The sequence below is a fragment of the Streptomyces sp. NPDC001852 genome (assembly GCF_042891825.1).
Taxonomy (GTDB): Bacteria; Actinomycetota; Actinomycetes; order Streptomycetales; family Streptomycetaceae; genus Streptomyces.
In genome coordinates, this window is sequence record NZ_JBIATN010000039.1 from 1 (window position 1) to 57671 (window position 57671).

At 69.4% G+C, this 57671-nt stretch carries 47 protein-coding genes and 1 pseudogene (1 of these 48 running past the window's edge); 30 read left to right on the forward strand and 18 right to left on the reverse strand.

The window, feature by feature from the left end; genetic code table 11:
* On the reverse strand, nucleotides 1-242 hold a 242-nt coding region (locus ACFYZB_RS41115), incomplete at its 3' end, for a transposase (RefSeq protein ID WP_388767027.1).
* Between the two features lie 1329 nt (nucleotides 243-1571).
* Nucleotides 1572-2711, reverse strand: coding sequence for a PucR family transcriptional regulator (locus ACFYZB_RS41120; protein ID WP_388767028.1), 1140 nt, complete (start codon nucleotides 2709-2711; stop codon nucleotides 1572-1574).
* A gap of 87 nt (nucleotides 2712-2798) precedes the next feature.
* Between ACFYZB_RS41120 and ACFYZB_RS41125 the strand changes: the two genes are divergently transcribed.
* The gene (locus ACFYZB_RS41125) at nucleotides 2799-3863 is read left to right on the forward strand and encodes a ferredoxin reductase (protein ID WP_388767029.1); all 1065 of its coding nucleotides are present in this window, start codon (nucleotides 2799-2801) and stop codon (nucleotides 3861-3863) included.
* Between the two features lie 7 nt (nucleotides 3864-3870).
* On the forward strand, nucleotides 3871-4989 hold the full coding sequence (locus ACFYZB_RS41130; protein ID WP_388767030.1) for a fatty acid desaturase family protein: 1119 nt from the start codon (nucleotides 3871-3873) through the stop codon (nucleotides 4987-4989).
* Nucleotides 4990-5445: 456 nt separating this feature from the next.
* On the opposite strand, the pseudogene ACFYZB_RS41135 reads toward ACFYZB_RS41130, so the two are convergent.
* The 4 genes and pseudogenes from ACFYZB_RS41135 to mftF all read right to left on the reverse strand — a co-directional run.
* A pseudogene (locus ACFYZB_RS41135) lies at nucleotides 5446-5688 on the reverse strand (RNase J family beta-CASP ribonuclease); the annotation flags it as partial.
* A gap of 482 nt (nucleotides 5689-6170) precedes the next feature.
* Entirely contained in the window at nucleotides 6171-8795 is a 2625-nt protein-coding gene (locus ACFYZB_RS41140) for a SpoIIE family protein phosphatase (RefSeq protein WP_388767031.1), read from the reverse strand.
* A gap of 80 nt (nucleotides 8796-8875) precedes the next feature.
* Complete coding sequence (mftG, locus tag ACFYZB_RS41145) at nucleotides 8876-10435, reverse strand: mycofactocin system GMC family oxidoreductase MftG (RefSeq protein ID WP_388767032.1); 1560 nt, start codon at nucleotides 10433-10435, stop codon at nucleotides 8876-8878.
* Entirely contained in the window at nucleotides 10428-11864 is a 1437-nt protein-coding gene (mftF, locus tag ACFYZB_RS41150) for a mycofactocin biosynthesis glycosyltransferase MftF (protein ID WP_233273289.1), read from the reverse strand. The genes mftG and mftF overlap by 8 nt, the downstream gene beginning before the upstream one ends.
* A 177-nt stretch (nucleotides 11865-12041) precedes the next feature.
* Here mftF and mftA point away from each other — a divergent pair, with 177 nt between their 5' ends.
* From mftA to mftE, 5 genes are read left to right on the forward strand one after another with little or no spacing between them, the layout of a single operon-like run.
* Nucleotides 12042-12161: a mycofactocin precursor MftA gene (gene mftA / locus ACFYZB_RS41155; RefSeq protein ID WP_158918944.1), complete on the forward strand. Its 120-nt coding sequence runs from the start codon at nucleotides 12042-12044 to the stop codon at nucleotides 12159-12161.
* Nucleotides 12162-12173: 12 nt separating this feature from the next.
* A complete protein-coding gene (gene mftB / locus ACFYZB_RS41160) occupies nucleotides 12174-12515 on the forward strand; it encodes a mycofactocin biosynthesis chaperone MftB (protein WP_158918945.1) in 342 nt (113 codons plus the stop codon).
* Nucleotides 12512-13726 (forward strand): mycofactocin radical SAM maturase, encoded by a 1215-nt coding sequence (gene mftC / locus ACFYZB_RS41165; protein ID WP_388767033.1) that lies wholly within the window; start codon nucleotides 12512-12514, stop codon nucleotides 13724-13726. The genes mftB and mftC overlap by 4 nt, the downstream gene beginning before the upstream one ends.
* Nucleotides 13727-13763: 37 nt before the next feature.
* Complete coding sequence (mftD, locus tag ACFYZB_RS41170) at nucleotides 13764-14957, forward strand: pre-mycofactocin synthase MftD (RefSeq protein ID WP_388767035.1); 1194 nt, start codon at nucleotides 13764-13766, stop codon at nucleotides 14955-14957.
* On the forward strand, nucleotides 14957-15655 hold the full coding sequence (gene mftE, locus ACFYZB_RS41175) for a mycofactocin biosynthesis peptidyl-dipeptidase MftE (RefSeq protein ID WP_388767036.1): 699 nt from the start codon (nucleotides 14957-14959) through the stop codon (nucleotides 15653-15655). Before mftD ends, mftE begins: the two co-directional genes overlap by 1 nt.
* An 81-nt stretch (nucleotides 15656-15736) precedes the next feature.
* On the opposite strand, the gene ACFYZB_RS41180 is transcribed toward mftE, so the two are convergent.
* Nucleotides 15737-16399: a response regulator transcription factor gene (locus tag ACFYZB_RS41180; RefSeq protein ID WP_351214566.1), complete on the reverse strand. Its 663-nt coding sequence runs from the start codon at nucleotides 16397-16399 to the stop codon at nucleotides 15737-15739.
* Nucleotides 16400-16722: 323 nt separating this feature from the next.
* Here ACFYZB_RS41180 and ACFYZB_RS41185 point away from each other — a divergent pair, with 323 nt between their 5' ends.
* The 12 genes from ACFYZB_RS41185 (at nucleotide 16723) to ACFYZB_RS41240 (ending at nucleotide 29456) form a co-directional block, all read left to right on the forward strand.
* Nucleotides 16723-19029 carry an ATP-binding protein gene (locus ACFYZB_RS41185; protein WP_388767037.1) on the forward strand — a complete coding sequence of 769 codons (2307 nt, stop codon included), beginning with the start codon at nucleotides 16723-16725 and terminating at the stop codon, nucleotides 19027-19029.
* A gap of 176 nt (nucleotides 19030-19205) precedes the next feature.
* Complete coding sequence (locus tag ACFYZB_RS41190) at nucleotides 19206-19637, forward strand: ATP-binding protein (RefSeq protein ID WP_388767038.1); 432 nt, start codon at nucleotides 19206-19208, stop codon at nucleotides 19635-19637.
* Between the two features lie 138 nt (nucleotides 19638-19775).
* Nucleotides 19776-21221, forward strand: coding sequence for an MFS transporter (locus ACFYZB_RS41195; protein WP_388767039.1), 1446 nt, complete (start codon nucleotides 19776-19778; stop codon nucleotides 21219-21221).
* Between the two features lie 200 nt (nucleotides 21222-21421).
* Nucleotides 21422-21886, forward strand: coding sequence for an acyl-CoA thioesterase (locus ACFYZB_RS41200; RefSeq protein WP_388767040.1), 465 nt, complete (start codon nucleotides 21422-21424; stop codon nucleotides 21884-21886).
* 134 nt (nucleotides 21887-22020) lie between these two features.
* The gene (locus ACFYZB_RS41205) at nucleotides 22021-23235 is read left to right on the forward strand and encodes an acetyl-CoA C-acetyltransferase (protein WP_388767041.1); all 1215 of its coding nucleotides are present in this window, start codon (nucleotides 22021-22023) and stop codon (nucleotides 23233-23235) included.
* Nucleotides 23232-23987, forward strand: coding sequence for an SDR family oxidoreductase (locus ACFYZB_RS41210; RefSeq protein ID WP_388767042.1), 756 nt, complete (start codon nucleotides 23232-23234; stop codon nucleotides 23985-23987). Before ACFYZB_RS41205 ends, ACFYZB_RS41210 begins: the two co-directional genes overlap by 4 nt.
* A gap of 34 nt (nucleotides 23988-24021) precedes the next feature.
* Entirely contained in the window at nucleotides 24022-24777 is a 756-nt protein-coding gene (locus ACFYZB_RS41215; RefSeq protein WP_388767043.1) for an SDR family oxidoreductase, read from the forward strand.
* The gene (locus ACFYZB_RS41220) at nucleotides 24774-25223 is read left to right on the forward strand and encodes a MaoC family dehydratase (protein ID WP_388767044.1); all 450 of its coding nucleotides are present in this window, start codon (nucleotides 24774-24776) and stop codon (nucleotides 25221-25223) included. The genes ACFYZB_RS41215 and ACFYZB_RS41220 overlap by 4 nt, the downstream gene beginning before the upstream one ends.
* Nucleotides 25223-26257: a phosphotransferase family protein gene (locus tag ACFYZB_RS41225; protein WP_388767045.1), complete on the forward strand. Its 1035-nt coding sequence runs from the start codon at nucleotides 25223-25225 to the stop codon at nucleotides 26255-26257. The genes ACFYZB_RS41220 and ACFYZB_RS41225 overlap by 1 nt, the downstream gene beginning before the upstream one ends.
* Nucleotides 26257-27480, forward strand: a complete 1224-nt coding sequence (locus tag ACFYZB_RS41230) for an acyl-CoA dehydrogenase family protein (RefSeq protein WP_388767046.1) — start codon at nucleotides 26257-26259, stop codon at nucleotides 27478-27480. The genes ACFYZB_RS41225 and ACFYZB_RS41230 overlap by 1 nt, the downstream gene beginning before the upstream one ends.
* A 135-nt stretch (nucleotides 27481-27615) precedes the next feature.
* Nucleotides 27616-27873, forward strand: coding sequence for a hypothetical protein (locus tag ACFYZB_RS41235; RefSeq protein WP_388767047.1), 258 nt, complete (start codon nucleotides 27616-27618; stop codon nucleotides 27871-27873).
* A gap of 11 nt (nucleotides 27874-27884) precedes the next feature.
* Nucleotides 27885-29456, forward strand: a complete 1572-nt coding sequence (locus ACFYZB_RS41240) for a transporter (protein ID WP_388767048.1) — start codon at nucleotides 27885-27887, stop codon at nucleotides 29454-29456.
* A 74-nt stretch (nucleotides 29457-29530) separates the two neighbouring features.
* Here ACFYZB_RS41240 and ACFYZB_RS41245 read toward each other — a convergent pair whose 3' ends face one another.
* From ACFYZB_RS41245 to ACFYZB_RS41255, 3 genes are all read right to left on the reverse strand, one after another.
* On the reverse strand, nucleotides 29531-31327 hold the full coding sequence (locus ACFYZB_RS41245; RefSeq protein WP_388767049.1) for an acyl-CoA dehydrogenase: 1797 nt from the start codon (nucleotides 31325-31327) through the stop codon (nucleotides 29531-29533).
* A gap of 168 nt (nucleotides 31328-31495) precedes the next feature.
* Entirely contained in the window at nucleotides 31496-32284 is a 789-nt protein-coding gene (locus tag ACFYZB_RS41250; RefSeq protein ID WP_388767050.1) for an SDR family NAD(P)-dependent oxidoreductase, read from the reverse strand.
* Between the two features lie 226 nt (nucleotides 32285-32510).
* Entirely contained in the window at nucleotides 32511-33668 is a 1158-nt protein-coding gene (locus ACFYZB_RS41255) for an acyl-CoA dehydrogenase family protein (protein WP_388767051.1), read from the reverse strand.
* A 425-nt stretch (nucleotides 33669-34093) separates the two neighbouring features.
* Between ACFYZB_RS41255 and ACFYZB_RS41260 the strand changes: the two genes are divergently transcribed.
* Nucleotides 34094-35206 carry an NDMA-dependent alcohol dehydrogenase gene (locus ACFYZB_RS41260; protein ID WP_362615621.1) on the forward strand — a complete coding sequence of 371 codons (1113 nt, stop codon included), beginning with the start codon at nucleotides 34094-34096 and terminating at the stop codon, nucleotides 35204-35206.
* Between the two features lie 306 nt (nucleotides 35207-35512).
* The gene (locus ACFYZB_RS41265; RefSeq protein WP_388767052.1) at nucleotides 35513-36085 is read left to right on the forward strand and encodes a LuxR C-terminal-related transcriptional regulator; all 573 of its coding nucleotides are present in this window, start codon (nucleotides 35513-35515) and stop codon (nucleotides 36083-36085) included.
* Here the strand turns inward: ACFYZB_RS41265 and ACFYZB_RS41270 are convergent.
* A complete protein-coding gene (locus ACFYZB_RS41270; protein WP_388767053.1) occupies nucleotides 35991-36467 on the reverse strand; it encodes a TetR/AcrR family transcriptional regulator in 477 nt (158 codons plus the stop codon). The two genes, ACFYZB_RS41265 and ACFYZB_RS41270, sit on opposite strands and share 95 nt — an antisense overlap.
* A gap of 154 nt (nucleotides 36468-36621) precedes the next feature.
* Between ACFYZB_RS41270 and ACFYZB_RS41275 the strand changes: the two genes are divergently transcribed.
* The gene (locus ACFYZB_RS41275) at nucleotides 36622-37995 is read left to right on the forward strand and encodes an NAD-dependent succinate-semialdehyde dehydrogenase (RefSeq protein WP_388767054.1); all 1374 of its coding nucleotides are present in this window, start codon (nucleotides 36622-36624) and stop codon (nucleotides 37993-37995) included.
* 433 nt (nucleotides 37996-38428) lie between these two features.
* On the opposite strand, the gene ACFYZB_RS41280 is transcribed toward ACFYZB_RS41275, so the two are convergent.
* The 5 genes from ACFYZB_RS41280 to ACFYZB_RS41300 form a co-directional block, all read right to left on the reverse strand.
* On the reverse strand, nucleotides 38429-39667 hold the full coding sequence (locus ACFYZB_RS41280) for a cytochrome P450 (RefSeq protein ID WP_388767055.1): 1239 nt from the start codon (nucleotides 39665-39667) through the stop codon (nucleotides 38429-38431).
* 138 nt (nucleotides 39668-39805) lie between these two features.
* Nucleotides 39806-40399, reverse strand: coding sequence for a TetR/AcrR family transcriptional regulator (locus tag ACFYZB_RS41285; RefSeq protein ID WP_388767056.1), 594 nt, complete (start codon nucleotides 40397-40399; stop codon nucleotides 39806-39808).
* 577 nt (nucleotides 40400-40976) lie between these two features.
* Nucleotides 40977-42155, reverse strand: coding sequence for an NAD(P)/FAD-dependent oxidoreductase (locus ACFYZB_RS41290; protein WP_388767057.1), 1179 nt, complete (start codon nucleotides 42153-42155; stop codon nucleotides 40977-40979).
* A 4-nt stretch (nucleotides 42156-42159) separates the two neighbouring features.
* Complete coding sequence (locus tag ACFYZB_RS41295) at nucleotides 42160-42363, reverse strand: ferredoxin (RefSeq protein ID WP_351214502.1); 204 nt, start codon at nucleotides 42361-42363, stop codon at nucleotides 42160-42162.
* A 351-nt stretch (nucleotides 42364-42714) separates the two neighbouring features.
* Nucleotides 42715-44076, reverse strand: a complete 1362-nt coding sequence (locus tag ACFYZB_RS41300; protein WP_158918969.1) for an NAD(P)/FAD-dependent oxidoreductase — start codon at nucleotides 44074-44076, stop codon at nucleotides 42715-42717.
* A gap of 256 nt (nucleotides 44077-44332) precedes the next feature.
* Between ACFYZB_RS41300 and ACFYZB_RS41305 the strand changes: the two genes are divergently transcribed.
* The 8 genes from ACFYZB_RS41305 to ACFYZB_RS41340 all read left to right on the forward strand — a co-directional run bounded on the left by ACFYZB_RS41305 (nucleotide 44333) and on the right by ACFYZB_RS41340 (nucleotide 54829).
* Nucleotides 44333-45895 carry an AMP-binding protein gene (locus ACFYZB_RS41305; RefSeq protein ID WP_158918970.1) on the forward strand — a complete coding sequence of 521 codons (1563 nt, stop codon included), beginning with the start codon at nucleotides 44333-44335 and terminating at the stop codon, nucleotides 45893-45895.
* A 135-nt stretch (nucleotides 45896-46030) separates the two neighbouring features.
* Nucleotides 46031-47278 (forward strand): cytochrome P450, encoded by a 1248-nt coding sequence (locus ACFYZB_RS41310; protein WP_158918971.1) that lies wholly within the window; start codon nucleotides 46031-46033, stop codon nucleotides 47276-47278.
* A gap of 34 nt (nucleotides 47279-47312) precedes the next feature.
* Nucleotides 47313-48206, forward strand: a complete 894-nt coding sequence (locus tag ACFYZB_RS41315) for an NAD(P)-binding domain-containing protein (RefSeq protein ID WP_388767058.1) — start codon at nucleotides 47313-47315, stop codon at nucleotides 48204-48206.
* Between the two features lie 396 nt (nucleotides 48207-48602).
* Complete coding sequence (locus ACFYZB_RS41320; protein ID WP_388767059.1) at nucleotides 48603-49805, forward strand: saccharopine dehydrogenase family protein; 1203 nt, start codon at nucleotides 48603-48605, stop codon at nucleotides 49803-49805.
* Nucleotides 49806-50353: 548 nt separating this feature from the next.
* On the forward strand, nucleotides 50354-51661 hold the full coding sequence (locus ACFYZB_RS41325; protein ID WP_388767060.1) for an NAD(P)/FAD-dependent oxidoreductase: 1308 nt from the start codon (nucleotides 50354-50356) through the stop codon (nucleotides 51659-51661).
* 128 nt (nucleotides 51662-51789) lie between these two features.
* Nucleotides 51790-52977: a saccharopine dehydrogenase family protein gene (locus ACFYZB_RS41330; RefSeq protein ID WP_388767061.1), complete on the forward strand. Its 1188-nt coding sequence runs from the start codon at nucleotides 51790-51792 to the stop codon at nucleotides 52975-52977.
* A gap of 214 nt (nucleotides 52978-53191) precedes the next feature.
* A complete protein-coding gene (locus tag ACFYZB_RS41335; protein WP_158918976.1) occupies nucleotides 53192-53596 on the forward strand; it encodes a RidA family protein in 405 nt (134 codons plus the stop codon).
* A 1053-nt stretch (nucleotides 53597-54649) separates the two neighbouring features.
* Complete coding sequence (locus ACFYZB_RS41340) at nucleotides 54650-54829, forward strand: HNH endonuclease signature motif containing protein (protein WP_388767065.1); 180 nt, start codon at nucleotides 54650-54652, stop codon at nucleotides 54827-54829.
* A gap of 402 nt (nucleotides 54830-55231) precedes the next feature.
* Here ACFYZB_RS41340 and ACFYZB_RS41345 read toward each other — a convergent pair whose 3' ends face one another.
* Nucleotides 55232-56320: an IS110 family transposase gene (locus tag ACFYZB_RS41345; RefSeq protein WP_388767062.1), complete on the reverse strand. Its 1089-nt coding sequence runs from the start codon at nucleotides 56318-56320 to the stop codon at nucleotides 55232-55234.
* A 996-nt stretch (nucleotides 56321-57316) separates the two neighbouring features.
* Nucleotides 57317-57671: the 3' end of a SpoIIE family protein phosphatase gene (locus ACFYZB_RS41350; protein ID WP_388767063.1), read on the reverse strand. It continues 2108 nt past the right edge of the window; only the last 355 of its 2463 coding nucleotides appear in the window; its start codon lies off the right edge, out of view — the gene reads right to left on this strand; the stop codon is at nucleotides 57317-57319.

Below are 57671 nucleotides of genomic sequence, written 5' to 3' on the forward strand. Positions count from 1 at the left end.
GCGCCGTAGGTGCCGGTGCCCTCCACCCCGGCCAGGCGCACCGTACCTCGCTTGCGGGCCCACACGAGCAACTGTCGGTAGCCGGCCGCCGTCGCGGGAAAGGACTCCGTTCCCAGGATCTTCCCGAGCGGGGAGATCACGGCGGCAACATGCACCTCGCCGTGGGTGTCCACGCCCAGGACGACCTCGCGCCGAACGGGCGGATCCGCGCTGGATGAGGTGCTGCGCTGTCGGGTTGTCATGATGGTGTGCCTCCCACATGCTGACGTACTGGGCGATGGCACCGGCCTGCTTGGGGCGGTCTGAACCGTGATGGCGCCTGAAACTCGGCAAGGCCCCTATAGGGACACGCCCTGTGGCTCGGTGGCAGGCAGCATCCCGCAACGGCAGTCGACAGGTCCGTGACTGGACACTTCGGTCATAGATCTCACGAGTCAGACCCCGTCCGGGATGACACTGCACAACCGTCCCATCGATCGCGGTACAGCCGCGTGACTCGATCACTGCCGGATGACTTCGGCCGAACCGATGCTCAACCTGACTGAGCGGGCTGACAAGGCGTTGACTCTCGTTCACCCCTGACCGGCATTGACAGGGAGACGTCACGCAAGGAGGTGGTGCTCACCGGCTGCGGCAGCTGCGGCTCCTCCCTCGTAGAGTGTGAGCAGGACACTCTGGTCAGGCATCTCAGGAGTCAGACCCCACCGCAGGACAGCACCCACCTACCGTTCTCCGTCTATCCGGCTTGCAGCCACGTCAGCTCGTTCGGACGAATCGAGTCGAAGCACCGGTCGCCTACCAACGGAACTGACACCGTGCCGCCGTCGTACGTCACTTCGAGTCGAAGGCGGACCATTGGAACAGCGGGTCAACGAGCGTCAGCTGTCGGTGTTGCAGTGGGTGGAAGCCGGGTGCCCTGCAGGCGTATGGAACACCAGCTCCTACAAGATCACCTGCCAGGCACTCCACAACCGGGGCCTGGTGACGGTCTCCCGGAAGGCCGGGCAGTGGGGCGTCGCCCTGACAAGCGCCGGCCGGCACTACCTGGCACACGACACGTACCCTCCCCGCGGATCACGCCCGCGGAAGACCCAGGCCGCCGCTCCACGACCCCAGTCCACCCGAGCACAGGCAACTCCGGCCGCCGGGCGGAAGCCACGCCCTCCCTCACAGCCTCGTGTGACGCTCACGGAGCAGCTATTACAGGAGCTCGCGGAGGCCGGCGGCAGGATCGTCAAGAGCGGGAGCGGTCCCGACTTGGAGAAATGGCCATCCCGCATCGCCGCCGCACGCAGATCCGGAAGGATCCGGAGACGAAGGAGCTCTACGGAAGCTGGTGCCGTGACGGGTATGAAATCAAGCTCGTCGACATCCCCGCCTGGCGCCTTGCCGTCCCCGACCCCGTCCCCGTGCCCTCGCGCCTCACCCGGCCGCACACCGTTGTCCGAGCCATCCAGAACGAACGCCAGCCGCTCGGCCTGACCAAGCCCTCCCGGCTGCAAGGACGTCCAGGTGGACACCGAGCACGATGCCGGGATCCGCCGGGAGTTCGTAGACGGTCGAAGTACGCGTCAACTGGCCCGAAGACCGACCGCCAGCGTCAGTTCAAGGACCCGGTGTGGCGATGCGAGATCCGGAAACAGCTCCCGCAGCTGCGACATCCGGTACCGGACGGTCTGGGGATGGACGAACAACGCCGCCGCCACCTCGTCCCGCCTGCCCTGGTGCAGCAACCACGCCCGCAACGTCTCCTCCAGCCGCCGTGCGGTCGCGACAGGCAAGGTCCGCAACGGTGCGAGGGCTCGGGCACGCAGGTCTGTGAACGCGTCCACGTCGGCGCTCAGCACCAGCTCGGGCAGGTGGTCCTCGGTGTCGCGGATATCAGAGGAGAGGGAGCGCGCGCGTAGGGCTCGTGCGTACGAGGCGGACGCACGGGTCCATGGCCGGGCCGGGCCGACCACGGCGGTGCGGTCGGTCAGCTGCCGCAGGAGATGTGATCGGTCGGCATCGGGGACGAGCAGCACACCGGTGGCGTCCGGCAGATCGTCGAGGACGAGGGTGCTCGGGTCGAGCGCGCGGTAGGCAGGCCGGGCCTGGGCGGCGGGCAGCAGGACCGCGGTCAGCGTAACCGGAGGCTGCCATCCGGCCCGTTGAGCAGAGGCCAGCAGCACGTCCGGGCTCGCGCCGGCGAGGAGGTCGCGGGCGAGGTGTTCCAGGTGGCGCTCGTGGGCCCTGCCCCGGGCGGCCAGTTCGTCGGCGTGGCCCGCGGCGCTCGCGGCGGAGAGCTCGTCGATGTAGGCGAAGGTCAGCTCGGCGAACTTGGCGACCTCGGCGGCGGGCAGACCTGCGGACACGGCGCCCGCTGCCAGGCATCGCCAGGCCACGCGGGCGCCGACGCGGTAGGCGCTGAGCAGGGCGTCCATCGAACGGCCGTCGCGCACCTCGCCGCGGCCCAGCTCGTAGGCCGCGTCACCGGCGTCGCCGCCCGTGGCGTTCCCGCTCGCGAGGTCCAGGTAGTGCCCCAGAGCGGTGCGGACGGCTCGGCGGATGGTGGCGCCCATATGGCCCGACAGGGCGTTGGCGTAGGAGGGGACTTCGTCGATGATCGCCTGGACGACCTCGTCGGCGGTGGTCTTCAGCGCGGCCCTCAGTGCGGTGACCGTCGTCTCGTCCAGGGCCAGTTCGCTGGCCCTCCGGATTGCATGGCTCACGTCTTTGTTTCCTGCGAACAATTCCACCCACCAGATTCACGTCCTGCGGTCAGGACTTTACGCCCTGAGGCGCAGCAAGCTGGAGTCATGACGAGTGCAACCCTCCGCAGCAGGGCGTGGAAACTGCTGGAGATGGTCACGACGCCGCTGCTGCCGTCGGACTACCTCGACCTGGTCAGCCCACTGCGTGCGGGCGCTGAGCTGCGTGGGCGCATCGAGGCCGTGCACCCCGAGACGGATGACGCCGCGACTGTCGTGATCAGGCCGGGACGGGGCTGGCGCGGCCACACAGCCGGTCAGTACGTGCGGATCGGGGTCGACGTCGACGGGGTGCGCCTGTGGCGTGCCTACTCCATCACCTCGCCGACGAACCGCCAGGACGGCCGCGTCACGATCACCGTGAAGGCGATCCCGGACGGCAAGGTCAGTAACCATCTGGTCCGCAGGGCGAAATCGGGCACGTTGATCCAGCTCGACCAGGCGACCGGTGACTTCGTGCTGCCGCAGGCCAAGCCCGCCAAGGTGCTCTACCTGACGGCCGGCAGCGGCATCACGCCCGTGATGGGCATGCTGCGCGACATCGAGTTTGACGACGTCGTCATGGTCCACTGCGCGCCACGGCCGCAGGACGTGATCTTCCGCAACGAACTGCACGATCTGGTCGCGGACAAGAAGCTGCGGCTCATCGAGGTGCACACCGCCACAGACGGCATGCTCGACATCGCCCGTCTCGACGAACTCGTGCCCGACTGGGCCGAGCGCGAGACCTGGGCTTGCGGGCCCACGGGCCTGCTCGACGCCGCCGAAGAGCACTGGAGCGGGCACGGCGTCCAAGAGCGCCTGCACACCGAACGCTTCCGCCCCGGCATCGTCGTCGCCGGCGACGGATGCGGCGGCGGCGAGGTCACGTTCAGCGCCACCGGCAAGACCGTCGACGCGGACGGCGCTACGCCGTTGCTGGACGTCGGCGAGGAGGCCGGCGTGCTCATGCCGTCCGGGTGCCGCATGGGCATCTGCTTCGGCTGCGTCACGCCGCTCAAGGCGGGCGCCGTCCGCGACCTGCGTACCGGCGAGATCACCGAGGCCGAGCCGGGCGTCCTCATCCAGACCTGTGTGTCCGCCGCGGCGGGCCCTTGCGACATCGACCGGTAGGAGCACCTTGACCGCCATCGACCCCACCGCCCATCTGACGGCGGAGCAGATCGAGGAGCTCGGCCACGAGCTGGACGCGATCCGCGACGAAGTGATCGCCGGACGCGGCGAGAAAGACGCCGCCTACATCCGTAGGGTCATCTCGGCGCAGCGCAAGCTCGAGCTGGTCAGCAGGGGCGTACTGCTGTTCTCGATCTTCCCGCCCGCGTGGCTGCTCGGCACCGCCGGTCTGTCCGTGGCGAAGATCGTGGACAACATGGAGATCGGCCACAACATCCTGCACGGCCAGTGGGACTGGATGCGGGACCCGAAGATCCACTCCACCACCTGGGAATGGGATCACGTCTCGCCTGCCGACCAGTGGAAGCACTCCCACAACGAGCTGCACCACACGTACACCAACGTGATCGGCAAGGACAACGACCTCGGCTACGGCATCATGCGCGTCGACGAGGACCAGAAGTGGCACCCGTTCCACCTCGGCCAGCCGCTGTGGAACTTCATCAACGCCTGCTTCTTCGAGTACGGCATCGCAGCTTACGACCTGGAGCTCGGCAAGAACCTGAACAAGCGCCGCCGCAAGAACCCGGAGTTCCGCGCGCGGGCCAAGGCCGTGGGCCGCAAGATCCGCAAGCAGGTGCTCAAGGACTACCTGCTCCACCCGCTGCTGTCGGGCCCGTCGTTCCTCCCCACACTCGCCGCCACGTTCACCGCGAACCTGGTCCGCAACATCTGGTCCCACTCCGTGATCATGTGCGGGCACTTCCCCGAGGGCGTGCAGGTCTTCGAGCGCCGGTCGATCAACGGCGAGACGCGCGGCCAGTGGTACCTGCGCCAGATGATGGGCTCGGCGAACATCAGCGGCAGCAGGGCCATGCACTTCATGACGGGCAACCTGTCGCACCAGATCGAGCACCACCTGTTCCCGGACCTGCCGAGCAACCGGTACGCCGAGGTCGCGGTGAAGGTGCGCGCGCTGTTCGAGAAGTACGAGCTGGAGTACGTCACCGGACCGCTGCCCAAACAGGTGTTCTCCGCGTGGCGCAAGGTCTTCCGGCTCTCGCTGCCGAACAAGAAGCCCGAGGTCAAGACGCCGGACCGGGAGCAGGAGCTCGTCGCCGCCTGATTGTTACAAGCGCCTGGCTCACGAACCCGAGGTCAGGCGCCCTTGTCCGCAGGCTCCAGAATCGCCACGCACTCCACGTGATGCGTCATCGGAAACACGTCACAAGGTGTGTGGACGGGAGGAGAATCTGCAGTTCACATGGGGTTTCCTGCCTTGGGCGCGGGCTGTGAGGCGGCCGGAGCGTCAAATGAGCGTCATGTGGGACGGACTTTCTCTCCTCCTTTGGCCGGTACACCGGGCTGTCCGCGTTTCTGATGCCCGTGGCCGTCATGTTGCTGCTCGGGCGGCAGGTCAGCTGCTGGAGGTGCTGCGGGATGCCCGGCGCAGCGCTCGCCACCGGGCCGCCCGGGCCGACCCGGTGGGCCGGTGATGAGGCTGGACATCAGGACCGACTCGTCGCCGGGTTTCACCTCGTGCACATCGGCGTCCGCCCCCGGACGCCTGCCCGGGTGTGGCTCAGGCATCGATGATGACGGGGATGATGAGGGGGTTGCGGCAATAGGTGCGGAACACCCAGTTCGCCACGGCGCGGGCGAGGAGTTGTTCGAGTTGGCGCGCGTCCCCGACGCCTTCCTCGGCCGCGGTGGCCAGGGTCTTCTCGATGACGGGGATGACCGGCTCGAAGGTGGCGTCGTCGTGGACGAAGCCGCGGGCCAGGCAGTCGGGGGCCTCGGCGAGGGCGCCGGTGTCCGCGTCGATGGTCTCCCAGTCGAGCGTTCTGCATGGGCGGCTGTTGAGTTCGGTGGCTGGCGTCCAGGTCCTCGCGTGTGTGGCGGGATAGGTCGGTGCCCTTGGTGAAGTACGGGTTCGCGCACCCCGAGTTCGCTCAGTGTCCTCCGGGTGTTCGAGGACTCACACTCACCCTTTGCTGACTTTTCTGATGGCGCGCCAGTCGTCCCCCTGCGCGGTCACTCGGTCTGTCGGGGGCAAAGCTCCGAGTCCGTCTGACCAGGACGCGCAGGTACGCGGCCAACTCGAGGGCGTGGCCCCCGTCAGAGGGGCGCCAGCGCCCACGTCTCCTTGATCTCTGCAGGGAAGATGCGCGCATGTTCACGCGTGCCCGCGGCAAGACCCACAGTGTCTTCGCTACCTGCCAAGCCCGTCGGCTGCCCCGTGCAACGGCTTTTCCGCTGACTTCGGCCCCCCTCCTGGGCACTCCTGCAAAAGCCGGGGGATCGAGGTCACGGCTCCAGAAACAGCTCCAGTGGCACTTCCTGCTCCAGCCCGATCTCGGCCCAGATCGTCTTGCCTCGGCGGCCGTAACGAGTGCCCCACATGGTCGTGAGCTGTGCCACCAGGAACAGGCCCCGTCCTCCTTCGTCCTCGCTGCCGGCGTGGCGGAGATGTGGAGACGTGTGACCCCCGTCCGAAACCTCGCAGATCAGCGTGCGATCGACGTCCCGAAGCAGGCGCAGGGTGACCGGGGGGCGGCCGTATCGGATCGCGTTGGTGACGAGTTCGCTCACGGCCAGTTCCGAGACGAACGCCGCGTCGTCCAGTCCCCATTCCTCCAGCTTGCCTCGGACGAGCGTACGGGCTCCGGCCACTTCGGCCGGGTCGGAGGCGACATGCCAGACTGCCATGCTGTCCTCGGGGAAGGCGTGGACGCGCACCAGCATCAGCGCGGCATCGTCCTCGGTGGATCCCTGGGCATACAGCGAGGCGACGTCGTCGCACGCTTTCTGCAGCGACGCGGTCGAGGCGTCCAGTGCGTCGCACAAGTCCGCCACTCCCTCGTCCACGTCCCGGCTGCGCGCCTTGACGATTCCGTCAGTGAACAGGGCGAGCACAGTACCCTCAGCGAACTCGAACTCCACGCTCTCGAAGGGCAGCCCACCGATGCCCAGCGGGGGGCCTATCGGCAGGTCGAGCACTTCAGCCTGTCGGGCCCCTGCCCCCCGGCCGGCAGCGACCGGCGGGAGGTGGCCCGCGCTGGCCATGGCGCACGTGCAGGAGGTGGGGTCGTATACGGCGTAGAGGCAGGTCGCTCCCAGCGCCCTGTCGGTCCCCTCGTCGCCCGGTGTGCGGTGTACGCCGACTCGTGTCTGACCCACCAAGTCGTCGAGTCGGGCGAGGAGTTCGTCCGGTGGAAGGTCCAGGGCGGCCAGTGCGCGCACGCTGGTGCGCAACCGGCCCATGGTGGCTGCGGCGTCCACTCCGTGCCCCACCACGTCGCCGACCACCAGTCCGACCCGGGCGCCCGACAGCGGAATCACGTCGTACCAGTCGCCCCCGACTCCGAGAGGACCGGCGGCGGGGATGTAGCGGTCCGCGACCTCGATTCCGCTCGACTGGGGTAGCGCTCGCGGGAGGAGGTCACGCTGTAGTTTCAGCGCCGTGGTGTGCTCGCGGATGTAGCGGCGAGCGTTGTCCAGGCACACCGCGGTGCGCGAGGTCAGTTCTTCGGCGAGGGCGCGATCCTCCTCGGTGAAGGGTGCACGGGGCGGCTGCCGCAGGAGGGTGACCTTGCCGAGCGTAGTGCTGCCGAGGAGCAGAGGCAGGGCCAGCAAGCGTTGGTGCGCAGTCGTCGAGCGGGTCCCGATGACACCGAGCAGTACATCACTATTCGTGATGTCGGAGTAACTCTTCGTGCGTTGTGTCATGAGCCGTAGCCCCGCCGGTGCGCCAGAAGCGTAGGACGGGGCTTCCTCTCCTCCTAGGACCGACTCCGCGACCTCGATCCGTACGGAGTCGGCGAATTCCGGAACGACGAGCCCCGCGAGTTCCTCCGCCGTCTGCCTGGCGTCGAGCGTGGTACCGATCCCGCTGGCGCGGCTGAGCAGGGCCAGGCGAGTCTGCGCTTCGTAGCGGTCGGTGACATCGACGGCCGCCTCGCAGATGCCTAGGGGGTGGCCCGCCTCGTCCTGCAGACGGAAGTACGAGCATGAGTAGACCTGGTAGTACTCGGAGGCAGCGGGGGTGGGCCCGCGCCAATGGACGTCGAGCACCGGTTCGCCGCTGCGCAACACCTCGTTCAGGACCTCGTCCATGTCGTGGTATCCCGGAGGAGAGAGGATCTTGCCGTGCGGATAGAGCACACTGTGGGGCCGTCCGAACCATTCACCGGCGTGCCAGCCCATGGCCTCCTGCACAGCCTCATTGACCCACTTGAGTCGGGTATCGGGGCCGTAGACGCTCAGCCCCACGGGCGCCTGTGTGAAGAGCCGGGACAACATCGACTGGTCCGTCATCCGCTCCTCGTAGCGGTCGCTTGCCACCGCCATCACGACCCAGGCGGGCCTCCCCTGGCCCTGCTCCACCGGAAAGATGCGCAAGACCGTCTCCGCCAGCGACCCGTCCGGGCGTCGAACGGTACGGGTCTCGGTCCGGGCGCCCCCGGATGCCGGTGCCCCCGGTGCCTCGAACCCTTGCAGCGTGTCGGCCCGGGCCCGAACGTCCCGCAGCACCTCACTCACCGGGCGATCGAGCACGTCACGGGTGTCAGCACCGTAGAGACTGCTGGCTCCAGGACTCCAGCCGGTCACCCTCCCCCGCGCATCCACCACGATCATCGCTGCCGTAGGCGTGTCGAAAGGGCTGTGATGACCGGTCTCACGTGATGCGCGCATCATGCACACGACCTGCCAAGTACTGGAACGTCTGGAATCAAGGCTACGCCCGGCTCCCGCGGCGCGTCTTACGCCCCAGGTCACCGCCACCGCGATCCCGGGACATCGAGCATCCCCCCGGCTGAGGGAGACAGTGCTCCTGTTCGCGAAGTAGTGCGTCACCGCCCCTGTCGTGCACCCGACGCACTGTGCCACCTTGCGCAGCGACGCGTTGGCACACCCCTCCTTCACGATCACCCGAAGCCGCCGCCTTCAGTAACTCGGCTCACTTCGCCACATGGTCACCGGTCGGAGGCCACGCCGCCCGACAGACCCTGTCAGGGCAGTTCAGCGCGCATGGCATGCGCTATGACCTCTCCGATGAGTACGGCTGTCGCCGCTGGGCCGCGCAGTGGGGCCGTGGGCAGGATCGAGGTGTCGGCGACGCGGAGACCGTGCACGCCGTGGACTCTTCCGTACTGGTCGACCACCGCATTCGCGGTGTCCGGGCCCATCGGTGCGGTCCCGCATGTGTGGTGAGCGGTGCCGATGTTCCGGTTGATCCATCCGTCCAGTGCGTGATCGCAGTTGAGCACGTCCGGACCCGGTTGGAGCAGTCCGTGGGAGATTTCGTCGAAGGCCGGTGTGGTAATGAGTTCCGCGGTGGCGCGCACGGCTTCGCGCAGGCGGCGGCGGTCCTTGGGCCCGGCGAGGTAGCCGTACTCGATACGCGGGGGCGTCGCGGGATCCGCGGACGTCAGGGACAGGCGGCCGGTCCTTCCAGGTGACTGGACCGAGACGAGGAAGGGCAAAGGCGCGCCGGGCACGGTCGTCGTGCCGCCGACGAGTCCTGCCAGGGGGACCAGCGACTGCAGGATCTCCAGGTCACCCGGATGGGTTCCGTCCGAGGAGGACAGGTGCAGGCAGCCGCCCAGCCAGGAGCCGTGCGGCGCGCCCAGTTCCCGCCGTGGGGACCACTCCAGGACGAGCTGAGGGTGGTCGCTGAAGCGGGTGCCGACCGCCGGGGCATCCACGGCGACGGGGATGCCGAGCCGCTCCAGGTCGGCTCGCGGGCCGATGCCCGACAACTGGAGCAGTTGCGGAGTGACGAGGGAGCCGGCGCACAGGACGATCTCGCCGCCACAGAAGACGGTCTCTTGCCCATTCTGGCGTACGGCGACTCCCGTGGCGCGACCGTTGCGGATGACGATCCTGCTGACGGGGCAGTCGCCGAGCGCGGTGAGATTCGGGCGCCCCAGCGCCGAGAGCGCATAGGTGAGGCCGGTGTTGAGCCGCACACCGTCGACGGCGTTGCACGGGACGGGACCGAAGCCCGGCGGCGCCTGGTCGTTCTTGTCGGGTTCGAGCGGGTGGCCGAGGTGGTCCGCCGCGTCGCGGAAGGCAACTGCGGCAGGGTGGGCGAGGGATGCGCGGCGTACCAGCACCGGTCCACAGCCGCCGTGCAGGTCGTCGGCGCCGTGGTCGAGGTCCGTCTCCAGGGCGCGCAGCCAAGGGAGCATCCGGTCGTACGTCCAGGCCGGGTTGCCCGCTGCCGCCCAGCGGTCGAAGTCTGCGCGCCGGGCGCGGACGAAATAGCCGCCGTTGACGGTGGTCGAGCCACCGAGGTGGCGCCCGCGGACCACCGTGTAGGGCCGCTCGGGCGTGAGGTGCGCGGCGTACCGCTGGACGGCCCGGTGGTCCGGCTGGGCTCCGGGAATCAGCCGCGCGTCGAGCAGCTCGAGCGCGAAATCGCGGAGACGGCGCGGAAACGGCCCTGCTTCGACGAGGAGTACGGTGCGTCCGGCGTCCTCGCTCAAGCGGGCCGCCAGCGCGGCACCGGAAGCCCCTGCTCCGACCACGATCACATCCGCGGACGTCCGGTCCGTGGTCTCAGCCACCAGTACGTCCCGACGGAGGCGTGACGCCATCGGCGGAGAGCCACCACAGTCTCGGACGGAGCGGCTCGGTGGTGCGCTCCCGGATGCAACCCTTCCAGACACCGAGGCTGTAGGCCAGGTCGTCGGCGAGGCGGGTGACCGTCCAGGGCAGGACCGGAAGTCCGGGGCGGCTCCGTCGGTGTTCCAGGAGCGGGGGCAGAAGGGCGGCTGCGGCCAGCGGGAGCCTCAGCCGGGGTACGGCTGCGGCCAGCGGCAGGGCCAGTGGCCACCAGGTGCGCGTCACGGCACGGCCGAGTTGTTCGCCTGCCAGCAACGTGCCGCCTCCGCTCAGCCGGGCCGCGGTGGCCCACGGTCGGTCCGACCAGGCCGCGAGTCTGCGCGCCAGCAGTCCGGTCGTTCCCGCTGTGACCAGGGCACCTGCGAGCGGCCGTCGTGCCAGGGCGAGTCCCCAGGCGAGCGCGCTCCAGCCGGCCATCGACGTGGCCGGGAGCGTGCCCGGGTGCCGGGCGGCCAGCGGTGCGGCGGAGGTGCCGTACTGGATGCGCTGGGCCAGCCACTGGTGCGGACGCGTCCGGTGCCGGTGGGCCACGGTGGCGGAGGGGTCGTAGCGGACGTGGTGACCGTCGGCCGCGAGCCGCCACACCAGGTCAACGTCCTCCCCGACGCGCATCGTCTCGTCGAAGCCCCGGCCCACGGCGGTGCGCCGCACCACCAACGCGGCGCTGGGCACATAGGGCACGTGCGAGCCGGGTCGTACGAGTGACTCCCTGGGCCCCATGTCCAAGGCCGAGCGCGCACATTCGTAGGCCGCGAGGAAGCCACGTCCCGCTCCCTCTGCCACGATGCGCGGCGCCACCGCGGCCACGGCGGGGTCCGCGAAGTGCGGCAGCAAGGCGTCGGCCCATGCGCGGGTCGGCAGGCAGTCGGAATCCACGAAGGCCACCAATTCGGTGGTGGCGTGGGCGAGTCCGGTGTTCCGCGCGGCCGCCGGGCCCCCGTTCACAGGGCGACGGACCAGCCTGGCGCCGGCCGCCCGCACGACGTCCGCAACCGCGCCGGGGTCGGCCGAGGCGTCGTCCACGACGATCACCTCCGGTCCGCCGCTCAGGCCGGCCAGACAGCGGGCGAGGTGCCCGGCCCGGTCCCGGACCGGTACCACGACCGTCACGGACGGGCGCGGTGCCTCGGACGGCGGTACGGGGTGCATCATGCCTGCCTGGACCAATCGACGGGCCAGCAGTCCGGTCGCTCGCCCTTCCCCGACCGGCTTCCCGTCGAGCCACGCGCTCACGACTGGCACGGCGCGCGCCGTCAGCCGCATCAGCCGGTACGGGGAGCCTCCCAACAGGACCCGCCCGTCCCGCAGCAGACGCAGGCCGGGGTCGGGGCGCAGCCGGAAGACCGCGGGGAGTGGGGGAACGTCGATCACCAGGTGTCCTCGAACATCGGAAGGCCGGGCGACCAGCCTTCACCCGCTCGTCTCGACGCGTCGATCCCCCAGGTGGGCAGCAAGTGCGGCGCACCGACCCGCTCACGGCACCGGGGATACCTACCGTCACCCTGCGCCGCGACACCGGCCGCGCCGTGGACAACGAAGGGAACCTCCATGACCGACAACTCACAGACCTCGACCGCTGACCGTCTCCCCGCCGAGGACGACCAACTGATCGAGGAGGACCTGCTTGTCGAGGACGTGTCGATCGACGGCATGTGCGGCGTGTACTGAGGCGGGGACACCATGCCCACGCACAGGAACGGGTCCGAGCGGTTCGACCTGGAGGCGGCCTGGGCCGTGCACCCCCAGGTCGCCGTTCGTCCGGAGCCCTTCGGGGCGCTGCTCTACCACTTCGGCACCCGGCAACTGTCCTTCCTCAAGGACCGCCGGCTGCTCACCGTCGTACAGGAACTGGCCCACCGCCCGAGTGCGGCGGAAGCCTGCCGGGTGGCAGGCGTCGACCCCGCCGAGTCGGGGCGCTACCGCGACGCGCTGGCGCAGCTTGCGAAGTCCCGGATGATCACCGAGCGCACCGGTCCGCCGAGCCGCGGTGACGCTCATCTGCAAGGAGAGGACGCGCGATGACCGTGCCTTCCGTAGCACCGCCGAGCCCGGCCCGGACGGGCCGCCTCGTGGACCATTTTCAGCACGGCCTCGAAGCGCCGATCTGTCTGACCTGGGAGCTCACCTACGCCTGCAACCTGGCCTGCGTGCACTGCCTGTCCAGCTCCGGTCGGCGCGACCCGCGCGAGCTGACCACCGACGAGTGCAAGATGGTCATCGACGAGCTGGAGCGCATGCAGGTCTTCTATGTCAACATCGGCGGCGGCGAGCCGACCGTGCGCCCGGACTTCTGGGAACTGGTCGACTACGCCACCGCCCACCAGGTGGGCGTCAAGTTCTCCACCAACGGCGTCAGGATCACCCCGGACGCCGCGCGGCGGCTGGCTGCCAGTGACTATGTGGACGTCCAGTTGTCCCTGGACGGGGCGACGGCCGAGGTCAACGACGCCGTACGGGGCGAGGGTTCGTACGCGACGGTGCTGCAGGCCATGGAGAACCTTGCCGCGGCGGGCTTCGCCGGGTTCAAGATCTCGGTCGTGGCCACCCGCCACAACATCGGGCAACTGGACGCGTTCAAGGCACTCGCCGACCGGTACGGGGCACAGTTGCGGCTGACGCGGCTGCGGCCCTCCGGCCGGGGCGCCGACGCGTGGGACGAACTGCACCCCGCAGCAGCGCAGCAACGGCAGCTCTACGACTGGTTGGTCGAGCACGGCGACGAGGTGCTCACCGGGGACTCGTTCTTCCATCTCTCCGCCTACGGCGAGGCGTTGCCCGGGCTGAACCTGTGCGGCGCCGGGCGGGTGGTGTGCCTGATCGACCCGGTCGGTGAGGTGTACGCCTGCCCGTTCGCCATCCACGACGCCTTCCGCGCCGGAAACGTCCGCGACGAGGGCGGGTTCACCCGGGTATGGCGCTCCTCGTCGCTCTTCCAGGAGCTGCGGCAGCCTCAGACGGGTGGCGCCTGCACGAAGTGTTCCGCCTTCGACGCCTGCCGTGGTGGGTGCATGGCCGCCAAGTTCTTCACAGGACTACCGCTCGACGGCCCCGATCCGGAATGCGTCCAGGGACACGCGGAGGCGGCGCTGGCCGGCGACCGGTCGTCCGCTCCCCGGCCCAGCGAGGACCACTCCCACCGGGGGCCGGTGCGCGGGCAGCCCGTCCTTCTCGGCCTGCCGGTTCGGCGGGAGAGCCGGCCCACGCGCATGTGCGACGAAAGTCCTCTGGCCTGACCGAAAGGCCGCTCGGTCCACGAAAGAAAGGGGCGTCATGCCCAACGCATGGTTCGAAACCGTCGCCGAGGCGCAGCGTCGAGCAAAGCGACGACTGCCGGCATCCGTCTACGGCGCCCTGCTCGCCGGTTCCGAGCGCGGCACGACCTACCAGGACAACATGGCCGCCTTCGCCGAGGCCGGCTTCGCGCCGCACGTCGCGGATCTGCCGGCCAAGCGTGACCAGGCCACGACCGTCCTGGGCCAGTCGATCTCCCTTCCGGTGATCATCTCCCCGACCGGAGTGCAGGCCGTGCACCCCGACGGGGAGGTGGCCGTGGCCCGCGCCGCGGCAGCCCGAGGCACGGCGATGGGACTGAGCTCCTTTGCCAGCAAGCCCGTCGAGGAGGTCGTCGCGGCCAATCCGCAGACGTTCTTCCAGATGTACTGGATGGGCAGCAAGGACTCCATGATCGCCCAGATGGAACGTGCCCGGAAGGCCGGCGCCAAGGGCCTGATCGTGACCCTGGACTGGTCGTTCTCGCACGGCCGGGACTGGGGCAGCCCCCACATCCCCGAGCGCCTCGACCTCAAGGCAATGGCGCGCTTCGCGCCGGAGGGAATCACCCACCCGCGCTGGCTGCTCGCGTTCGCCCGGACCCGGCGGCTGCCCGACCTGACCACCCCGAACGTCGCCGCCGTCGGCGAGCAGGCCCCGACGTTCTTCGGCGCCTACGGCGAATGGATGCAGACACCCCCTCCCACCTGGGACGACGTGCGGTGGATGCGCGAGCAGTGGGGCGGCCCGTTCCTCGTCAAGGGCATCATCCGCGTCGACGACGCCAAGCGCGCCGTGGACGCCGGCGCCCAGGCCGTCTCGGTCTCCAACCACGGCGGCAACAACCTTGACAGCACCCCTGCGACTATCCGTGCCCTGCCCGCCATCGCCGACGCCGTGGGCGGCCAAATCGAAGTACTCCTCGACGGCGGAGTGCGTCGGGGCAGCGACGTGGTCAAGGCCCTGGCACTCGGCGCCCGCGCCGTGATGATCGGGCGGGCGTACCTGTGGGGCCTGGCCGCGGGTGGCCAGGCCGGCGTGGAGAACGTGCTCGACATCCTGCGCGGCGGCATCGACTCCGCGCTCCTCGGACTCGGGCGCTCCTCCATCCACGACCTCACACCCGACGACGTGGTGCTCCCCGACGGCTTCGCCCGCGTCCTCGGGGCACCGCGCCCGGCCCAGGCCCCCTGATGACCACGCTGGCCTCCCTGACCTGGACCGACGTAGCAGATCTGGCGGGGCGGGGGACCGTCCTCGCCGTGCCGGTCGGCGCCACGGAGCAGCACGGGCCGCACCTACCGATGTCCACGGACACCGACATCGCCGTCGCCCTGACCGACCGGCTGGCGGCACAGGCGCCCGATGTCGTCGTGGCGCCCGCCGTGGCGTTCGGATCCAGCGGCGAGCACCAGGATTTCCCCGGCACGCTGTCCGTCGGCCAGGAGGCCGTCGAGCTGCTCCTCGTCGAGCTCGTGAGGTCGGCAACGGTGACATTCCCTCGCGTCGTCCTGGTCTCCGCTCACGGCGGCAACGCACAGCCCGTCACCCGGGCCGTCCGACGACTGCGTACCGAGGGGCGGCACGTCCTGGCCTGGGGCCCGCGCTGGGGCGGCGACGCCCACGCGGGCCGCACCGAGACCTCCGTCATGCTGGCGCTGGCCCCCCACCTGGTACGGATGGAGGCAGCGCGAGCCGGAAACACCGCCCCCGTCCACACACTCCTCCCGCGTCTGCGGGGCGCCGGCCTGTCCGCCGTCACCGCCAACGGCGTGCTCGGCGATCCCGGAGGCGCGAACCCCGACGAGGGCCGGTTGCTCATCCAGCGAGCCGTGGCCGAGCTCGCGGACCTGGTGACCCGGCATCGCCGGCACACCGACGCCGCCTCTTGAGCAGGCGTTCCGCCTGTCCGGACTTGAGCGCAGGCGCTGCCACACAGCCGGTGGGTGAACGCCTGCGCTGCGACTCGAAACTCAGCCGACGAGTCCGAGCTCCTGAGCGCGGCTGGCCGCCTGGGCCCGGTTCCGCACCCCCAGCTTCCGGTACACCGTGGTCGTGTGCTGTTTCACCGTATGCCGGGACAGATTCAGCACAGCTGCCACTTCCGGGTTACTCAACCCCAGCACCAGATGCTGCAGGACGTCCAGTTCACGCTTCGAAAGCCGCACCGCGGCGGGTGCCTCATCCTTCGGGAACACCCGCGCGCCCTCCGCGACACGCTTCACCGCCGCCACGATCGCCGCAGTCGGCATCTGCTTCGACAAGGACGCCACCGCGCCGTGCGCCGACGCCAGCGCCGCCGACACCCGCCCCTCTCCGGACAGCAGAACAACCTTGACGTGCGGCATCCGGTCCCGAAGGTCCCGGCACAGGTCCAGCCCCGACCGGCCTCCCAACGACGTACTCACCAACACCAGCTGCGGATGATGACGCCGCGCCACCTGCCAGGCGGCCTCCTGCGAATCCGCCGCCAGACACGACGCCACCCACGGCTGGCTCAGCAACACCGCACGCAACCCCGCGAGCACCAGCTCGTGCTCCTCCGCCACCAGCACCCGCTGCATCTGACATCGGTCCTCCAGCACCGGGCGAACCCGACCCGTGGGAGCAACCCGCTCGGCGAGGACAAGTGTCATGACGACACCTCCGACTACTCCTAGAACATGCAAGAACGGACCGGCCGGCCAACCGCGGCAGGAGGGCTCGCCGGGCGCATTGACCGGAGAGGCTGAAGAAATTCACGGATTTCCCGATCCTCCGACACGTCCGGCTCTCCCCGTCGTGACCTGCGGTTTCACCGGCGCGATCTGACCTCACAGCTTGACCACCGACCGGCGGACAGACGCCCGGGGAACTACCCGTACGAGTACCTGTCCCCGGGCTCCCGGGGGTCTCGGCTCGGGCTGTGTACGGCGGTACGATCGGATCACCGCTCCCGAACTGCGCACGTGGGGACTCGATGCCTACTCCGAACGCCGTGCCGGCGGAACTCACCAGCTTCGTGGGGCGGCGAAAGGATGTCGCCGCGCTCCGGCAGCTCTTCTCCACGACCCGGCTGGTGACGCTGACCGGCATCGGCGGGGTCGGCAAGACGCGGCTCGCTCTCCGCGTCGCCGGAGAGATGCAGCGAGCCTTCCCGGACGGTGTCTGTCTGGTGGAACTGGCGTCGTTGAAAGACCCGGCGCTGCTCCCCCACAGCGTGGTCGACGCTCTCGGGATCAAGGAGCAGTCCCCCCGCTCACCCATGACCGTGCTGCGTGATCATCTGGGGCAGCGGCGCATGCTGCTGGTCCTGGACAACTGTGAGCACCTGGTGGACGCGGCCGCGGGCCTGGCAGACCAGGTGCTGCGTGCGGCGCCCGAGGTGCGGATCCTGGCCACCAGCAGGCAGGCGCTCAGAATCGCCGGGGAGCACATCTACCCCGTCCCACCGCTGCCGACTCCCCCTCCTGATGAGTCCGTCGAGCCCGGCACGGCGACCCAGTACCCATCGGTCACTCTGTTCGCCGACCGTTCGGCGGCCGTCGTTCCCGGCTTCTCGATCACGCCCGACAACGAAGCGGCGGTCGTCCGCCTCTGCCGGCGCCTGGAAGGGATCCCGCTGGCCATCGAACTGGCCTCGGTGCGGTTGCGGGTGCTCACCGTCCATGATCTCGCGAGCCGCTTGGACGACCGGTTCCAGCTCTTGCGGGAGGGCACCCGCAACCTGCCGGAACGGCATCAGACCCTTCAGGCGCTCATCGACTGGAGCTATGACCTGTGCACCCCGAACGAGCAGAGGCTGTGGGCGCGGGCGTCCGTCTTCGTCGGTGGGTTCAGCACCGACGCGCTCGAGGCGGTATGCACCGATGAGGCGCTCCCCCGGCATGCGGTTCTCGACACCGTCGCCGGCCTCGTCGACAAGTCGATCTTCATTCGCGAGGAGCAGGGAGAGTACGTCCGCTTCCGCATGCTGGAAACCATCCGTGCGTACGGCCAGGCCCGGCTCTCGGAGTCGGGCCTGGAACCGGCCCTCCGCCGGCGGCACCGCGACCGGTACCGGCAACTCATGGAGGTGGCGGGGGACGAGTGGAGCGGCCCGCGGCAGCGGGAGTGGGCGAGCAGGCTTCAGTTGGAGCTCCCGAACCTGCGGCACGCACTGGAATACTGCCTGTCCCAGCCCGGTGAGGCGCGTACCGGACTGCGCATGGCGGCGGCGCCCTGGCTATGGCTGGCGATGGGGTACCCCACCGAGGCCAGGCTGTGGCTGGGCCGAGCGTTGGCGCTCGACGCGGAGCCCAGCCGCGAACGGGCCTGGGCGCTTGCCACCGTCGCGTACATCGCCGCATGCCAGGGAGACGAGGCTGCGGCAGCGGAGTCGGCCGAGGACGCCCGAAAGGTCGCCGTCCACCTGAACGACCCCGCCGCGCTCGCCTATGCCACGCACGTGCGCGGACTGAGCAAGTTTCTCAGCACGGACCTGTCCGGCGCGATCCCCCTGTTCAACGAGGCCCTCGAGCAGTACGCCGAGACCAAAACACCCGTCCACTATCCGAACAACCTCCGGACGGAGTTGGCAGCGGCCCTCATCCTCCTGGGCGAACTCGACAAAGCCGCGGAGATCATCGAGGAGTTGTTCCGGCGCTGCACAGCGGCCGGCGATCAGTGGGTGCTGTCATGGGTGCTGTGGGGGCGCGGATTCCTGCGCTTGATTCACGGCGAGCTCGACGCGGCGGAAGCCGACTTGTGCGAGGCGCTCAGGATCAAGCGGTTCTTCCACGACACCCTTGGGATGGCGCTCGCACTCGACGTACTCGCCTGGACCACGGCGGCGAAGGGCAACGCCGAGCGAGCCGCCACGTTGTTCGGCGGGGCGAACCCCCTGTGGCAGACCCTCGGAGCCCCGCTGTTCGGCTGGACGCTCCTGCTCGCACAGCGAGCCAAGTTCGAGACGATGGCGCGGGACAAGATGGGGGACGCCCAGTTCGACGCGGCTCTCGAACGTGGCAGTGCCCTGACCACCGAGGAAACGCTCGCCCTCGCCCTGCGAGAGCGCACACAGCCCGCAAGCGATGCGCCACGTCCTGCTTCGACGCTGACCCGGCGTGAACGAGAGGTGGCCGAACTGGTGGCGCAGGGCCTGTCCAACAAGGACATCGCGGCACGGCTGGTCATTTCGCTGCGGACCGCGGAAGGGCATGTCGAGAAGATCCTCACCAAGCTCGGCTTCAACACGCGTACTCAGATCGCGAGCTGGGTCGTGCAGAGACAGTCCGAGCGGACGTGAACCACCCTCGTGATGAGGGCGGGGCAGACATCGGACGAGGCAGGTACCGGAACAGGTAGTTCCACGCTCAATGGCGCGATGCCCGACCGGCAGATTGGAGGCAGTTCCACCCAAGATCACCGGAGACGATGATCATGTACGTCACGCCCCCTCCCCATGACAGTGACCCTGGCGCCATGGCGCCTTCCGGGATCGCAGGCGCACGCCCGTCCCTCGGACGCGAAGCCCGCCAGTGGGACCTGCCGCACGCCCCGCAGGCCGCGGGCATCGCGCGCCACCTGGCCCTCGACACGCTGAAGGGCTGGGGAGTCCGGGAAGACCAAGCCCACCAGGTCGTTCTCGCGGTCTCCGAACTGGTCACCAACGCCGTCGAGCATGCCCTGCCCCCGGTCGCCCTGCAGCTGGTACCGCCCAACGAGCACCAAATGATCCACGTCGCGGTCACGGACGGCGGCCCGGCGAACGACCGCGGTGCGCGAACCGCCGACTGCGAACCCGACGAGCACGGGCGTGGAAGCGCCATCATCGGCTTTCTCGCCTCCGCCCGCGGTACGCGCATGTGCGGCAGAAGCGCCACCCACTGGGCGGACCTGCCCCTCGCCGCCTAGCCCGTCGGAGGGACATCCCCCACCTGGGCGGGTTTCGGCCAGCCGCACCATGGGGTGGCCTGAAACTCGCCGTACGTTCGCCCGGCTTCGGCTGGTTCCTCTGACCGCGAAGGCGGCGAACGACCATGGGAGACGGGCATGACTGAATTCACCGAGTCGGTTGACATACCCAGAGCAGATGCAACGAGCGTCACGCCGCGGCGTGGCGCACTGATAGCCATTGCGGCGCTCCTGGCCACTGTGACCAATGCGGTCGCCTTCATGCTCCCGCCGCTCCTGCCGCTGATGCAGCAGCAGTTCGGGCTCGGGGTGGCGGCGTCGGCCTGGATCTTCACCGCGCTCACGTTGGGCGGCGGAGCAGGCTTCGTCCTCCTTCCACGTCTCACCGACGTGCTCAACGATCGGACGACCTCGCTGTTGTCCGGTGGCTTCCTGGTCGTCGGTGCGCTCGTGCCTGCCATCGGTGATTCCTACCCGGCGCTCCTGGTCGGGTCCGCACTCCTCGGGTTCGGTGGCGCCGCACAGCTGCTGCCACTGAGCTTCCTGCGCCGGCACCTGACCGGTAGTGCGGTCGCAACGGCTGTCAGCGTGCTGATCATGGCTACGGGCTCCGGGACGGTCCTCGGGATGGTCGGTGGCGGACTGACGGTCAAGTACTTGTCGCTCGCGAGCTTCTTCTACATTCTGGCCGCGGCATTCGCGGTGACCACGGTGGCGCTGCTCATCATCGTCCCCTCGTCCCGGCCGGAGTCGTCCGGACGTATCGGCATCCTCGGAACCGTGTGGCTGATCGCCTGGGTCACGGCTGTGCTGCTCGCCTTGACCCAGGGCCTCACGTGGAGCGGCACGGCGATCCTCGCGGTCCTGGGCGCGGGTGTAGTCGGCGGCGTCGTGTGGGGACTGGTCCAGCGCAAGTCCCCCACGGCGGTGTTCGACATCCAGCTGCTGAAGAAGCCCCTGGTCACACCGGCATGTTTCGCCGCTGGAATCTTCGGCGCCATCGATGCCGCGTTCCTGCTGCTGGTGACCTACTACACCCAGACTCCCGCTGGGGTCGGATACGGACTGGGTGTCGACGCTCTGGGCACCGGCCTGCTCATGCTGCCGTTCGCGCTGATGATGTTCGTCGGTGGCAAGGCCGCCGAAAGGGCAGTCCAGAAGGGCCGTCCGGCCACCGTCCTCGTCATCGGCACCGCGGTCTCCGTCGTGGGGCTCGGCTGGCTCGCCTTCGCCCACGACCAGAGGTGGCAGTACCTCGTCGGTGCCGCCTTCGTCGGCCTCGGCAGCCGAGTGGGCTACAGCGGCGCCTTCGCCGTGCCGCAGCTGGTCGTCCCCGAGGACAAGGCCGGGATGGCCGCGGGCATGGCGGGCACCACCATGGCCATCGGCTTCGCGTTCGGATCGGCAGTGGTCACCACGCTGCTCACCTTCGACACCATCCCCAAGATCGGCCTGCCGAAGGAGTACCTCTACACGGTTGGCTACGAGGTCACCGTCGGGCTCTCGCTGCTGGTCCTGGTCGTCACGCTCATCTCGCGGCTGCGCCACGGCGGCGAGCTCACGGCAAGCTCCGTGGAAGCGTAGCGAGCCGGCCTGCCGGGAGCTCGTGCACCACACGCCGCGCGTTCGGAGTCAGCCGGCCGCAGTCTGGTCCGCTCCGAACGCGCGGCGTGTGGCCGTCCGGCCGCGGTGCACACCCCCCACTCGGGCAAGGTCTTCGCCCGGCCGCACCCAACAGCCCCATATGCCACCTACGTTGCGCGAAATGCCAATGGAGGTGGAGCGTGCCTGTACCCGGCAATGCAGCAAAGCGTCACATCATCGCAGTCAACGGCTCTGACGTGTGGCGGAGCGAATTCCGCCTGCGATTCGGCGATTTCGACGGCCTCGGCCATCTCACGGCGTCGGCCTACCTCGCCTTGTTCGAGGAGACCCGCTCGGCTTGGATGACCGGAACGCTCGGCGTCGCGTATCCGACCTATGTGGTGGCGACCCAGCACATCGAGTACCTGCACGAGGTCACGCCCGACGATGGAGCCGTGAGCGTCGAACTGGCCCTGCGTGAGGTGCGGACCTCCAGCTTCCGTGTGGTGGAGCACTTGACGACGGCAGGCTACCTCTGTGCTCGTTCGACAGCGACGCTCGCGATGTGGGACATGGAGCGCCGCCGGTCTCGGCCGATCACCCCGGACGAGCGCGCCGTGTTCGAGGCATACCTGGCGGAGCCGACGCACCCGATGGCGCACTGACGTCCTGCGCAACGCACCGACTCACCCGCCATCCCCCAGCCGGGCAAGGTTCCGAGCGCCCTCGCTCATGTCATCAGCTCCCGTCGTACGTTCGCCGCACCACAAGCAAGCGCTTAGTCAATCAGGGAGTGCCCATGCCCGAGGCCGTCATCGCCGCCACAGCCCGCTCGCCGATCGGCCGGGCCGGCAAGGGGTCGCTCCGGGAGATGCGTCCCGACGATCTGACCGTGCAGATGGTGCGGGCGGCACTGGCCAAGGTGCCGCAGCTCGACCCCACCGAGATCGACGACCTGGTACTGGGGTGCGGCCAGCCCGGTGGCGAGTCCGGTTTCAACATGGCTCGGATCGTCGCGGTGCTGGCCGGTCTGGACTCGGTGCCCGGAACCACAGTCAACCGTTACTGCTCGTCCAGCCTGCAGAGCACTCGGATGGCTCTGCACGCGATCAAGGCCGGTGAGGGCGACGTCTTCCTCTCCGCCGGGGTCGAGACGGTCAGCCGGTTCTTCAAGGGCAACGCCGACGGCCTTCCGGACACCCAGAACCCGGACTTCGCCGAGGCGCAGGCCCGCACGGACAAGCTCGCCACTGGTGGAACCTGGGTCGACCCGCGCACCGAGGGCGCTCTGCCCGACGTCTACATCGCGATGGGGCAGACCGCAGAGAACGTCGCCCAGTTCATGGAGGTGACCCGCGAGGACCAGGACGCCTTCGCGGTGCGCTCGCAGAATCTGGCGGAGCAGGCCATCGCCGACGGCTTCTGGGCCCAAGACATCACCCCGGTGACGCTGCCCGACGGCAGCCAGGTCGCCCGGGACGACGGCCCGCGCCCCGGCGTCACCCTGGAGGCGGTCTCCGCGCTAAAGCCGGTCTTCCGCCCGGACGGCACCGTCACCGCCGGCAATTGCTGCTCCCTCAACGACGGCGCCGCGGCACTCGTGATCATGTCCGACACCAAGGCGAAGCAGCTCGGCATCACGCCGCTGGCGCGCATCGTCAGTACGGGGGTCTCCGGCCTGTCCCCGGAGATCATGGGCCTCGGCCCGGTCGAAGCGTCGAAGCAGGCGCTGCGCCGTGCCGGTCTCACGATCGACGACATCGACCTGGTCGAGATCAACGAGGCGTTCGCCGCCCAGGTGATTCCGTCAGCCCGGGAGCTGGGCATCGACTTCGACCGGCTCAACGTGAACGGCGGCGCGATCGCCGTCGGCCACCCGTTCGGCATGACCGGCGCCCGCATCACCAGCACCCTGATCAACTCCCTGCGGTACCACGACAAGCAGTTCGGCCTGGAGACCATGTGCGTCGGCGGCGGTCAGGGCATGGCCATGGTGCTGGAGCGGTTGTCGTGATCAGGCGCTTCGAAGGCAGGACGGCCATCCTGACAGGGGCCAGCCGAGGGATCGGGCTCGCCATCGCCGAGCGGCTGGTGTCCGAGGGCGCGAAGGTCGTCATCACCGCCCGCAAGCAGGAGGCGCTCGACGAAGCAGTCGCCCGGCTCGGCGGGCCGGAGCACGCGATCGGCGTGGTCGGGCACGCGGCCGACGTCGACCACCAGACCGAGGTCGTCACGCGTGCACTCGACTCGTTCGGCAGCGCCGACCTGCTCGTCAACAACACCGGCATCAACCCGGTGTACGGCCCGCTCATGACGCTGGATCTCGACGTCGCCCGCAAGATCGTCGAGGTCAACTGCCTCGCCGCGCTGTCGTGGACCCAGCAGATGTACCGGGCGTGGATGTCCGCGCACGGCGGCGCCGTCGTCAACGTCTCCTCGGTCGCCGCCGTCCGCCCCGCGCCCGGCATCGGCCTGTACGGCGCCAGCAAGGCGATGCTCACCCACCTCACCGAAGAACTCGCCGTCGAACTGGGCCCGGACATCCGGGTCAACGCGGTGGCCCCGGCCGTAGTCAAGACCAAGTTCGCCACCGCGCTCTACGACGGCCGTGAGGACGAGGCCGCCGCGGCCTACCCGCTCAAGCGGCTCGGTGTCCCGGAGGACATCGGCGGCACGGTGGCCTTCCTGCTCTCCGACGACGCCGCCTGGATCACCGGCCAGGTCCTGGTCGTCGACGGCGGTGTGACCCTCACCGGCGCCGGCTGATGGCGCCCCCCCTTCTTCCCACAGGAGCGAACTGATGACCACCACCCGTACCGCCATCGTCACCGGCGCGGCCCGAGGCATCGGGGCCGGCGTCGCCCAACGGCTGGCCGCCGACGGCCTCGCCGTGGCGGTCGTCGACCTTGACGAGAGCGCCTGCAAGCCGGTCGTCGAGCGGATCGAGGCCGCCGGAGGCCGGGCGCTGGCGGTCGGCGTCGACGTGAGCGACGAGCCGGGCGTACAGACCGCCGTGCAGCGGATCGCCGAGGAACTGGGCGATCCGACCGTGCTCGTCAACAACGCCGGCATCATCCGGGACAACCTGCTGTTCAAGATGACCGCCACTGACTGGGACGTGGTGATGAACGTGCACCTGCGCGGATCGTTCCTGATGTCCCGCGGGGTGCAGAGTTACATGACGAAGGCCGGCTGGGGCCGCATCGTGAACCTCTCCAGCACGTCGGCGCTCGGCAACAAGGGCCAGGCCAACTACGCCGCGGCCAAGGCCGGGCTGCAGGGTTTCACCAAGACGCTCGCGCTGGAGCTGGGGAAGTTCGGCGTGACCGCCAACGCGATCGCACCCGGATTCATCGAGACGGAGATGACCGCCGCCACCGCGCAGCGGATGGGCATGTCCTTCGACGACTTCAGGAAGGCCGTGACGGTGCAGATCCCGGTGGCGCGCAGCGGTCTGCCGAAGGACATCGCGCACGCCGTGTCGTTCTTCGTCAGCGAGGACGCAGGATACGTCTCCGGCCAGGTGCTCTACGTCGCCGGAGGGCCGCAGGCGTGAAGGTCTTCCGGGGCTTCGAAGAACTGCGGAACGCCGTCGGCACCCACCTCGGGTACTCGGACTGGCACACCGTCACCCAGCAGCAGATCGACACCTTCGCCGACGCCACTGGCGACCACCAGTGGATCCACGTGGACGTGGAGAAGGCGGCGGCCGGACCCTTCGCCGGCACCATCGCGCACGGCTATCTGACGCTGTCGCTGGTGCCGATGCTGGTCTGGCAGGTCTACCGGGTCGAGGGGGTGTCGATGGGCGTCAACTACGGCGCGAACAAGGTCCGCTTCCCGTCTCCCGTGCCGGTCGACTCCAAGGTGCGCGCCGGCGTCGAGCTCCTGTCGGTGGAACCTGGCGGCAGTGGGTACCGCGTCACGACCCGGGTCACCATCGAGCGCCAGGGCGCGGGCAAGCCCGCCTGCGTGGCCGAGACGGTGAGCGTGGTGGCCTGATGCCGACGACACAGCACAGCCTGCCGGGCCTGAATCTGGTCCGGCTCGGCCCGTGGTTGACCGAGCAGGTGGCGGGGGCGGGGCAGGACCTCACCGCCCGGCTGCTCGCCGGCGGCAGGTCCAATCTCACCTACGAGGTCACGGACGGGGTCTCGACGTGGATCGTCCGCCGGCCTCCGCTGGGCCACGTCCTCGCGACCGCCCACGACATGGCCCGCGAGTACCGGGTGATGTCGGCCCTGCAGGACACCGCGGTGCCGGTCCCCAGGACCTACGCCCTGTGCTCCGACGACGGGGTGCTGGGCGCCCCGTTCTACGTGATGGAGCGGGTCGCCGGAACGCCGTACCGGAACGCCGTCGAGCTGGAACGGCTCGGCCCGGAGCGCACCCGGGTGATTTCGGCAGGGCTGGTCGACACCCTGGCCATGCTGCACGCAGTCGACCCCGTCGCGGTCGGGCTGGACGGCTTCGGCCGCCCGGAGGGGTTCCTCCCCCGCCAAGTCCGTCGCTGGAAGGCGCAGTTGGACGCCTCGTACTGTCGCGACCTGCCCGCCGCGGACGAGCTGTACGACCGGCTCGCCGCCGACGTGCCCCCACGGTCCGCACCCGGCATCGTGCACGGCGACTACCGGCTCGACAACGTGCTGACGGACGAACAGGACCGGCCTGCGGCGGTCATCGACTGGGAGATGGCCACCCTGGGCGATCCGCTGACCGATCTGGCGTTGCTGGTGCTCTACCAACGGGTGGGCACGCTGCTCGGCGGGAGCGCGGTGGCCCCGGACGCCGCGTCGGCGCCGGGGTTCCTCGCCGAGAGCGAGATCGTCGAGCGGTACGCCGCGCGCAGCGACCGTGATCTGTCCCGTTTCGGGTTCTACCTCGCACTGGCGGCGTTCAAGCTGGCCGCGGTCGCCGAGGGCATCCACTACCGCCATCTGCGCGGCCAGACCGTCGGCTCCGGCTTCGAGCACGTCGGCGCGGCGGTGCAGCCCGTGCTCGACACCGGGCTCGGCGCACTGAAGGAGTACCGCTGATGGACTTCGCCCTCGACGCCAGGACCGAGGAGCTGCGGGCGGACCTGCTCGACTTCATGGCGAGCCACGTCCACCCGGCTGAGCCGCTGTTCGCCGAGCAGCTGGGACGGCTCGCGAACCGCTGGGCGTGGGACTCAGTGCCGGTCCTCGCCGAACTGCGGGCCGAGGCCCGCCGCCGCGGCCTGTGGAACCTGTTCCTGCCCGGCGAGCACGGCGCGGAACTGACCAACCTGCAGTACGCGCCGCTCGCCGAGATCACCGGCCGCAGCATGCACCTCGCCCCTGCCGCCCTGAACTGTGCCGCACCGGACACCGGGAACATGGAGGTGCTGGCGATGTTCGGCACCGAGGCACAGCGCAAGGAGTGGCTGGAGCCGCTGCTGAGCGGCGAGATCCGCTCGTCGTTCGCGATGACCGAGCCCGACGTGGCCTCCTCGGACGCAACCAACATCTCCACCCGGATCGAACGCGACGGTGACGGTTACGTCCTCAACGGCCGCAAGTGGTGGATCACCGGCGCGATGAACCCCAACGCGCGGGTCTTCATCGTGATGGGCAAGACCGACCCGGAAGCCGACCGGCACCGGCAGCAGTCGATGATCCTCGTGCCACGTGACACCCCGGGACTCGAGATCAAGCGGGGCATGGAGGTGTTCGGTTACGACGACCACGGACACGGCGGCCATGCCGAACTGTCCCTCACCGACGTCCGGGTCCCCGCGGCGAACCTGATCGGCGGCGAGGGCGACGGCTTCGCGATCGCGCAGGCCAGACTGGGGCCGGGCCGTATCCACCACTGCATGCGCTCCATCGGCGTCGCCGAGCGGGCCGTCGAGCTGATGTGCGCCCGTGCCGAGCAGCGGGTCGCCTTCGGCAGGCCGCTGGCCGACCAGGGCGTCGTCCGGGACTGGATCGCCGAGTCCCGGGTGCGCATCGAGCAGCTGCGCCTGCTCGTGCTCAAGGCTGCCTGGCTGATGGACACCGTCGGCAACAAGGGCGCGCACACCGAGATCCAGGCCATCAAGATCGCCACCCCCGCAACCGTGCAATGGATCCTGGACAAGGCCATCCAGGTACACGGCGCCGGCGGACTGTCCCAAGACTTCCCGCTGGCCGGCGCCTACGCGGCGATCCGCACCCTGCGCTTCGCCGACGGGCCGGACGAGGTGCACAAGAACGCCCTCGCCCGAGCCGAACTGCGGCGCCGGAGGCACGTGCGATGACCGTCTGCGAGCCGTAACCCGATCACCCACCTCTCTGCGCCGGGACGATGCGCGCGGCGCAGTCGCCCACCATCATTTCGGCCGGAGGTCTCCGTGCACCCTCAGCTCATCCCGTCTCCCCCGGATCCCGATGCTGTGCAACGGCGACGCGAGGAGATCCGTCGCATTGCCGCGCGCCGTACCCAGCGTGTGTTTGTCATCGTCAACGCGGTTCCCCTCGCCGCCAGCACCATGGTGTTCCCCTTCACGGACATCCCCGCGGTGCCGGTGCTCGGGCACCTCACCCTCGGCGTGGTCTGGGGCATCCTGCAGTGCGGCCTCTTCATGGCCACCGCCTGGTGGCACGAGGCTCGGTCCACCCGTCTGTGCGACTCCCTGGCGGTGGAGGGGTGACCCTGTACGCCTTGAGCGCCCGCCTGGTCGACCCGATCGGTTCCGACGCCAAGGTCCCCGTGATCATCGCCTTCCTGATCTTCGTCGGGGCGTCACTGCTATGGCTGTTCACGCTCGTCACGGCGCAGGAGGACAACCCGGACGGGCTTCACGTCGCCGACCGGTCCCTCTCCCCGGTCTTCAACGGCTTCGCCATGGCGGGCGAGCAGATCTCCGTTGTCATCCTGCTGGCGATTCCCGGTGCCATCGCCCTGTTCGGCTACGACGGGTTCACCGCCGCGATCGACGGTCTGCTCACCCTCGGCGTGATGCTGCTCCTCGCGCAGAGAATCCGCGACAGCCGCCGGTACACGCTCGGCGACCTCTTCGCCCTGCGCGCGACCGGGCCGCTCCCCCGCGCCATGGCAACCCTCGTGACGCTGATCATCGCAGTTCCCCTCCTCCTGCTCCAGCTGCGCGCGGTCGGCATCGTGGCATCGCTCCTGCTCGGTCTGTCGACCGACGGCGCCCAGGTGGTGTGCACCGTGTTGATGGGCTGCCTCGTCGCATGCTTCGCCGGCGTAGCCGATCTGCGGGGCACCGGTTTCATGCAGGTCGTCAAGGTGCCCCTCACCCTGGTGACCCTTGCCGTGGTCACCTTGCTGGCGCTGGGGAAGTTCTACTGGGACGCCGGGAGCCTGCTCTCGGCCGCGGTGGGCAGGAGCTCGGCGCCCGACGCGTACCTCAGCCCTGGGCTGTGGCCGTACACGACGAGTCTCGGCCCGCTCAACATGCTCGCCGACCACGTGGTCGTGATTCTCGGCGCGTCCGTCACGCCTCACCTGATCCTGCGCATCAGCGCGTCCCGCTCCGGGCGCTCCGCGCGACGGTCCATGAGCATCGCTGCAGGGCTGGTCGGAACTTTCACCCTTCTGCTGATCACGACGGGATTCGCGTCGGCCGCCGTGGTGGGCAGTGGTGACATCGGCTCGGTCGACGCCGACGGCCAGTCGTCCCCGATCCTGCTGGCTTCACGGGTCCTGCCCGCCGGATCGGCGCCGCGCGTGGTGCTCATCACCGCCGTGGCGTGTGTCGCCTTCCTCGCCACGCTGACGACCGTGAGCAGCGTGACCTTCGCCGCCGCGGTCTCCTTCGCGCACGATGTGTTCTCACGGACCAACCGGCGCCGCACCGACGTCGCAGAAGTACGGGTCCTACGGCTGGCCCTCGTGGCCCTGTGCACGGTCGTCCTGTCGCTGTCCGCCGCCACGCACCGGTATCCGATCGATTTCCTGTTCGACTTCTCCATGAGTGTCGCGGCGTCGTGCGTCTTTCCCGTCCTGATCTACTCCTTCTTCTGGAGCAGGTTCAACCGCAGGGGACTGCTGTGGGCCGTCCACGGGGGCCTGCTGATCTGCACCGTGCTCATGGCCTTCTCGCCCTCCGTCTCGGGGACCGCGTACGCACTGTGCCCGAACGCGCGTTTCGACTGGTATCCGTTCCAGACGCCGGGCCTGGTCTCGGTGCCGGCGGCTTTCCTCCTGGGGTGGCTTGGCAGCGTCATGCCGTGGAAGGCGACAGGGAGCCGGAAGCCGAGGCGATAGGGAGCCGAAAAGGGGCGCGGGAACCGCGACGTCCGCGATTCCCGCGCCCCCGGCGGCCCCGGCGGCCCCGTGGATCAGAACCACTCGGGCCGGCAGTCCGTCGTCGTACGGTCCAGGCTGTCCAGAAGGTCGAACTGGGCTGCCGTACGCGGGAGTTCCCACCGAAAGAAGTACCGGGCCGCCTGCCGCTTGCCCTCACGGAAGTCGTCCGCGTCGTCCCCCAGCGCCAGGAACTGCTCCAGCCAGATCCAGGCCAGCACCACATGACCGACGGCTTCCAGGTAGACGGAGGCGTTGGCCAGCGCGGTCGCGGGGTCTGCCGTCGACCACAGGGTGGCGGTGGTCCGCTCGACGCCGGCCGCGGCCTCCTCCAACCAGGCCGCCAGTTCGGCCGCTTCGCCGCCGGCCGCCGTCGCCCGGGCCGTGGTGGCCGTGAGGGTCTCGAGAAGCAGCCTCAGCCCTTCACCGCCGTTCATGACGACCTTGCGGCCGAGCAGGTCCAGTCCGTGGATGCCGTGGGTGCCCTCGTGAATGGGGTTGAGCCGGTTGTCCCGGTAGAACTGCTCGACGTTGTACTCTCGGGTGTAGCCATAACCGCCGTGCACCTGGATGGCGAGGTCGTTGGCCGCCAGGCACCACTGCGACGGCCAGCTCTTGGCGATGGGCGTCAGGACGTCCAGCAGCAGCCGGGCGCGGGCGCGCTCGGACTCCTGCTCGGCGGTGTGCTCCTCGTCGAGGAGACGGCTGCAGTAGAGGACGAGGGCGAGCGCACCCTCCGCGTAGCTCTTCTGGGCCAGCAGCATCCGCCGTACGTCGGCGTGCTCGATGATGGGGACCTGTGGGGCGTCGGCGTTCTTGCCCGTCAGCGGGCGCCCCTGGGGACGGGTGCGTGCGTAGTCGAGGGCGTGCAGATAGCCGGTGTAGCCGAGCGCCGCCGCACCCTGACCGACGCCGATGCGAGCCTCGTTCATCATGTGGAACATGTAGGTGAGCCCCTGGTGGGCCTCGCCCACCAGGTATCCCACGGCGCCGGGGGCTCCGGCCGGGGTGTACCGGCCCTCGCCGAAGTTGAGCAGGGTGTTGGTGGTGCCCCGGTAGCCCATCTTGTGGTTGAGGCCGGCCAGCACCACGTCGTTGCGCTCTCCCAGGGTGCCGTACGGCCCGACGAGGAACTTGGGCACGATGAAGAGGGAGATGCCCTTGACGCCCGCCGGGCCGCCGGGGATCTTGGCCAGCACCAGGTGGACGATGTTCTCGCTCAGGTCGTGGTCGCCACCGGAGATCCACATCTTGGTGCCGGAGATCCTGTAGGTGCCGTCACCCTGCGGCACCGCCCGGGTGGTGATGTCGGCCAGCGAGGATCCCGCCTGGGGTTCGGAGAGGCACATGGTGCCGAAGAAGCGGCCCTCGACCATGGGGCGCACGTAGGTGTCGATCTGCTCCTTGCTGCCGTGCGCCTGGAGCAGGTTGGCATTGCCGATCGTGAGGAAGGGGTACGCGGCGGTGCCGACGTTCGCGGCCTGGAACCAGGCCATGCAAGCGTTCGCGACCACGTGGGGAAGCTGCTGTCCGCCGACGTCGTAGTCCATGGCGGCGCCGGTCAGTCCGGCCTCGGCGAACACCCGCAGGGCCTCCTTGACCTCCGGGATGATGTGCACCCGCTCGCCGTCGAAGCGGGGCTCCACGGCGTCGTTCTTCTTGTTGTGCGGTTCGAAGTGCCGGGTGGCGAGGGCCTCGCTCAGCTCCAGAACCGCGTCGAACGTGTCCCGGTCGTGGTCGGCGTAGCGGGGGCGGCGGGTCAGCGCTGTGACGTCCAGCCAGTCGTGGAGCAGGAAATCGAGGTCGCGCCGGGAGAGCAGCAGAGAATCCATGGTCAGGCATCCGATCGGGAGGGCGGGGGAAACGGCCGGCGAGCCGGGATACTAAGCGGTCGCTCAGGTCGGGTCAACGCGAGCGCAGCACGGCGGCTCCGGCAAGTGCCGTGACCGCCGGCGTCCGCAAGAGGGAGGGGTGGACCTGCCGACGGTCACGCGCGGGAGTCACTGCGCGCTGTAGCCACCGTCGACGACGAGCACCTGCCCCGTCATGAAGTCCGAGGCGGCCGAAGCCAGGAAGACCGCCGGGCCCGCGTACTCCTCCGGCTGGGACCAGCGACCCTGCGGCGTCGTCTTCCTGACATACGCCGCCAGCGCCTCGTTCCCCTTGAGATCACCCAGCATCGCCGTCTCGACGTACCCCGGTGCGATCGCGTTCACCTGGACGTTCTTGCGCGCCCATTCGAGGGCGACGGCCTTGGTGAGACCAACCAGGCCGTGCTTGGCGGCGATGTAGGCGCTGTTGTCGCGGATGCCGACGAGGCCGAGCACCGACGCGATGTTGATGACCTTGCCGCCACCGTCCTTGAGCAACGGGGACGCAGCCCGGATCATCACCCAGCAGGACTGCAGGTTCAGCTCCTGGACCCGCTGGAAAACCGCGAGGTCGGTGTCCTCGATCGACGAATCGTGGTCGTCCGCGGCGTTGTTGACGAGGATGTCGATGCCGCCGAGCCGTTCGGCGGCAACGGCGACCGCCGCCTCCACGGCATGCGGGGAACGAAGGTCGGTGGCATGGACGGCAAGGCTTCCGGGGGCGCCCTCGGCGAGCGCCGCCGTCTCCTTGAGACCATCCTCGGAGCGGGCCATGCCGATGACGTGCGCGCCCCGCTGCGCGAAGGCGATCGCGATCGCCCGGCCGATGCCGCGGCTGGCGCCGGTGACGACGGCGCGTCGCCCGGTGAGATCGAAGATGTCGACGGATCCGTCTGCAGAAGTCTTGGTCGAGTTCATGGCCGGAGCATGCAAGCAGGAAGCCGAGGCAGCCCAGGTGCGCGCCCATGACCTGCCCAGTTGGGTGATGCCGGTGCAGGGGCACTCAGCCGGCATCTCCCCCGGCCGGGCATCGTTTCCGGGTCCGTGACCGCGCGCGCACGCCGTGGACGGCAATGTCCTGGAAAAGAAGGGGCGGGCTGGTCGGGGTGATCGACCAGCCCGCCTCCCGGCGTGGAGCGCGGCCTCAGAGGCCCATGCCCTTGGCAATGATCATCTTCATCACCTCGGACGTGCCGCCGTAGATGCGGTTGACCCGGCTGTCGGCGTACAGGCGGGCGATCGGGTACTCGTTGATGTAGCCGTAGCCGCCGTGCAGTTGGAGGCAGCGGTCGATGACCCGGTCCGCCACCTCCGTGCAGAACAGCTTGACGCTCGCGGCCTCGGCCGGCGTCAGCTCACCCGCGTCCAGGGCCTCCAGCGCGCGGTCGGTGACGGCTTCGGCCGCGTCCACGTCGGCCTGGCAGGCCGCTAGTTCGAACCTGGTGTTCTGGAAGTGGGCCACCGGCTTTCCGAAGACGGTGCGCTGTGCGACGTACTCCTGCGCGAAACGCACTGCCGCGGCGGCCTGCGCATAGGCGCTGTGGGCGATGCCCCAGCGCTCGGACGACAGGTTCCTGCCGAGGTAGGAGAAGCCCTTGTTCTCTTCACCCAGAAGATCCTCGGCCGGTACCTTGACGTCGACGAACGCCAGCTCGGCGGTGTCGGAGGTCCTCAGACCGAGCTTGTCCAGCTTGCGGCCGATGGAGTAACCCTCGGACTTGGTGTCGACCGCGAACAGCGAGAGGCCGAAGCGGCGGTCGTCCTCGCGCGGCGGCGCCGTGCGGGCGCAGACGATGACGCGGTCGGCGTGGACGCCACCGGTGATGAAGGTCTTGGCGCCGTTGAGGACGTAGTGCGTGCTGTCCTCGGAGCGCTTGGCCGTGCTCTTCACGCCGGCGACGTCCGAGCCGGTTCCCGGCTCGGTCATGGCGAGCGCCCACATCTCCTCGCCGGTGACGAACTTCGGCAGGTACCGCTTCTTCTGCTCGTCCGTGGCCAGCATCGTGATGTACGGCAGCGAGAGCAGCACGTGCGCACCGGTGCAGCCGAACAGGACGCCCGCGCGGGCGGTCTCCTCGGTGAGCACGGCTTCAAACTTGTGCGTGTCCAGGCCCGCGCCGCCGAATTCCTCGGGCACGCTGATGCCGAAGATGCCCAGCTCACCCAGTTGGTGATAGAAGTCCCGGGGCACCTGGCCGGCCGCGTACCACGCGTCGTAGACGGGGAGCACCTCGGCCTCGATGAAGGAACGAAGGGTCTGGCGGAAGGACTCGTGGTCCTCGTCGAACACGGTGCGGTGCATGGGTCTTTCCTTCGACAGAGAGGTCGGGCGGCACGGCCGGCCGCCCTGCGTACGTCAGTTGCAACTCATCCCGCCGCGGTCCACCCCGAGCGCCCCCACTTCCAGCTCGGGCGGCCGTCGCGTGCCCCGCGCACGGAGGCAGCCAAGCGTCACTCCCCAGGCGCGCCGATCCTCGCCGCCCGATCCGCACCCGGTTGGGGGACTGGGCCGGTCATCCGCCCCGGGGGCCGCCGAGCGAGCGGCTGCCGCCCCGGCCGGGGCGGCAGCCAGTCCCCCAAGTGGGCGGTGTTCCCGGCCGAAGCGGTCGCGGCCGTCCCGCCCGCTGCTTACTTCAGGGGCTTCATTCGCCCTGCATGATCCACCGGACCTGGGCCTTCCGGAGGAGGGCGACACATCGGATCGCGTCCCGACCAAGGGAGACACCCATGAAGACCAGAGCCGCCGTCCTGACCGGCCTCAACCAGCCGTTCGAGATCCTCGAGCTCGACCTGGACGGGCCGCGTGAGGGTGAGGTCCTGATCCGCTTCGTCGCGGCCGGCCTGTGCCACTCCGATCTCCACCTGCCGAGCGGCGACCTCCCGTCCCGCCTGCCCATCGTCGCCGGTCATGAGGGAGCCGGAGTCATCGAGGAGGTCGGCCCCGGCGTCACCAAGGTCAAGCCCGGCGACCACGTCGTGTGCAGCTTCATCCCCAGCTGCGGGATCTGCCGCTACTGCTCCACGGGCCGGCAGAACCTGTGCGACCTCGGCGAGTTCCTGCTGGACGGCCAGATGCTCGACGGCACCTTCCGCTTCCACCACGAGGGCACGGACGTCGGCGGCATGTGCTCGCTCGGCACGTTCTCGCAGTACGCGACGGTGTCCCAGTACTCGGTGGTCAAGATCGACGAGTCGATCCCGCTGGAGAAGGCCGTCCTCGTCGGCTGCGGCGTCCCGTCCGGATGGGGTACCGCCGTCAACACCGGTAACGTGCGCGCCGGCGACACCACCGTCATTTTTGGCGCCGGTGGCCTCGGGATGAACACCGTGCAGGCCGCCGTGCACGCCGGCGCGAAGAACGTGGTGGTGGTCGACCCGCAGGAGTTCAAGCGCGAGACCGCCCTGAAGTTCGGCGCCACGCACGCCTTCGCCGACGCCGCGCCGGCGCTCGAAGCGATCGCCGAGATGACCCGGGGGCAGATGGCCGACCAAGCCCTGATCCTCGTCGGCACCGTCGACGAGACGGTGGTGCAGTCCGCCTTCTCGGCCATCGGCAAGGGCGGCGTCGTCGTCGTGACCGGTCTGGCGAACATGGAGCACCTCACAGTGCACGTCTCGGGCGCGGAACTGACACTGTGGGAGAAGACCATCAAGGGGTCGCTCTTCGGCAGCTCAAACCCTCAGTACGACATCGTCAAGCTGCTCGGCCTCTACCAGGCCGGCCGGCTCAGGCTCGACGAGCTCATCACCAGGCAGTACCGGCTCGAAGAGATCAACGAGGGGTACCAGGATCTGGTCGAGGGCAGGAACATCCGAGGCGTACTCATCCACGAACACTGAGGCGCTGCCTCTCACAGTCCGGCGCGGTGCGGCCACACACGGTCGCACCGCGCCGTTTCCTTCCCGCTCACAGCACCCAGAGGTGACCCCGCTCACACAAACAGGTACCGGTGCAGGTAGTTCCCCGGGTGCCCCCGGAGCGGTCGGCCAGCAGTCTCAGAGGCGCAAACGCATGTGAAACAGAGCCGCCCTCCAGGAGGAACGATGGGTGAAGTTCTCCCGCAGATCCGCCCACGGTGTGACGTCAGCGCTGTGCTTGTCGGACCCGCCTCCGAGGACCGATGTCGGCTGCAGCGGGTCCTTTGCGTGGACGAGAACGAGCTGGTGCAGGCCGGATTGCGCGCGATTCTGTCGGATGAGGCATGGGTGGCGTCGTGCCTGGTGGCGGCCTCGGCCGAGATGGCGTGGCATGTGGCCCAGCGGCATCATCCGCAACTGGTCCTCGTGAGTGCCTCGCTCGGTGGCAAGTCGGGGCTGGAGCTGTGCCGGACGTTCAAGGAGCACATGTCGCACGTCCGGGTTGTGCTGATGTCGGGCGAGGGGCGCCTGTCCGCATCCATGGCTCTCCAGCACGGAGCGGTTGCCTCCCTTTCGAAGCACATGCCGCGAGCGATCATCGCGGCCGCGCTGCGGCGCGTTGCCGAGGGGGCCCGGGTCTTCCCGATCGACGTGAAGCCGTCGGCTGTTCAGTTGTCCCCGCGCGAGCTGGACATCCTGCAGCACGTGGCCGCAGGGCTCAGCAATCCCGAGGTCGCGGCGTCGTTGAACCTCTCCCGGCACACCGTCAAGCAGCACACGAGCGCTGTCTACCGCAAGCTCGGAGTGCGCAACCGGGCCCAGGCGGCCAGCCGTGCCCAGGAACTCGGGCTCCTCGTCTGAGCCCGGCACCCATGCCGCGCCTGACTGCACGCCGGACAGCTTCGCGCCTGCCATGGGCACCGCGCACCCCGATATCTGGGGGGTGCAGTCGATCGGAGAAGTAGTGGTGGACGGAGGCAGCCGGGATGCCCGACCGCTCACCGATCGCCCTCAGGGTGGCGGACTCGTACCCCTGCTCGCCGAGCAGCGCCTCGGCGGTTTCGAGAATGAGCCGCCTGCGCTCCACCCCACGACGCTGTACCGCCGGGCGAATGGATACCTGAGCTTCGGAGGCCCACGTCTGACATGGTGCGGACCCAAGAGGCCCTGCCCACCCGGGGGAGGCAAGGCGTACCGATGCATCCGCCGCCCCGAACGTCGTCTGTACGGGAGCTGACGTCACACCCCGGCGAGCCGGGCGGTGCGACCTGAGCTGACGGAGTCCCGCCCTCGGACCTCCCCCGACTAGGGGGTCCTTGCGAGTACCGGCGGCCCGTGCCGCGCCGGGTCGCCCAAGGTGGACGCGCAGCGCTCAGCGATCGAGAAAGAAGGATGTCGTGAGTACCTACGCGGTTGTCGACCCCACCACCGGGGAGACCGTCAAGGAGTACGCCGCATTGTCGGACGACGAGCTGGCAGCGAAGCTCGACCGTGCCGGCGCGGCGTATCGCACGTGGGGCCGTACCTCGTCGGCTGCGGAGCGCGCGACGCTGTTGCGCAACGCCGCGGCGCTGTTCGTGGAGCGTCGAGAGGTGCTGGCGACCATCATCAGCCGCGAGATGGGCAAGCCGACCAACCAGGGTGTTCTGGAGGTCGACTTCGCAGCCGCCATCTTCGAGTACTACGCGGACCATGCCGAGGAGTTCCTGGCCGACGAGCCGGTCCCGCTGGCGTGGGGCGAGGGCACCGCGGTGATCCGGCGCCAGCCCCTCGGGATCCTGCTGGGCGTCATGCCGTGGAACTACCCCTATTACCAGGTCGCGCGTTTCGCCGCGCCCAACCTGATGGCCGGGAACACCATTCTGCTCAAGCACGCCTCCCAGTGCCCTGAGTCCGCGGCGGCCATCGAGCAACTGCTGCTGGACGCCGACTTCCCCACCGGCGCCTACGAGAACGTCTACGCCACCTATGCCCAGATCGACGCCGTCATCGCCGACCCCCGGGTCGCCGGTGTCTCGGTCACGGGGTCGGAAAAGGCCGGTGCGATGGTCGCGGCAACCGCCGGACGTCACCTCAAGAAGGCAGTCCTCGAGCTCGGCGGCTCGGACCCGTTCATCCTGCTGAGCACCGATGACCTCGACACGGCCGTGGAGGCCGCGCTGGGTGCCCGCTTCTACGACAACGCCGGTCAGGCGTGCAACGGCGCGAAGCGGTACATCGTCATCGAAGAGCTCTACGACGCCTTCCTGGAGAAGGTGGTCTCGACGCTGGCCGAGCTCAAGCCGGGCGCTCCGGCCGCCGAGAACACCGTGCTCGGACCGGTCTCCTCGGTCGGCGCCGCGGAGGGGCTCGAGAAGCTGCTGAACCGTGCGATCGAGGGCGGAGCCAGGGTCGCGCTGGGCGGCACGCGCGACGGGAGCTTCTTCGATCCGACCGTCCTGGTCGACATCGACCCCGGTAACCAGGCGGCCAAGGAGGAGTTCTTCGGGCCGTTCGCACACGTGTACCGCGTGAGTTCGGAGGAGGAGGCGATCGCGGTCGCGAACGACACGCCGTTCGGTCTCGGCTCGTACGTGTTCACCACCGACCCCGAGCAGGCGCAGCGCGTCGCCGACCGGATCGAGGCCGGCATGGTGTACGTCAACGTCGTCGGTGCCGAGGAGCCCGGCCTCCCGTTCGGTGGCGTCAAGCTGTCCGGCTTCGGTCGCGAGCTCGGTCGGTTCGGCGCCGAGGAGTTCGTCAACCGCAAGCTGATCCGGGTCGGCGCCTGACGATCCATCGACGCGTCAGAGTGGCGGGGGGGGGGCGGGGGGGCCCCCCCCCGGGGGGGGGCCGCCCCCCCCCCCCCCCCGGGGGGCGGCCCCCCCCCCCCCCCCCCCCCCCCCCCCCCCCCCCCCCGCCCGGGGGGGGGGGGGGGGCGGGGGGGGCCCCCCCCCCCCGGGGGGGGGGGGGGGCCCCGGCCCCCCCCGGGGCGGGGGGGGGGGGCCCCCCCCCCGGGGGGCCCCCCGCCACTGGTGTTCCTGCAGCAACGACCCCAGAGATGTCTGCCGGACGACTGCATCCGCGCCATCGCTCTCCACCGCAGCTGCGCATGTGCGGCGAACTGGCTGATGGCCACCCTTGCGCGACGACGCCCCATCTGATGGCTTCCTGTCTGCCTCCGGCACCGGGCGACGGGGCGCGGTGCCGGAGGCAGGCGACCGATCACGCGGCGCGGCGGCCCAGCTTCACCGGCAGCGCCTTGACCTGGTTGATGAAGAACGACTCGGCGTGCGGCGCCTCGCCGACGATCTCCATCTCCGGGTAGCGCTTCAGCGTCTCCTCGATCATCAGCCGCAGCTCGAGCCGGGCCAGCGCGTTGCCGAGGCAGAAGTGACGGCCACCGGCTCCGAATGCCTGGTGCTCCGGGTTGCGGGTCACGTCGAAGCGGTGCGGGTCGTCGTACTTGTCCTTGTCCCGGTTGGACGACGGGTACCACATGACGACCTTGTCGTTCTCCTTGATCAGCCGGCCGCCGATCTCGACGTCCCTGGTCGCCGTACGGCGCATCATCGAGAACGCCGGAAACATTCGCAAAGCCTCCTCGACCAAGCTCGGCACGAGCGACATGTCGTCGAGGACCAGCCGGCGCTGGTCGGGGTTTTCCATCAGCGCCTTCATCGCGCTCACGTACGTCGCCATCGTGCTGTCGTTGCCGGCACCGATCAGGAGCAGCGTGCCGTACATGATCTCCTCGGTCGAGAGCGTCTGCCCGTCGATCTCGGCGTGCACGAGGACGCTGATCAGGTCGTCGGTGGGGTTCGCACGGCGGGCGTCGATCATGTGGGTGACCTCCTGCATCAGGGTCGGCAGGAGCTCGTTGACGTAGGCGTCGATGCCGCCCGGGTTCAGGTCCGGGTCGTCACGGCCCATGTACCGCTTCATGTAGTCGGCCCACTTGACGTCCTCCTCCTCCGGGATACCGAGGAGGCGGTGGATGACCCGCGCGACGACGGGCTGGGAGACGGTGCTCACCAGGTCGCAGGTCTCCGCGGCGTCGAGGCAGTCGAGGACCGTGACGACGATCTGGCGGATCCAGTCCTCGTGCCGGCCGATCTGCTCGTTCGTGAAGCCCGCCAGGAAGAGCTGCTTGATCCGGTCGTGCTTCGGCGGGTCCATGCCGATGAACTCGGCACGCGCGAACTCGATCGGGATCTGGTGGTTGGTGATGTCGATGCCCATGCGCTCCGACGAGAAGGTTCGCCAGTCGCGGCTGACCCTGGCGATGTCGTCGGCCTTGGTCAGCGACCAGAAACCCTCCTCCTCGGGCAGGACGGGGATGCCGGGTGACCAGTGCACCGGGCACTTCGCACGCAGATCGCTGAAGATCCCGTGCGGCGGCCCGTCCTTCCACAGGTCGAAGTCCGCGAGGGTCAGGTCCTCCGGCAGTTCGTCCGCGGTCATCGGTCCTCCTTCGTCAGGGGCGGCCCGTTCGCCTGGGTCGCCCGACTGGGTCACTTGTCCCACTGGGCGAGGACGCTAGGACGCCAGGGACGGGCCACGCAGCGGCGTGAGGCGATCTGCGCCCGCCTGGGGGATGCGTCAGGGGCCGCCGTAGCGCGCCCGGAGATGTGCTGCGAGCATGACCGCGGCCTCCTCGGTGTTCCGGCGCGTCCGAGCGTCGTCCTGGTGCGAGAGCATCTGCAGGCCGAGCCCGTCCGCCAGCGCGATGACGAGGCGGACGGTCGCGTCGAGCTCCGCGGCCGTAAGCGCGGGGTCCGCCTGCCGCAGCGTCGCGGTCCACATGTCGATGAAGCTGGCGTACATCTGCACGCCGAGGCCGGTCTCCTGGCGGGCCGCCCACAGGGCGAGGTCGCACTCGGCACGGGCCTCGTCCAGGTTGCGAAGGCCCCACTCGAGGGTGCGGCTGAGCAGGTCCACCGCGACGTCGGCCACGCTCCGGCCGCGGCCGTCGATCGACGCGGTGTCCGCACGGTGCGACTCCAGAATCCGGTCGAACACGTCGAGGAGCAGACGCTCCTTGTTCCGGAAGCAGTAGTGGAGGGCGGCCAGTGGCGCCTTGGCCGCCTCGGCGATCCGCCGCGTGCTGGCGCCCTCGACGCCGACCTCGGCGATCACCGCGACCGCCGCGGAGATGAACTGCTCGCGCCGCTCATCGGCCGGAATGTGTGCCATCTGACTCCTGTTCATCGCTCGGCCGGCTGACAACCGGGGTGTCACTCGGACCGACACGATCACCATGACCGAAAAGCCCGCTCCGTTCGGCACTGGTGAGCGGGCGAGCACGCCGGCGCTCGCGGTCCCACGCGGCGTAGCCGGTCTCTGCGGTGCTGCACACCCGTCCGGTGGCCGAGCGCACAAGACCACAATGGCCGCGAAGCTCGCGCGCCAGCACGGCGTACGGCGACGTACACCCACATGGGCCAGTCCTGACGCCGGACCGTGGGCTTGCCGAGGTGCGCCGACTGGTTGGAGCGCGCTACGGCCGAAGGTCGCGCACGCGTGGCCGACCGTCGCCGCGCTCCACCGGTTGGGGGTCCCCACACCGAGGGCCAGAAAGCCCGTCGTCCCCGGCCGTCCGCCCCGTGCCGGCATCATCTTCCTCGCGTCCGCCTCGGGCTGCATGACCGGTTTCGGTGCTCATCGTCGACGGTGGCTACTCCACCCAGTGACACATCGGTCCGACCGCTCCCGACGAATCGGCCGGTGTGAGCTCGTTGCTCACACCGGCCGATTCGTTTATGCGTCCGTGTCAGGTACCGGCCGTGGCGTCGGCCCAGGACACGCCGTTGAGGATGTCCCGCTTGCTCAACGCCAGCTGACGCGGCGCGTTGATGCACAGCGCGCCTCGGAGCCGGTCCGCGCGGCCGAACAGGGCGACCAGCGACTTGTCGTCCGCCTGGGTGATCTTCACCTGGTCCCGGCCGTCCACGTGACCGACGAACTTGACCTTGGCCTCGAACTGGTCCGACCAGAAGTACGGGACGGGCGCGAACGGCTCGTTCTCCCCGAGCAGCGTGCGCGCCGCGTGGGTGCCCTGCTCAACGGCGTTGAGCCACTGCTCGACCCGCATCATCTCCCCGAACAGCCGGTTCGGCCAGCGCACGAGGTCGCCTGCCGCGACCACGTCTGGGGCCGTCGTTCTGAGAGCCTCGTCGCACACCACGCCGTTCGCGAGCTCGATGCCGCTGCCCTCGAGCCAGCCGGTCTCCGGCTGGACCCCGACGCCGGCGACGATGAGATCGGCGGCCAGGACCGTGCCGTCGGCCAGGTGGACCCTGTTCCCACCGGGGGTGACCTCGACGCGGTCAATGCCGGTGCCGCAGTGGAGGTTCACGCCGTGACCGACGTGATGGTCCTGGAACCAGTGGCCGAGCTCCGAGCCGAGGACCCGGGTCAGCGGGACGGGAGCGATCTCCACGACCGAGACGTCCAGGCCCATCTGCCGGGCAGTCGCGGCGACCTCCAGCCCGATGAAGCCGGCCCCGATGACCACCAGGTGGCGGCCGGGCCGCAGCTGCTCATGGAGGGTCAGTGAGTCGGCGAGTGACCTCACTTCATGGACGTCCGGCACGCCGTCGAGCAGCTCCAACGGACGGGTCCGGCATCCGGTGGCGACGACGAGGCCGTCGTACGGCACTTCCCGGCCACCTTCGAGGAACAGCATCTTGTCGGCGGCGTCGAGCCCGACCGCTGCCGCACCGAGGCAGACCTCGACGGCGTTGTCGTCGTACCAGCCGGCCTCCTTGATCAGCAGGCTGTGGTGCTCGTAGCCCTCGCGAAGTGCCTCCTTGGACAGCGGAGGCCGGTCGTACGGCAGCAAGTCTTCCGCGCTGACCAGCATGATGTTGCCCTCATGACCCGCGTGCCGGAGCCCGTCGACGGCGTTCACCGCCGCCACCGAGCCGCCGACCACAACAATGCGGTCCACGGCGTCAGTCCTGCTCGAGCGTGATGACGCCCTCGGGGCACGAACGTACGGCGCGCTCCGCCTCCTCGAGACGGTCGTCCGAGGGGTGCGGCTCGAGGAGAATGGCCTGGCCGGACTCGTCATCGATGTCGAAGAGGTCCGGGCACTCCATCATGCAGCAGGCACAGCCCGTGCATCCGTCGAGGTCGATCCTGAGCGTCAGCGCCATGGTGGCTCTCCTTGCGTTCTGGCCCGTGCGTTCTGCGGGTCTGCCGACAAGGCTGGAGCCGTTCGTCGTCGGCCGCCGGGCCGAGCCCCCGAAGAGTGCCCAACCGGGGGGTCTCGCAGCACGAGCCGCCGACTGGGCGGTCGTCGGCGTGCGAACTGACGGTCCGTTTCGGAACGGACATGATCCGCACGGCGCTCGGCAACGGGCCGACCAGACCCGGCGTGGTGGTCCTCGGCCCGCCCATCGCCACCCGGCAGCTCACGGTCGACACGTTCGTCCTCGGCGCGAGCCTCACCTGATCACCGGCGGCCGCGACCGGCTGGCCCCGGGACAACGACCCCGCGGCCGACCTCACGCCAGGCTCTGCAGCACCTTCCGGGCAGCTCGTCGGCCCGACGCCGCGGCCACGGCCAATGAGGGATCGCCCAGGTAGTCGCCCGCGAACCAGATCGGACCGAGCGGAGCGCGCAGGGTCTGCTGCGACGCGTCGCGCTTGCCCGGCTCCCAGTAGGACACCACGCGCGGCTGCCGCTTCACGACCACGCGGTCGATCTGGCCGTCGAGCTCCGGGAACATCCCGATCAGGTCGCGGAGGAACGCGGCCTCGATCTCCTCGTCGGAGAGTTTGCCCAGCTGGTCGGCGCAGGACCCGCCGGACAGCAGCACCAGGGCGCCGCCCGGCTTCCGTGGGCCCTGGGCTCTCAGCGGTGCCGCGTGGTTGAACACCATCTGGAACGACAGCTCCGGCGTCGAGATGCCGTAGTAGTCGTCCCACCGCTGCGAGCCCTGCTCCTTGGTGAAGATCCCGGCCAGGATGTAGCGGCCGTACTTGATGTCGGTCAGCGCCGAATACTGGGCGTCCGGCAGGTCGGGCATGATCGCGAGGGCCCGGTCCGCGGGAGTGGCGACGACGGCACGGTTCGCCGTCAGCCGTGCCGGACCGGCCGCGTCGACGTACTCGACGGTCACGCTGTCGTCGGTCCAGGTGATCCGCTGCACCTCGGTGCCGAGCCGCAGCCGGTCGCCGAGGTCCTCTGCGAGCGCGTCGGTGACGGCCTGGTTGCCTCCGACCGGAAGGGCGAAGTTCGGCACCTTCGCCGCCTTTTCGAGGGCAGTGCCAATGGAGATGGCGAGCTGCCGCGCCGCGGTCTCCGCGGGGTCGCAGCCGATCCACTGGCCGGACCAGGCGTGGAACAGGGCGATCATCTCCGGGGACCGGACCCCCGCCATCAGCGCCTCGACGCCCGACCGGGAGTCCAAGCGAGCCCGGACCGCACGCGCGACCTCGGCATTGTTCCCTGAGAGGCGGGCGCATGCGTACTTGATGCGCAGCCCGACCCGCGCCAACTCCAGTTTGGCCGCGAGTGGCATGCGGGAGCGCAGCAGGAGCAGGGGCGCGCTGTCGGTGGTCACCATCCGGCCCTTGAGGTACAGCGCCGCCTTCCGGCCGGCGAGCGAACCGCGCTCGATCCGGTAGCGGTCCATGACGTCGAAGAGCGGACCCCCACCCTCGGTGAACTGGGTGCCGATGTTGAGCCAGTAGTCCCCGTGGCGGACCGACTCGACGCGGCCACCGGCTCTCGTCGCGGCTTCCAGGACCACGACGTCAGTCGACTCGGCTGCCAGTGTCGAACTTGCCATGAGGCCGGCGGCACCGGCACCGACGACGACGACCTCGCACTGTTGTTCGCGGATGTTCCCGTTGCTCTGCATGGGGCGATCGTGCGCGCCGGTCGGCGTCGACGGCTCGTGCACCGCGGCAAGGCGCCCGGTCGGGGGATCCCGCCGCCCCCTCCCTCTCTCCCCCAGCCGGGTGCCGCTCGGCAGGCAGCCCGGCCGCCCGGGGGCGTGGGGCGGTTTGCTGCCCTCCGGCCATCGCGCCGCCTGCTGGTACGGGCCCGTCGCGCTCCGGCCGCCGCACTGCCGATCGAGACCGGGCCACCGGCCCACTGAGGAGGAGCTCTCCGCCATGGGTGACGCCACCGTTTTCGCCGTGCTGAAGGAGCAGGCCGAGCAAGCACCGGACGCCCCCGTCCTCCTGATCGACGGCAAGGAGTGCTCGCGGGCCGAGCTGTTCGAGTCGGTCCGTGCCCTCGCGGCCGGCCTGCGGGCGCTCGGTCTCGACCGCGGTGACCGGGGCCTGATCGTCTCGGACAACAGGCTGGAGACCGTGGTCGCATGGCTGGGAGTCGACTCGGCCCGGATGATCGACGTCCCGATCAACCCGGAGGCCCGCGGCGCGTTCCTCGAGTACCTCGTCAGCGACTGCGGCCCGCGGGTGATGATCGGGCTCCCGGAGTACCTGCGTGCGGTGGCCGAGGTCGTTCCCGAGCATCCCGAGTTCGCCGTACTGATCGACCCCGACGGCGGCGACCTGCCGTTCGGGGCGAGCACCCGGCACCTCACCTTCGACGAGGTCATCGAGTTGGGCCGCGACGGCACGGTGGAGCCGCCGCTCGAGAGCGACGTCGCAACGATGATCTACACCTCCGGCACAACCGGACCTTCCAAGGGAGTGCTGCTGCCTCATGCTTACCAGGTCACCTGGGCCCGCCGCGGCTCGTCCGCCCTCGGCATGAAGCCGGGGCAGACCGTGTACACGCCCGAGCCGCTGTTCCACTCAGACGCCCGGTCGTACGTTCTCGGCGCCCTCCTCACCGGCGGCCGGGTGGCCCTCGGCAAACGATTCAGCGTGAGCCGGTTCTGGGACGAGGTGCGCGCCGCCGACGCATCGTGCTTCGGTTACCTCGGCACCATGCTGTCGATGCTGTACGCCGCCAGGCCCAGCGATGCCGATCGTGACCACCCGGCGGTGATCGGCTCCGGCGGCGGTGTGCCCGCAGCGCTCCAGAGGGACTTCGAGGAGCGCTACGGCGTCAAGCTCATCGAGATGTACGGCATGACCGAGGCGCTCTGCATCACGATGAACACGCCGGAGCGAACCCGGCCCGGCTCGGTGGGCGTGCCCACACCGGAGCTCGAGGTGCAGCTGGTCGACGCGGAGGACAAGCCGGTACCGGTCGGGGAGATCGGTGAGCTCATCGTGCGACCCCGGTCGCCGCACATCATGATGGCCGGCTACTGGAACAAGCCGGAGGCGACCGTCGCAGCCTGGCGCAACCTGTGGTTCCACACCGGCGACCGGATGCGGGCTGACGAGGACGGCTTCCTCTACTACGTCGGACGGCTCAAGGACTCGATCCGCCGGAGGGGCGAGAACGTGTCGGCGTGGGAGGTCGAGGGCGCGGCCAACAAGCACGACGACGTGCTTGTCGCTGCCGCCATCGGCGTGCCGTCGGAGCTCGGCGAGGAGGACGTCGCGATCCTCGTCGTCCCCCGGGAGGGGCGCACGATCGATCCGCCCGCGCTGCGCGACTTCCTGGCCGCCGACCTCCCCAAGCACGCCGTTCCCCGCTTCATCGAGGTGGTCGACGACCTCCCGCGGACACCCACCGAGCGGGTCAACAAGGACAAGGTGCGCTCGCGCGGCATCACCGAAGCGGCGTGGGACGGCGAGGTTCCCCGGGTGTAGACGCCGGAGCCGGACACCCCCACGCGAGCCGTACTCCCCCAACTGGGCCGATCCCGACACCGACCGCGAGGGGGCCGCGTCGCACGACCTACGTTTCGCCGCACCAGCTTTTCGCCAAGTCACACAGGAGGAGCGATGAGTTCGATCAACAACCCCGGTTTCACGGTCGCGGACATGGCGTTGTGGGTCGACGGCCCGCCGCACGAGGTCTTCGCCGAGATGCGTGGCAAGTGCCCGGTGCACCACTCGGCCGGCATCGTCGGCATGCCCGAGGCGCCCGGGTTCTGGTCGATCACGAAGGCCGACGACATCGCGAAGATCAGCCGCGACTGGAAGACGTTCTCCTCCCACCGTGAGGGGGCCGTCGACCTGACCTGGGAGGGCATGCCCGAGGACCTCAAGGAACTGTCCAAGATGGACATGATCAACCTGGACCCGCCGCGGCACGACCGGCTCAAGCAGCTCTTCCTCGCCGGCTTCACCCAGGAGCGCATCGCGGCCGAGGAGGCCAAGGTCCGTGAGGCCGTCACGAACGTGCTCGACCGCCTCGACGACCAGGAGACCTGCGACCTCGTCAATGACGTCGCCAAGCCCATCGTCGCCCGCGTCATCCACGGATTCATGGGCATCCCTGCGGAGGACGATGCCCGTTGGATCCACAACATCAGCCGCTACATCGCCCTCGACGACCCGTACTTCAACCCCGGCGGCCTCGAGGAGTGGCTCACGGTCTTCATCCCCGACCTGATCGAGCAGTGCGTGGCGCTGATCGAGGACCGCAAGGCCAATCCCGGCGACGACCTCATCAGCATCCTCGTCAACGCGGAGGTCGAGGGTGACCGGCTCACCGACGACGAGATCGTCGCGGGCATGCTGCTGCTCTTCGCCGCCGGCAACGACAGCACCATGGCGACGTACACGAGCGCCATGATCGCGCTGATGCAGAATCCCGACGAGCGTCAGAAGGTCCTCGACGACCCGTCGCTGGTGCCCAGCGCCGTCGAGGAGGCGCTCCGGATGTTCCCCGCGTTCACGTTGATGCGGCGCACGGCGACGAAGGACACCGAGGTCGGGGGGCAGACGATCAAGGAGGGCGACCAGGTCGTCCTGTTCTACCCGTCGGCGAACCGCGACGAGGACAAGTACGAGGACCCGGACCGCTTCGACGTCACCCGCAACCCCGAGCACCAGGCGTTCGGAGCCGGCGGCCGCCACTTCTGCCTCGGCAACGCGCTGGCCCGCCTCGAGCTGCGGCTGATGGTCGGGGAAACGCTCAAACGCTACCCGCAGATGGAGATCGCCGGCGACGCGCCGTTCACCGCGTCGTTCTTCGTCAACCAGCGCCAGACGCTTCCGGTCCGACTGGGCCCCCGCGCGAACTGACCTGACCCACCACCGCACAGGAAGTGGAGAACCCGTGTCAGACACCACCGTAGGAACCAAGACGTACGACGTGGCCGTGGTCGGCTGCGGACTGCTGGGCTCGGCCCTCGCCCGCAACTTCGCGGCCCAGGGCCTGAAGACCGCCGCCTGGAACCGCACACCGGCCAAGGCCAAGGCGCTCGCGGGAGACGGCGTGAGCGCACTCCACGACATCGACGAGGTCGTGCGCTCGTCGAGGCTAGTCGTGGCCGTCACGTCGACGTACGCGACCACCCGCGAGGCCATCGCGGGTGCCGCCGACTGGACCGGCACCGCCCTGGTCAACGTCGGCACCGGCACGCCCATCGAGGCGGAGGAGATGAAGGCGTGGGCCGAGGAACGCGGTGTTCCCTACCTCGACGGCGCGGTGCTCTGCTACCCACAGCAGATCGGCACCGAGGGGGGCATGGTCCTCTACTCGGGCTCCCCTGAGATCTGGGCGGAGCACGAGCGCACTCTGATGGCCCCGGGCCCCTACTCCACGCGCGTCTCCGACGACGTGAAGGCGGCGAGCGTCCTCGACGCCGCGATCATCGCCGGGTTCTACTCCGCCGCACTGAGCGCTTACGTCGAAGCCTCGACCTACGCGCTCGACCAGGGTGTCGACCCGGAGACCCTGAATGCCATCAGCGAGCTGGCGTTCCAGACCCTGGCCGCCACCACGAAGGAGGCCGTGGGCGCCATCGCGAGCGACCAGCACACGACCGACGTGGCCACGCTCGGTGTCTACGCCGCGGGGTGTCGCGCCGCCCTCGGCACCATGCAGTCGGCCGGTCACAAGGCCCGGCTGCTCACGGCCGCCGTGCAGAACCTCGCCGAGGCCGAGAAGGCCGGCCTCGGCGAACTCGGGTTCTTCGCCTCCACGAAGGTCGCCCGCGCCGACGCCTGACCCTGCGCGCCGTCGAAGCGCCGGACCCCGGATCGCGGACCCGCCCGACTGGGCGGGTCCGCGCGCAGCCCTCCGCTGCGCGCGCGGTCCGGGGTTCTGTCTTCGGCGCATGGGCAAGACACCGATCCTCGGTGCCGGGGCGACCTGAGCGGGCTGACCGCCGGCCACCGCCACCGGTCGGCACCGGACACCGAGCGGGTGGCCATCAGCCGCGAGAGCGGACTGCCCGTCCGGCTGCGCGCTTCCCGCCGGCCGAGTCGGTCCTCTGTGTCCCGTGCCCAGATCGCGAGCTGGGTCACCAAGCAGTCGGGCGACAGTCACTGACCAATCCCCCAGGTGGGCACACTGCCGGGCCTCGGGACAGCCGCATCGGTCCGCTGCGAGCACGATGCGGCCATGACTTCCTCAACTTCTGAACAGAGCGCGCCGAAGAGGGTGCTCGTGACCGGCGGAGCTGGCGAGATGGGCGCGTATGCCTGCGGCGTGCTCGCCAAGGCCGACGAGATCGCCAAGGTGGTCGTCGCCGATCGCGACGAGGAGAAAGCGACCAAGCTGGCCGCCGGCCTCGGCCCGAAGGCCACCCCGCTGGCCCTCGACATCTCGGACTCAGAGGCGCTGGCGAGAGCGCTGGCCGACGTCGACATCGTGCTCAACTGCGCGGGCCCGTTCTACCGCTTCGGTCGCGAGGTCCTCAGCGCCGCCATCGCGGCCGGCACCGACTACCTCGACATCTGCGACGACTGGGAGCCCACCCTGGAGATGCTCGAGCTGGACGACGCCGCGCGTGCGGCCGGCGTCACGGCCGTGATCGGCATGGGCGCCAGCCCGGGCACCAGCAACCTGCTCGCCGTCCTGGCGATGGACGAGTGCGACGCCGTCGACCGGGTCTACACGTCGTGGCGTGCCTCCGCGGCCCATTTCCCCCGACCCACCGCCGACCAGGAGTTCCCTGAGGCGACCGCTGCCATCGAGCACTGGGTGCACAACTGCACCGAGCCGATCAAGATCTGGCGCGACGGTGGCCTTGTCGACGCGCACGCCCTCGAAGAGCTGACGCTCGCCTACCCCGGGTGGGGCGAGGACGCGGTCTGGGTGTGCGGCCACCCCGAGCCGCTCACCCTTCCGAGGATCCGGCCCGAGGTACGGGAGTCGCTCAACGTGATGAGCGCCCGCCGCGGACTCATGAACGGCATCAGCGGCATCGCCGAGCGCGTCCGCGCCGGAGAGCTGAACGTCCGCCAGGCTTCCGACGAGCTCCTTCGTCAGCCGAACCTCAGCGGCAAGGCCGCCGGCCGGTCGCCGAGCCTGCCCAGCAACATCTTCGCCATCGCGGAGGGCACCAAGGACGGAACCCGCGTCCGCGTCGGCGCGCAGGCCCTGGTGCAGCCGGAGGGCAACATGGGCGAGATGACCGGGATCCCGCTGGCCGTGGCGACGCTGATGGCGGCCCGCGGCCAGGTGAGCAAGCCGGGCGTCCACGGACCCGAGGGCGCCATCGACCCGAAGATCTTCTTCAACGACCTGGCGCAGTTCGCCGACGAGCCTCCCGCGCCCGGCGTCGCGGTGTACGAGGTCGTCACGGACGTCCTCGACAGCTGACGGCGCGCCGCCCAACAGACTCCCAACCACCAAGGAAGGCAGGGCGCCGGAACACGACGGCCGCCTGCCTGGCCGCCATGCTCGCCGGGCCTGCGCCGGCCGGGCGCCGGTTCGTGGCCACAGCTATGGCGCTGATGGTCGGCAACCGCCGTGGCCGCCCTCGTCCACCGCCTTGCCCGTCGCCCCGTGACGACCGCGCTGGTCGTCGACTCGACGGATCGCGATCGTCCAGCCTTCCGGCCTCAGCCCGCAGACCACTTTCGCCGGGCGCCGCATGTCCGACCTGGTCTACTGAGCGAGAGCTTGGTGGCTACTGGCGACAGCGCTGGGCGCGCGCACTCCTCCCGACGGTTGTACGACCGGCACGCTCAGCCGTCGCAACCAGACCTGCGTCGCCTGGAAAGTGATCCCAGACATAGGTCACCTGGGTGGGACCGGGCAGCAAACCACGCCGGTGGTCCGGTGGTGCGGCACCGTGACCAGCGCTCGAGCGAACGTGCTCGCGCGCACGACGGAACTCAGCGACATGAATCGGAGCAGGTGGCCACGTGGACGAAGCAGGCGGATCTTCCCTCACCTACCTCTCGGGCAGTGGGTGGGTCGACAGGCCGACGACGCTCGAGCCGGCCCTGACCGGCGACGTGGAGTGCGACGTCGCTGTGATCGGCGGCGGACTCGGCGGGATGGCGGCCGCGCTACGGCTCGCGGAGCTCGGCCGGGACGTCGTACTCGTCGAGGCCGACCTCTGTGGCTGGGGAGCCAGCGCCCGCAACGCCGGCTACATCACACCGACCCTCGGCAACGACCCCCGCATCCTCAACCGCTTCTACGGCGACCGGGTGCGCGGGCTCTACAAGTTCGCCAGTAATGCGGTGGACTTCACGGAGGATCTCGTCACCAGGCATGGGATCGACTGCGGCTACCAGCCGACCGGCAACATCGCGGCCGCGCCGACCGCCGCCGCGTTCCGGCGCATGCTGGCGAACGGCAGGCCGGGCCGCCGATCGGTGGTGGGCGACGCCGCACAGCTCGGCATCCCGCCGACCTTCCCGGGCGGTATCCACATCAAGGTCGGCGGCATCCTGAACCCGGGGCAGCTGGCGCTCGGTGTCCGCGAGGTGGTTCGCACTTCGGCCGTGCGCGTGTTCGAGCAGAGTCCGGTCACCGGCGTCGTCGACACCGGTGACTCCGTGAGGGTCGAGCTGTCCGGAGGCCGGATCCGGGCCCGCCAGGCGATCCTGACCACCAACGCCTTCACCAACGAGTTGCCGATCGCGCCGCGCAACGTCAGCACTCCGGTCTGGGTGACGGCGGTCGAGACCGAGCCGGTCTCCGCCGAGATGCTGGACGCTGCCGGTTGGACGAGTCGCACCCCCATGACGACGAACCATTTCGTGATGCAGAGCTTCCGGCCAACGAACCGCGGCACCATCGTCTACTCCACGCGCTGCCTGCAGACGGCCCGTCGGCCGCGGGCGGACCGAATGCCCGACCAGGCGGTGGTCGACGACCTGGTGCGTGGTTTCCGGGAGCGCTTCCCCACGTTGACCGACGTCGCCCCGGCTCGCGCTTGGGGCGGTTGGATCGGGCTCACGCCGTCCAACATGGCGGTCGTAGGACGGGCAACACGCCGCGTCTACTACTCGATGGCCTGCAACGGGCACGGGCTGCCCCAGGCCCCGTACCTCGGCACCCTGCTCGCCGACCACCTCGTTGAGAAGGGCATGCACGACGACCTGGCCGCCGTCTGGCGAGAGTCACGACGGTTCGCTCCGGGCATCGTGAACCCGGTGACGCTGCGCCTGGGTTGGCTCGCCGACCGCCTGAGCGACCGAATCGGCTGCCTCCGCCGATGACGCCGGCCTCCCCCGGCCGGGCGTCGCTCGCGGTCGCTCGGCCAGCGTACGTCGACGCATGCAGGAACGTGCCAGGCATCGAAGAGGCCGTGAACCACATGTTGATCCGAAGAGGAGCCTGACCACCCATGTCTGACACCAAGCCGCCCCTGGGCACTGTGATCATTGTCGGCGGCGCCGGCGCGATGGGGCGCTGGGCCGTCCGAGGGATCGCCGAACTCGGCACGGCCAAGAAGGTGCTGATCGCCGACATCGACGTGTCACGCGCCCAGCAGCTCGCCGATGAGGTCGGCGGTCCATGCGTCCCCGTGCGCCTCGACGCCACGGACCCGGCAGCGCTGCGGCAGGCGTTCGTCGAGTGCGACGTCGTCCTCAACACCATGGGCCCGTTCTCGAAGTTCGCCAGGCCCATAGTGGAGGCCGCCATCGACTGCGGCTGCGACTACCTGGACATCGACGACGATTGGGAGTCCACGGTCGAGGCGTTCGAGTTCGACGCCCAGGCTCGTGACAAGGGCCTCCGCGTCGTGAAGGGCATCGGCGGCAGCCCGGGCATCTCCAACTTGGCGGCAACACTGGTCGCCCGGCGGCTCGACAAGGTCACCGAGATCTTCACCGGATGGTCGATGCGTGGCGCGGTGCTGGAGGACGAGCCGGCGTACCCCTCGACCGGTGGTGCCGGGGCGGCCGTCGAGCACTGGCTGATCCAGATCAGCGGCTCGATCCGCGCCTACCGCGACGGCGCCGAGAAGGACATCGAACCCCTCACTCCCGTCGAGCTCCTGTACCCAGGCAAAGGGCAGGTCCGGGCCTATACCGTCGGGCACCCCGAGGCGATCACCCTGCCGCGCTGCTTCCCGACCGTCGTCAGCTCGACCAACCTCACGTCCGGTCCGGCGTGGGTCTTCGACCACGCGCGCAGGGTCGCGGCCGACTACGACGCCGGGCGGGTGACCCTTGCCGAGGGCGCCGGCCGCCTCGAGGACATGCCCGCTCCCCCGGCCGACGCGCCGCGGACTCGCGACCGGCTCGCCCAGGTCTGGGCCATGGCGCGCGGCGAGCGCGACGGGGAGCCGCTCGCGATCTCGGTCGAGCCGGCGTCGATGCCGCCGGGCAAGATGGGCGGCGGCACCGGCGCGGCGCTGGCGGTGGGACTCGAGCTGTTGCGCCAGGGCCGCATTACCGAGCCCGGCGTGCACGCCCCGGAGGGCGTCATCGACCCCCACGACTTCTTCTCGGTGTTCCTGGGGTTCGTCGAGCCGGCCGTCGCGTCGGTGGAGGATCTCCTGATCATCCACGAAGGGCCGGTCGGCTGATCGACGACCGCGGTGACGCCAGCGCGCGCCGATGTCACCTCGCCACAGAGGCCCACCGCCACCGGCGGTGGGCCTCTCCCGCGTCGGTCATAGTGGCGAGGAGCGCGGGGACAGCGAGCAGGGCCGCGGCTCCCGAGCCGGGCTGATCCCCCAACCGGGCGCGATGACCCTCGGGAGACCGGCGCGGCACCGTGCGGTTGGCGAACATCTGGGCATGACGATTCAGAAGATCAACCCGGACACGATCGCGCCACCGCACGGCCACACGCAGGTGATCGTCGCGACCGGCAGCAAGCACGTCTACATCTCGGGGCAGATCGCCATCGACGTCGACGAGAAGCTGCTCGGCGAAGGGGACTACGAGACGCAGGGCTACCACACGGTGAAGAACGCCTACGCGGCCATCGCTGCGTCGGGCGCCAATCCGAAGGATGTGGTTCGGATGATGGTGTACGTCGTCGATCCGACCCAGGAGAACCTCGAGAAGCTCTACGGCGGGCTGGCCAGGGCCACCTCCGAGGCCGGCGGCAGCACCACCGCCATGACCTTGATAGGCGTCGTCGGCCTGTCCACGCCCGGCGCCTTGGTCGAGGCGGACATGACCGCCATCACCGACTGATGAATGGCAGAGGCCCGGCCGTACGACACCGAAGGTCCCCTGATTCCGGCTCATGCCGAGGGAGGTGTCTGCGGCGGGGTCCTGCCAGTCCTCAGAGACCCTTCGGCCCCCACGGGGACCGCGCTTATGAAAGCCAGCCCAGCTGACCCGAGGGCGACCGGATACTGGGCGCGCCTTCTTCACGTAGGCGAGGGAGGGGACAACCACCAGTCGCGTTCTCTACGCGGCCCCATCCTGACGATGCGCACGCAGCACGTCGTGCCGCGACCCAGTGGGCGCAGGACGTCCTCGTTGATCCGGACACCGTCATCCTGGCCGTCAGCGCCCTCGGATCGCCCGCGCCAACCACACCCCCGCTCGAACGAGCCACGCCCTACGAGATAGCCCTGACCTCCGCCCATGGCCAAAAGAGGTGGCACCAACTCATCAATCCGGGCTGGGAGACGAAGTACCTCCAGCACATCCGCCTGGATGGTGTCGGGCCGATTGACCTCGAAGCGGCTCCTGCCTTTCGGGAAGTCAGTGACACTCTGTTCCGCAAGCTGAAAGGCAAGCGGGTCGTTTCCTATGGAAGAAACCTGCAGTACGCCGCGGTCTACACAGCAGCGGAGTACGCCTGGGCAGGAGATAGCCTGCCCATTGGCACCATGTGGCCTGACACCGCGACCACCCTGAAGAGACTGGGTCAAAGCCGCTGGGAGTGTGCCCGCCTGCGCCACGCCGAGTTCGCGAATGAATGGGACTCTGAATGCGGGCACTTCGCTTTGCCGACCGATAGGCCAACTGCCCATGCACTTGAGCGTTGCCGAGTGACTGCTGACCTTCTGCACCACATGGCTAGCCCTGCCCTGCGCTACGCGGAACTCAACGCACAAGCGGAGCGCGCGGTACTCGAAGGCAAGAGCCACCGTCGGCGGCCCGCGCCCAGGGAGCGGCTGAGCCGCATCGCTGCTTCACGCCAGGCAGTTCTCGAACGCAGCGGACGCCTGTGAAAACCCCCTCTGCCCTGATCCCCGTCACATCCCAGCCCTCAGCCGAAACGGCACCTATCTGCTGGAAGTGGATCACATTGATGATCACGCGAAGGGCGGCGAAGACCTGCCCCGGGCAATGATCGCTCTGTGTCCCAACTGCCATGCGCTTAAGACTCGTGGCACTGTCACCGACGATTTCCGCCAACTATTGCGCGTCACTGCCCTCACCAAGCACCGGCAACTGCTCGCCGACGCTTGAACTGTGGACTGACACATGGCGGCGCGACTCGATGCGCGACGTAGTCTCTGTTGCCAGCGGTGGTGGTGATCCTGGAGCCAAGCAACTGTCCAGGCTGCGCACTGAGCCGACCCGCGCAGCCAGACGATCCGGTCATTCATGCTCCACCCACGCCTGGCCGGGGCGCGCCATGAGCGGCACGGATCCCTACGAACGATCGGGTGCAATCGCAACGTAGGTGCACCATGAGAGCGTCACAGCGACACGGACCGCATGAGGCGCCGACTGCATCGTGCGCGCCAGCGCGGCCGACCCCCCCGAAGATGCCGCACCGGAGCGCTCCGGTGCGGCATCGTCGTCTCACGGCCACGCAGAAGCCCCGGCGGGATAGTTCCCGACTGGGCTTCGCAGTCCGCGACGCCCCTATAACAGGGGGACGCTGGATACCGTCCTGACCAGCTTGAAGACCTCTCGGGCGGCATATCGCTTGAGGCATCGGATGATCTCGCGTCGGGTCTTGCCCTCCTGGGTGCGGCGTTCGTAGTACGCCTGGGTGCGCGGATCGTGGCGCAGGCGGGTGAACACGATGCGGTGCAGGGCGGCGTTCGCCCGGCGGTCGCCGCCGTAGTTGAGCCGGCGCGTGCTCCGACGGCCCGACGAATACTCGACGGGGCTGACTCCGCAAAGGGCAGCAAAGGATGCCTCAGTGTTCAGCCGCTCGGGGTTGTCTCCCATGGTGATCAGCAAGGTGACTGCGCTGTCCGGGCCGATGCCCACCGGTACGAGTAGCTGTGGGGCGTGGTGTTCGACGAGCCGGGTCAGGCGTTGGTTCAGCTCATTGATCTGCCCGGTGAGCTGTTCGATACGCTCCGCGAGCATTCTCAGGGTCATGTGGGTGGCCTGGGCCACCGCGTTCTCTCCGTCGCCTGGCCCGAGGCGTGCGCAGGTGCAGAACAGCTCGCGGTTGCCCAGGCTGGACAGTCGTTCCCGCAGTGCGGGATCGGCGATGACCAGAACGGCTTTGAGCTGGTTGATCGCCTGAGTACGGGCCTTGACCGCGGAGTCCTTGGCGAGCTTGAAGATCCGGGCGCTGTGCACCGGACCGTCGCCGGACTTGGCCCGGGCCCGGGCGCGGCCACTGAGCACGGCTCGCGCGGCGGCCTGAGCGTCGAGCGGGTCCGACTTCCCGAGCAGCCGGCGGGCCGTGCGGTCGGGCCGGTTTACTTCGAACACCTGGATCTGCTGGGTCAGCAGGTAGCGGGAGAGGCCCGCGCCGAAGGTGCCGGTGCCCTCCACACCGGCCCGGTGCACCGTACCCCGCTTGCGGGCCCACACGAGCAACTGTCGGTAGCCGGCCGCCGTCGCGGGAAAGGACTCCGTTCCCAGGATCTTCCCGAGCGGGGAGATCACGGCGGCGACATGCACCTCGTCGTGCGTGTCCACGCCCAGGACGACCTCGCGCCGAACGGGCGGATCCGTGCTCGAGGAGGTGCTGTGCTGTCGGGTCGTCATGATGGTTCGCCTCCGACGTGGTGACGTGCTGGCTGGGGTGGATGGCACCGGCCTGCTCGGGCGGTCTGAACCGTGATGGCGCCTGAAGATCGGCAAGGCCCCTATTGGGACACGCCCTGTGGCTCGGTACCAGCAGTCGCCATCCCGCAACGACAGTCGACAAGCCTGTGACTGGACACTTCGGTCATAGATCTCATGAGTCAGACCCCCGTCCGGGACGGCACTGCGCCACCGTCCCATCGATTCCGGCACAACGGCGTGACTCGATCACTGCCGGATGGCTTCGAACGAACCGGCGCTCAACCTGGCCTGGACCGGCTGACAGTACGTTGACTCTTCGTCCACTCGTGACCGACCTTGACGGGCAGCCGTGTGGTCCGCCATCCCGGCAGTCCTTCGTCGGCCATGGCAGGAACGCCCTCAGACCCTCCCTTGTAAGCCACTGGCCGCAAATCCTGTAGGCACTGCGCGAGATCCTCGCCGGCTTCCCCTCGACTCGGCCACGAGGTGGATGCCTAGGCGGTCCCGGCCGAACTTCACGACGAGTGGCCGGTCTTCGATACCTCTCCGAAGGCTCCATGGCTGACTCCTCAATCCGAAACCCACTGAGGACGGTGGACCGTGCGATGAGGCAACGCTCAGGACCTGGCAAGTCGCCTCATCACCACGGCTGCGGCCACTGCGGCGAAGAGCAGGGCCGCACGGGGCGACCGTGGACGTCATCGGCGTGGAACCCCGTCAGATCCTCTGCTGTCCCGGTTCGCCCCACCACCACGCCTCGGTCGTCCAGCACCGCGACTGCCGGCCGTCCAGGGCGGACATCCCGGCCGGGACCGGCACCAAAGACAACTCATAGCTGCTTGGGAGGCGCCTACCGAGTCGGCGTCTTCACCATTCACTGGGTGATCCATAACGCTGGCTTCCTGGTAAGAGCCCTGCGGCTACGAGAGACCGACACGCGCGGACGACCCCTGTCGCGCGCGGCTCGCCGACGGGTCACAGGGCATCGGCCCTGGCGGGCAGGTCCTGTTCGGCCCAGACGACCTTGCCGTCCATTGCGCAGCGGGAGCCCCACCGGCGCGAGAGCTGGGCGACCAGGTGGAGGCCGCGGCCGTGCTCGTCGAGATCGCCGGGATGGCGGGAGCGCGGCTGGCCGGTGTGGCTGTCGAAGACCTCGCACGTCAGCACCTGGTGCTGGATGAGCCGTAGGCGGCTGGGTCCGCCGCCGTGGCGGATGGCATTGGTGACCAGTTCGCTGACGATCGACTCCACGGGCGTCACGAGCGGCTCCAGCCCCCATTCCCTGAGCTGACGGGCGGCCAGGTGCCGGGCTGTTGTGACGGTGACCGGT

Bases quoted from the DNA above. Each gene is read 5' to 3' on its own strand.
- ACFYZB_RS41125 (WP_388767029.1), top strand. From the start codon at position 2,799: ATGACGAGTGCAACCCTCCGCAGCAGGGCGTGGAAACTGCTGGAGATG.
- mftA (WP_158918944.1), top strand. From the start codon at position 12,042: ATGACCGACAACTCACAGACCTCGACCGCTGACCGTCTCCCCGCCGAG.
- mftB (WP_158918945.1), top strand. From the start codon at position 12,174: ATGCCCACGCACAGGAACGGGTCCGAGCGGTTCGACCTGGAGGCGGCC.
- mftC (WP_388767033.1), top strand. From the start codon at position 12,512: ATGACCGTGCCTTCCGTAGCACCGCCGAGCCCGGCCCGGACGGGCCGC.
- mftD (WP_388767035.1), top strand. From the start codon at position 13,764: ATGCCCAACGCATGGTTCGAAACCGTCGCCGAGGCGCAGCGTCGAGCA.
- mftE (WP_388767036.1), top strand. From the start codon at position 14,957: ATGACCACGCTGGCCTCCCTGACCTGGACCGACGTAGCAGATCTGGCG.
- ACFYZB_RS41180 (WP_351214566.1), bottom strand. From the start codon at position 16,399: ATGACACTTGTCCTCGCCGAGCGGGTTGCTCCCACGGGTCGGGTTCGC.
- ACFYZB_RS41185 (WP_388767037.1), top strand. From the start codon at position 16,723: ATGCCTACTCCGAACGCCGTGCCGGCGGAACTCACCAGCTTCGTGGGG.
- ACFYZB_RS41190 (WP_388767038.1), top strand. From the start codon at position 19,206: ATGGCGCCTTCCGGGATCGCAGGCGCACGCCCGTCCCTCGGACGCGAA.
- ACFYZB_RS41195 (WP_388767039.1), top strand. From the start codon at position 19,776: ATGACTGAATTCACCGAGTCGGTTGACATACCCAGAGCAGATGCAACG.
- ACFYZB_RS41205 (WP_388767041.1), top strand. From the start codon at position 22,021: ATGCCCGAGGCCGTCATCGCCGCCACAGCCCGCTCGCCGATCGGCCGG.
- ACFYZB_RS41215 (WP_388767043.1), top strand. From the start codon at position 24,022: ATGACCACCACCCGTACCGCCATCGTCACCGGCGCGGCCCGAGGCATC.
- ACFYZB_RS41225 (WP_388767045.1), top strand. From the start codon at position 25,223: ATGCCGACGACACAGCACAGCCTGCCGGGCCTGAATCTGGTCCGGCTC.
- ACFYZB_RS41230 (WP_388767046.1), top strand. From the start codon at position 26,257: ATGGACTTCGCCCTCGACGCCAGGACCGAGGAGCTGCGGGCGGACCTG.
- ACFYZB_RS41245 (WP_388767049.1), bottom strand. From the start codon at position 31,327: ATGGATTCTCTGCTGCTCTCCCGGCGCGACCTCGATTTCCTGCTCCAC.
- ACFYZB_RS41250 (WP_388767050.1), bottom strand. From the start codon at position 32,284: ATGAACTCGACCAAGACTTCTGCAGACGGATCCGTCGACATCTTCGAT.
- ACFYZB_RS41255 (WP_388767051.1), bottom strand. From the start codon at position 33,668: ATGCACCGCACCGTGTTCGACGAGGACCACGAGTCCTTCCGCCAGACC.
- ACFYZB_RS41260 (WP_362615621.1), top strand. From the start codon at position 34,094: ATGAAGACCAGAGCCGCCGTCCTGACCGGCCTCAACCAGCCGTTCGAG.
- ACFYZB_RS41280 (WP_388767055.1), bottom strand. From the start codon at position 39,667: ATGACCGCGGACGAACTGCCGGAGGACCTGACCCTCGCGGACTTCGAC.
- ACFYZB_RS41285 (WP_388767056.1), bottom strand. From the start codon at position 40,399: ATGGCACACATTCCGGCCGATGAGCGGCGCGAGCAGTTCATCTCCGCG.
- ACFYZB_RS41295 (WP_351214502.1), bottom strand. From the start codon at position 42,363: ATGGCGCTGACGCTCAGGATCGACCTCGACGGATGCACGGGCTGTGCC.
- ACFYZB_RS41300 (WP_158918969.1), bottom strand. From the start codon at position 44,076: ATGCAGAGCAACGGGAACATCCGCGAACAACAGTGCGAGGTCGTCGTC.
- ACFYZB_RS41305 (WP_158918970.1), top strand. From the start codon at position 44,333: ATGGGTGACGCCACCGTTTTCGCCGTGCTGAAGGAGCAGGCCGAGCAA.
- ACFYZB_RS41310 (WP_158918971.1), top strand. From the start codon at position 46,031: ATGAGTTCGATCAACAACCCCGGTTTCACGGTCGCGGACATGGCGTTG.
- ACFYZB_RS41320 (WP_388767059.1), top strand. From the start codon at position 48,603: ATGACTTCCTCAACTTCTGAACAGAGCGCGCCGAAGAGGGTGCTCGTG.
- ACFYZB_RS41330 (WP_388767061.1), top strand. From the start codon at position 51,790: ATGTCTGACACCAAGCCGCCCCTGGGCACTGTGATCATTGTCGGCGGC.
- ACFYZB_RS41335 (WP_158918976.1), top strand. From the start codon at position 53,192: ATGACGATTCAGAAGATCAACCCGGACACGATCGCGCCACCGCACGGC.
- ACFYZB_RS41345 (WP_388767062.1), bottom strand. From the start codon at position 56,320: ATGACGACCCGACAGCACAGCACCTCCTCGAGCACGGATCCGCCCGTT.